The following is a 56,243-nucleotide window of genomic DNA, read 5'->3' on the forward strand; positions in this document are numbered from 1 at the left end:
GCAGCGACTCGGCGGCGAACGCCTCGTCCTTCTCGGGCTCGGCACCGAGGCCCACCGCCAGCACGACGGGCGCCTTGAAGCCGGAGGGCGCGGGCAGCTTCGTCACCTCGCCCTCGGCGCCCGAGGCGCCCAGGGTCTCCAGGATGGCGGCGAGCCTGCCGTCGTACGCCTGGTCCACGGCCTCGGCGCCCGGTGCGACGACCGGGCCCTCGGAGCCCTTCGCGACACCGACCACGATCGCGTCGGCCCGCAGGCCGGCCGCCGCGGCGGTGCTGAGAGTGAGAGCAGTCACGGTGGTGAAATCTCGCTTCCGATTGAGTTTCGGTGGCCGAACGGGATGGGGTCGACCGGCCCGGGAACCGACCCTAGATTGTTCCGAACGTTCGGTCTTCACCTGGGCTGGGAAACACCCGGCACGAGCCTACGCTCGGGGGCGGGTTTCGTGCCGCTCGCTGACAGCCCGGCCGTACTGTGCGGGGCCCCGGGCGTCGGAGATCATCCTCGGGGTACGTTGCCGCACGCTCTGGAGTCCGCCCCGTGAAGCGCCCGATCACGACGCTTCGACTCGGTGGCGGAAGCGGGCTCATCCCAGGGCGAGTACGACGAGCGTGGTCGTCGCCGCGGTCTCGGCGAGCCCGCCGAACACATCGCCCGTCACCCCGCCGAAGCGACGGGTGCAGTGCCGCAGCAGCAGCTCCGCGGCGGCCATCGCGAGCAGCAGGGCGGCGGCCGTGCGTACCGCTCCGGCCGTCCCGAGCAGTGCGCCCGCGGCAGCCGCGGCGGCCGTGACCGCGACAGCTGCCGCCAGTGCGCCGCCGACCGGGACGACTCCCGCCACCGCGGCCCCCAGCCCCTCCGGTCGGGCGGCCGGTATCCCGCGGCGCGCGGCCAGCGTGAGGGCCAGCCGGGCGGAGGTCGCCGAGACGACGGCGGCCAGCGCGCCCCGCGCCCAGGAGTCACCGTAGGCCTCAGCGAGCGCCGCCACCTGGGCGAGCAGCACGAAGACCAGCGTGATCACACCGAACGGCCCGATGTCCGACTGCTTCATGATCCGCAGCGCCTCCTCGGCGGGCTTCCCGCTGCCGAGCCCGTCGGCGGTGTCGGCGAGCCCGTCCAGATGAAGTCCCCGGGTGAGCACGGCCGGCACGGCCGCGGCGCAGACGGCGGCGAGCAACGGCCCGGCCCCCACCATGACCAGCGCCGCGCCGAGCAGTCCGGCCGCCCCTCCGGCCACCACTCCGACGAGGGGGGCACACACCATCCCGCCACGCGCGGCCTGCCGGTCCCACCGGGTCACTGTGACCGGGAGCACGGTAAGAGTGCCGAAGGCGAACCGGAGGCCGTCGAGGGGCGGGATCTTGAACACGGCGGCAGACTAGTGCGCGCGCCCGGCGTCACCCCCGGCGCCCCGCGAGCAGGCACCGCCACCGCCCCGGAGGCAGACTGCCCCCATGGGCCAGTGGCTGCAGCGCAACATCGTGGAGCCGGGCAAACTCCCGATGCTCCTCGCGCTGACCTCGTTCGTGCTCACGTTCGTGATCACCCGCACGACCACCCGCCTCATCCGCGCCGGCAAAGGCCCCTTCGGCAACGTCAAGGCGGGTGGCCTGCACATCCACCACGTCGTCCCCGGCGTCGTCCTCACGGTCGTCGGCGGCTTCGGCGCCCTCGCCAGCCGCCAGGGTTTCGGCTCCGGCCTCTTCGCGGTCGTCTTCGGCGTGGGCGCGGGCCTCGTCCTGGACGAGTTCGCGCTGATCCTGCACCTGGCGGACGTCTACTGGACCGAGCAAGGCCGCAAGAGCATCGAGGTCGTCGTACTCACCGCGGCCTTGGGCGGCCTGGTACTCGCCGGATTCGTGCCGTTCGGCGTCAACGACCTCTCCGAGGGCGAGCTGCACGGCCGCGGCACCGTCATCGTGAGCGTCGCCGTCAACTTCCTCTTCTCGCTGCTGGCTCTGAGCAAGGGGAAGGCGCGCACGGCGATCTTCGGTGTGATCGTCCCGGTGGTCGCTCTGGTCGGCGCCATCCGCCTGGCCCGCCCCGGCTCTCCGTGGGCGAGGCGGTTCTACCGCCGCCGGCCGCGCACCCGTGCCAGGGCCGGTCTGCGGGCCTACCACCACGATCGCCGCTGGGCGGGTCTGAGCCGCAGACTTCAGGATCTGATCGGCGGCAAGCCCGATCCCCAGCCGATCCGGCTGCCCGGCCGCCGTCCCTGACGCAGCGCCGACAGCCCGCACAGCACCAGCACCGCGCCGATCGCGGCGATGTGTTCCTTGCCCGCCAGGTTCTGCTTCAGCACGAGCTCGCCGGCCATCGCCGCGATCACCGTGCCTCCCGTGACATACGCGTGGTACCGCCAGCACAGGCACAGGGCGAGCCCGATCACCGCCGCCGACGGACCGGTGTCGACGACCTGGGCGTCCGTCGCGGGCAGCCCCAGCGGATGGTGCGGACCGAGGTGGATGCCCACGCGCGCGTACAGCGTGCCGGCCAGCGTGGAGACGTACGCGATGACGAGCGTGCGCCACCAGCCCAGACAGATCTCGGCGATCCCGAACACGACGAGGATCTGCAGAAGTGCGCCCCACACGGGCAGGTCGAGGGCGGGTACGAAGAGGGAGAGCGGGGTGCGCAGCAGGGCCTGCTCCAGCGGTTCCTCCGCCCGTACGGACCCGATGGTCTGCACGAACCCGAAGCCCCACGACTGGTTCTGAACGAACTGCAGGACCGACGTCAGGCATACGGCCCCGAGTGTCATCGGGACCGCCCGCCAGGCCCGCCGCGCGAGGGCCCGACGCACGACGACGTACGGAAGTCCCCATTCGGCACGGGCCAGGCGGGCGAGGCTCTTCATCCAGCGGTCCTCATCTGTCCGGCGCTTGTCATCTGTGCGACTGCAGGTGCCTTCGGTGCAACCACTTCGGCAGTCCCGGAGCCTCCAGGAACCCCTCGGCGCGTGCCGAGGCGACGCCGATGCGCAGCAGGTCCGCGCTCTTCTCGAAGAGCAGGAACCGGGGCTCCCAGATGGGCCGGTACTTGGCGTTGGCCCGGTACAGCGACTCGATCTGCCACCAGCGGGAGAAGAAGCTGAGCAGCGAGCGCCACAGTCGCAGCACCGGTCCGGCGCCGAGGCGTCCACCACGTTCGAAGACGGAGCGGAACATGGCGAAGTTGAGCGAGACCTGGGTGATCCCGATCTCCCGGGCGCGCCGCAGCAGCTCGATGACCATGAACTCCATGAGCCCGTTCTCGGAGTCCCGGTCGCGCCGCATCAGGTCGAGTGAGAGCCCGTGCGGCCCCCACGGCACGAAGGACAGCAGCGCCCGCAACTCACCAGCAGCTTCCCCAGTGCTGCTGTCCCTGCACTCGAGCATCACGCACTGCCCGTCCCCCGGGTCGCCGAGCCGCCCCAGCGCCATGCTGAACCCGCGCTCGGTGGCCCCGTCGCGCCAGTCGTCGGCCTTCTTGAGCAGGAAGGCCATGTCGTCGGCGGGGATGTCCGCGTGGCGCCGGATGCGGACCGTGTACCCGGCGCGCTTCACCCGGTTGTAGGCCTGGCGGACGGTGCGCATGGCGCGCCCTTCGAGGGTGAACTCACCGACGTCCACGATGGCTTCGTCACCGAGTTCGAGTGCGTCCATCCCGTGCCGCGCGTACACGGTCCCGGCCTCCTCGCCCGCGCCCATCACGGCCGGGATCCAGCCGTGCTCGCGCGCCTCGGCGAGCCAGGGCTCGATGGCTCCGGGCCATGCCTCCGGGTCGCCGAGCGGGTCGCCGGAGGCGAGTGAGACCCCGCCGACCACGCGGTAGGCGACCGCCGCCTTGCCGGTGGGTGACCAGATCACGCTCTTCTCCCTGCGCAACGCGAAGTATCCGAGCGAGTCCCGCTCGCCGTGCCGGTCGAGCAGCGCCCGCAGCCGCTTCTCGTCGTCCGCGCCGATCGGGTCGACGGCGCGCCGGGAGCGGAAGGCGGCGTACAGGACGGCGAGGACCAGCAGCGTGCTGAACACGTTGATGGTGACGTTGACCCAGTTGGGTGTGGCGATACCCGAGTAGTGCGAGCTGTCGGCGGCGACCGAGACGAGCCGCAGGGTGCCGTAGTGCCAGCGCTCCAGGAACGTCGAACGGTGGGCGTCCTGCCCGGTGTTGGTGACGGTCACCAGAAAGGCGGCGAGGAGCGAGGAGGCGAGCAGACCGCCCACGGCGACGACGGCGGCGAGCCGGGGGTTGGACCGGTCGCCCTTGGCGTAGAACTCCCGGCGTCCGACGAGCAGCGAGCCCACGAAGGCCGCCGTGAGCACCAGGGAGACCCAGTTCTGCGCGTACTGCCGGATCTCAGGAAAGGCCATGGCGAACGCGAACAGCAGCAGGAACGGCCCGCTGAGCACGAGGTTGAGGATCCACGCGGCCCGCTTGCGCCGCCGCATGGTGACGGCGAGGAACATCGTGAACACGCCGGAGGCGAAGCCCGCGGTCAGCAGGTACGGCGTGAACAAGTTCTCCTGGTTGTGCCGCCGTACGTCCTGCCCGAGGGAGACCCATACGGCGGAAAGGAAGTTGATGAACGTGACGGCACGCAGATACCAGACGGCGAACGCGGCGGCCCGCCGGGGAGCCCGACTGGACCGCCGTGCCCCGCCCGCCGGCCGAACCGCGTGTTCCTGTTCCGTATGAAAACGGGCATCTCCCATGAAGGGCGATGATATGGGGCGCTTGGAGGTGTGCGGGGGAGCGGTGCGAGGCAGAATCCGGCCGACCTGCGGGGGGACCGGCCTTCGCCTACTCCTTCTTCGTGTTCTGCGCGTTCTCTGCGTTCCCTGGGTTCCCTGTGTTCCCTGAATTCTCTGTGTTCTCTGCGTTCTCTGCGTTCTCTGCCTTCTCCTGGCTCTGGGCGGGCTTCTCCGGAAGCTCGGCCGACAGTGCCGCCGCCGCCTGGATCAGTGGCAGCGCCAGCAGGGCGCCGGCCCCCTCCCCGACGGTGACGCCGTGGTCCAGCAGCGGCTCCAGTGCCATCCGGTCCAGCGCCTTGGCCTGCGCCGGCTCCCCGCTGTTCTGTCCGGCCAGCCACCAGTCCGGCGCACGGAACGCGATGCGCTGCCCGACCAGCGCACACGCCGCCGAGACGACGCCGTCCAGAATCACCGGGGTCTTGCGCACGGCGCACTGCAACAGGAAGCCGGTCATCGCGGCCAGATCGGCCCCGCCCACCGCGGCCAGCAACTGCAGCTGATCGCCCAGCACCGGTCGGGCCCGCCGCAGCGCGTCCCGCACGGCCGCACACTTGCGCATCCACGCCAGGTCGTCGATCGCCAGACCGCCGCGCCCGGTCACCACGGACGCGTCCGTCCCGCACAGCGCGGCGATCAACACGGCCGCCGGGGTGGTACCGCCGACGCTCACATCGCCCAGGACCACCAGATCCGTGCCGGAGTCCGCCTCCTCGTCCGCGACCGCGATCCCCGCCCGCAGCGCAGCCTCCGCCTCCTGAAGCGTCAGCGCGTCCTCGACGTCGATGCGCCCGCTGCCGCGCCGCACCCGGTGCCGTACGACATCCTCCGGCAGTGCGTCCGGATCGCAGTCGAGCGCCATGTCGACCACGCGCACGGGCACATTCAGCTGCCGCGCCAGGATCGACGCCGGGCTGCCGCCCTCCAGCACCGCGCGCACCAGCCGGTACGCGCTGCCCGCGGGGCGCGCCGACACGCCGAGCGCGGCGATCCCATGGTCGCCCGCGAACAGCACCACGCGCGGTCGCTCGATCGGCCGCACCGGTACGGCGGACTGCGCGGCCGCCAGCCACTCACCCAGGTCGTCGAGGCGGCCCAGTGCCCCGGGCGGCACGATCTGACGCTCCCGGCGCGCCTCCGCGTCGCGGCGCACCCCGCCGTCGGGGCGCTCGATCAGATCGGTGAAGTCGTCGAGATTAAGCGAGCTCATTGGCCGAACAGTACCGGCAGCGATCGAACGCGGAGGCGCCACGTCGACGGCACGTCATTGCATTCATGAGCGCGATCCCGTACGTACCGTTTAGGCACGTATTGTCGTGCGCCTCCGGCGCCACAGCCGTACGTCGTCCCCGCCGCCGACAGGAGCCGCCCATGCCCGCCACCCCGCAGCCGGCCGCCGAGCACCGTGCCGAGTCTCCCGGCGAACTCGCCCAGGGAACCGACCGGTTCCACGAGCCGCGCCGCGAGGACTGCCCGTGGTGCGGTTCGACGCGGCTGCGCACCCGGCTGCGCACATCGGACCCGGTGCGGCACAAGCCGGGCACGTTCGTCGTCGACGAGTGCCGGGACTGCGCCCACGCCTTCCAGAACCCCCGCCTCACCGCCGAGGGGCTCGCGTTCTACCACCGCGACTTCCACGAGGGCCACACGGGACTCGACGGCTTCGCCGAACGCCTTCTCACCGCCCGCAGCAGCGCCCGCCGCCACCGGGCCGCGGCCCGCGCGATGCTGCCCTTCCCGGAGCCGGAGAGCTGGCTCGACGTCGGCACGGGGCACGGCCACTTCCCGGAATCGGCCAAGGAGGTCCTTCCGTACACGTCCTTCGACGGCCTCGACCCCAGCCGGCGCCTCGAGAGGGCACGGGCCGCGGGCCGCGTCGAGGAGGCCCACTGCGGACACCTCACCGACCCGGAGATCCTGGAGCGGCTGCGCTCGCGCTATGACGTCGTCAGCATGTTCCACCATCTGGAGCACACCGCCGATCCCCGAGCGGAACTGCGCGCCGCGCTTTCCGTGCTGCGCCCGGCCGGCCATCTGCTCATCGAAGTCCCCGACCCCGACTGCACGTTCGGCACCCTGCTCGGCAGGTGGTGGGTGCCGTACGGCCGGCCACGCCACCTCCATCTGATGCCGCTCGCCAACCTGCTGGCCGAATTGGAGGCCCTGGGCTGCGTGATCGTCACCACGGACCGCCGCGAGCCGCACACGCCCTACGACATCGCGGGCGCTCTGGCCCTGGCCCTGGCCCATGCGCTGCCGGCGCCGGACGCCCCGTGGCGGGCGGACCCGCCGTCGGTCTTCCAGCGCCGGCTGCGCACAGCGCTGGTGGGGGCCACCACACCGCTGCTGGCCACGGCCACGGCCCTGGACCACACGCTGGCACCGCTGCTGCGGCGCACCCGCTTCTCCAACGCCTACCGGATCATCGCGCGCAGAACGGCCTCATCCGCGTAGCGTCAGCGCCTGCCCCGCCACCACCAGCAGCACATGCTCGCACTCCCCCGCGAACGCGGCGTTCAGGCGGCCGAGTTCGTCGCGGTAGCGTCGGCCGGACGCCGTCGACGGGACGATGCCGGAGCCGACCTCGTTCGAGACGGCGACGACCGTCCGGCGCGTCTCACGAACCGCCGTCGAGAGCTCCTCCACCCGCGCCCGCAGTGCCCGCTCACCGCCGCCCGCCCACTCCGCGTCGTCCCATGCGTTCACCGCGTCCATCGCGTCGGTCAGCCACAGCGACAGACAGTCGATCAGCAGGGGCGGCCCGTCGTCCCTCAGCAGCGGTACGAGGTCGCAGGTCTCCGCGGTGCGCCAGGACCCGGGCCGCCGCTCCCGGTGTGCGGCCACTCTCGCCGCCCACTCCGTGTCCCCGTTCCGCGAGCCGCCCGTCGCGACGTACAGCACGTCCGGGAACGCCTCGAGACGCCGCTCCGCCTCCACCGACTTGCCCGAGCGGGCCCCGCCCAGCACGAGCGTGCGCCGCGGCACTTCCGGCACCTCCTCGTAGCCGCCGACGACCAGCGTCGTCCCGTCCGGCACCGCCCGCGCCCCCGCCGTCGCGAGCCGCCGCCGCAGCTCCGCGCCCGGCGGCACGTCGTGGTCGAGATGTACGGCGACGACGTCGGTGGCGGGCCCGAGCGCCCCCACCGCCCGCAGCTTCGCGAGCGCGTCCGGCCGCCCCACGACATCCGCGAGCACCATGTCGTACGACTCCGTCGGCTCTTCCAGACCCGCCGGCGCCGCGCCCGGCGGCAGATACAGCAGCCGCAGCCCGTCCGGACCGGTCACCGCGTAGCCCGTGCCCGGCGAGTCCATCGCGAGGGCCCGCACCCGGTGCCCGCTCAGCAGCGCCAAGTCCCGCCCGTCCGGCACCCGCACGGGCTGCGGCAGGCCCGCCGGGACCTCGACCGGGGGCCCCTCGTGCGGATGCGTCAGCAGTACCTGACGGACCCCGGCGAGCGACTGCCCGGCACGCGCGGCCGCGAACGCCGCGCCCGGCGTCAGGTCCAGCAGCAGCGTCCCGTCCACGAGCGCCGCGGTCGCCGCGCGCGCCTCCTGGCCGAGCGCACGCGCGCAGGCCGCACAGGGACAGTCGGGGCGGGGGAGTCCCGCGGGTGCACCGGTACCGAGCAGAGTCACTTCCACGAACCCGATTTTCCCGGGTCACCGCAGGTGTTGCGCGTCCGGCTAGGCTCAAGGCAGCAGCCGGACCAAGATCCGGCTTCTGCTCTGCATGTGCTCACATCTTGGAGGCGTACATGGCGGCATGGACGTGGCGGTTCGAGAAGGCCGACGGGGCGGAGGTCCAGCCCGCGGTCGCGCCCGAGGAGTTCACCACGCAGGGGGACGCCGAGTCCTGGATCGGGGAGCACTGGAGGGACCTGCTCGACGGAGGCGCCGACCAGGTACGGCTGTTCGAGGACGTGACCGAGATCTACGGGCCGATGAGCCTGCACGCCGAGGACGCGTAGTCCCGCCTCCCGTGGGCGGGGGCCGAAGCCCTCGCCCACCGCCCCTCACTGCTCGCCCAGCGTCACCTCGACGGTCCTCGGGCTGCCGCTCCGGGTGAACGTCACCGTCGTCCGCTGCCCCGGCTTGTCATTGGCGAGCGCCTCGGCGAGGGACGTGATCGTGGTGATCGCCGTGCCACCCACCTTGGTGATGATGTCCCCGGCCCGCAGACCCGCCTTGTCGGCCGCCCCGCCGCTCTTGACATCGACCACCGCGACCCCGACCGGCTGGTAGCTGCCGTTCACCACCGTGCGGCCCGTGATGCCGAGCGCGGCCCGCCCCGAGTCGGTCACTCTGCCGCTCTTGATGATCTGGTCGGCGATCGTCCTCACCGTGGACGCGGGGATCGCGAACCCGATGCCGGGCGCCGCGCCGCCTCCCAGTTCGGGGTCGACCGCGGCGAGCGTGGGGATGCCGATGACCTGGCTGTCGAGGTTGACGAGCGCGCCACCGCTGTTGCCCGGGTTGATCGCCGCGGAGGTCTGCACCATGTTCGCTATGGTGGCGCCCGTACCGCCGTTCGCACCGCCCTCGCTGACGGTCCGTCCGGTCGCCGACACGATCCCCTGCGTCACGCTCGACGACAGCCCGAGCGGCGAACCCATGGCGAGCACGATCTGTCCCACCTCGACCTTGGCGGAGTCCCCGAACACGGCCGCCTTCAGCCCGTTCGGCACCTTGTCCAGCTTGATGACGGCGAGATCCTGCTGCGGGTACGAGGACACGAGGCTCGCGGTGAGCGCGGTCTCGCTGTTGGCCGTGGTCACCCGGAACGACCTCTCGTTCCCGACCACGTGCGCGTTGGTGACGATGTGCCCCTGGCCGTCGTACACCACCCCGGACCCGAGAGAGTCGCCGGCCTGGATCTGCACGACGGACGGCAGCACGTCCTTGATGACCCTCTGGTAGTCGCCTTCCAGATCGTCACCCGCCGAGGTGACAGGGGCCCGCGGGCTCGCCGAGGCGTCCTTCCTGGGGGTCGAGTCGGAGCCGGTGCAGCCACCGAGCAGTAGCAGCGAACAGACCAGGAGCGGCGCCCACAGCCGGCGCAGGGCACGGGTACGGGAAGGGTCCATGCCCCGAGTGTCGGTTCGGGACGGTCGCCCCGCTTTCTCGATACGCCCAAACGGCAGCGCTTCGGCTCAGCCGTGACGGCGGCCGCCGACGGCGCCGCGAGCCGTCCTCAGCCCCGCACCCCGCACAGATGCAGCAACGCCGCGACCCTCCGATAGGGATCGGTTCTCCCGGCCCGCTCCTCGGCCGCCAGCAGCGTCTCGAGATCGGCGGGCAGCTCCGCCCCGTCCGGCGCCGTGTCGGTGAAGACCCTTACCCCGTACCACGCGTGCAGCGGGGCTCCGATCCCCGCGAGCGTGGCGGTCAGTGCCTCCAGCCGGTCCGCACGCACGTCGAGCCCGAGCCTGTTCCGGTACGTCACCGTGTCGAACGCGCCCAGCGCCCCCGCCCAGTCCCCGGACAACCCCGGCCGCATCGCCAGCGCGTCGCCGTTGCGGACGAGCAGCGACAGCAGGCCGCCGGGCGCGAGCATCCGCGCCAGCCCCGCCACCAGGGGATCGGGCTCCTCGACGTACATGAGCACCCCGTGGCACAGCACCACGTCGAAGCTGCCCGGCAGGAAGTGCACCCCCGTGTCCCGGCCGTCGCCCTCGATGATCCGCACGCGCTCCCGGATGCCCTCCGGCTCCCCGGCCAGGGCCTCGCGGGCCGCGGAGATCATCTTCGGGTCCTGCTCGAGCCCGGTGATCCGGTGCCCGGCCCGGGCCAGGCGCAGCGCCTGCGTGCCCTGGCCCATGCCCACGTCGAGCACCCTCAGCCGCTGCCCCACCGGGAACCGCCCGGCTATCTGCTCGTCGAGCTGCCGGGCCACCAGCTCCTGCCGTACGACATCGCGCAGGCCGCCCAGCCCGCTCAGCCAGGAATCCGCCGCCTGCCCGGAGAAAGAGTCCGTGCTCAGGGCCGCTCTCCGCGCTTGACCTGCGGCTTCGGCAGCCGGAGTCGGCGCATCTGCAGGGAGCGCATGAGCGCGTAGGCGATCGCGCCCCTCTTGTTCTGGTCCGGGAAGCGCTCGCTGAGCCGCTTCCTCAGCCGGAACACGGAGAGGATCGAGTCGAGCACGATCAGCACGATCACGACGAGCCACAGCAGCAGCGCGATGTTCTGCAGCGCGGGCACCCGCACCACGCTCAGCACGAGAATGACCACGGCCAGCGGCAGGAAGAACTCCGCGACGTTGAAGCGGGAGTCGACGAAGTCGCGCGCGAACTTGCGCACCGGGCCCTTGTCCCGCGCCGGCAGGTACCGCTCGTCACCGCCGGCCAGCGCCTGGCGCTGCCGCTCCATGGCGGCGCGGCGCTCGTCGCGCTGCCGCTTGGCGGCGTCCTTGCGCGTCATCGACGTGTTGGCGACACTGCGCCGCTGGGACTGGGCCTCACTGCGCTTGGGCGTGGGCCTGCCCTTCGGGGCCTGCGGGTCACGGGGCTGCTTGGAGTCGGTCACCGGCGCCTTGTCGGCGGGGGCCTTCTCATCCTTGGCACGGCTACGGAACACAAAACCCAAGGGTACGGGGTATTCCCGCATGGACCCCAGCCGACTGGGGAACGATCCGGCAACACCGGTCGTCTGTACTGGGACAGAGGGGCCTGAAAGGGAAGACCGTCGACGTTCTTCCGGAAGGCGACTGAGGGAATCCGGGAGTCACCCCGTACGTAACCTCGGGGGACACCTACTCCCTACGCCGGAGCGGGACCGCGGGCAGTCGTCCTTGGGGATGACCTCATCCGTTCCCGAACAGTGCGGTAATGGATGCAGGGCCCGTACTGTGGGTTCTGTCGCAGAGCTGGAGCTGGAGTCCGTCAGAAGGGGGCGCGCGAAGCCCATGAGCGGTGTCATGAAGCGTATGGGGATGATCTTCCGCGCGAAGGCGAACAAGGCCCTTGACCGGGCCGAGGACCCGCGCGAGACCCTCGATTACTCGTACCAGAAGCAGCTGGAGCTGCTGCAGAAGGTGCGCCGCGGTGTCGCGGACGTGGCGACCAGCCGCAAGCGCCTGGAGCTGCAGCTCAACCAGCTCCAGAGCCAGTCCACCAAGCTCGAGGACCAGGGCCGCAAGGCGCTCGCCCTCGGCCGCGAGGACCTGGCCCGCGAGGCGCTGTCCCGGCGCGCCGCGCTCCAGCAGCAGGTGACGGATCTGGAGACGCAGCACCAGACCCTGCAGGGCGAGGAGGAGAAGCTCACGCTCGCGGCCCAGCGCCTCCAGGCGAAGGTGGACGCCTTCCGCACGAAGAAGGAGACCATCAAGGCGACGTACACGGCGGCCCAGGCGCAGACCCGCATCGGCGAGGCCTTCTCCGGCATCTCCGAGGAGATGGGCGACGTCGGCCTGGCGATCCAGCGCGCCGAGGACAAGACGGCCCAGCTGCAGGCCCGCGCCGGCGCGCTCGACGAGCTCCTTGCCTCCGGTGCCCTGGACGACCCCACCGGCATGGCCAAGGACGACCTCCAGGCCGAGCTGGACCGGCTCTCCGGTGGTACGGATGTGGAGCTGGAGCTGCAGCGCATGAAGGCGGAGCTGGCCGGTGGCTCCTCGCAGCCCCAGGCCATCGAGGGCGGCACGGGCCAGGGACAGAACCAGTCCCAGCCGCAGGACACCCCGCGCTTCGACAAGCAGTGAACCCTGTCATCCACCGCGTCCCACGCCTGAGGAGGGCGACATGATCGTACGGATCATGGGGGAGGGGCAGGTGAAGCTGGACGACGCCCACTTCACCGAGCTGAACAAGCTGGACGACGAGCTGCTCCGGGAGATGGAGGGCGGCGACGAGCAGGGCTTCCGCCGCACTCTGTCCGCCCTCCTGGACGAGGTGCGCCGCCTGGGCACCCCACTCCCGGACGACTCCTTGGAGCCGTCGGAACTGATCCTGCCGTCACCGGACGCGAGCCTGGCGGAGGTCCGCGAGATGCTGAACGACGACGGGCTGATCCCGGGCTGAGGCTGCGCACTGGGCTGGGGATGCGGCATTGTTCAGCCCAGCTCAGGCACCACCAGCCCGTCATGGGGCCCCGATCGAGCGAAGCCGAGAGTGGGGGAGCTTGAGGACGAGGCCGTTCCGGCCGATGCGGGGGCCCGGGGGCGGCAGGCCCCGGTTTGCCCGACCTCGGGTACCAGCTGAGCCGCCGGGCCCTGAACGCCACCGTTCCGCCCGCCGCAGGCGGACCCGTACCTTTGCTGAGGTGAGCACCCTAGAACGCACCAGGCACGGCCTCCGCGCCCACCCGCTCGCCCTGGACGCCGTCCTCGCCTTCGGCGTCCTCGTGTGCATGGTGGCCGGTTCTTTTGTCGACCCCCACGGCAAGGGTGGGACGACCTGGGCCGCTCACACCCCGGACGCCCTCAGCCTCACCCTCATGGTGTTCTCCGCGGCGGCCCTGGTGTTCCGCCGCCGCAACCCGCTGGCCGTCCTCGCCGCGACGGCCGCCCTCTCCCTCGTGGAGCTCGTCACCGCCGACCCCCGCGCCCCCGTCGCCATGTCGGCGGTCGTCGCCCTCTACACCGTGGCCTCCACCACCGACCGCCCCACCACCTGGCGCGTCGGCCTGCTCACCATGACGGCCCTGACCGGTGCCGCCATGCTCGTCGGGCCCCTCCCGTGGTACGCCCAGGAGAACCTCGGACTCTTCGCCTGGACGGGCATGGCCGCGGCAGCGGGCGACGCCGTGCGCAGCCGCCGCGCCTTCGTGCACGCCATCAGGGAGCGCGCCGAACGGGCGGAACGCACCCGCGAGGAGGAGGCCCGCCGCCGGGTCGCCGAGGAGCGACTGCGCGTCGCCCGCGACCTGCACGACGTCGTCGCCCACCACATCGCCCTGGTCAATGTCCAGGCCGGGGTGGCCGCGCACGTCATGGACAAACGGCCCGACCAGGCCAAGGAGGCCCTCGCCCACGTCCGTGAGGCCAGCCGCTCCGCGCTCAACGAACTGCGCGCCACCGTCGGTCTGCTCAGGCAGTCCGGCGATCCCGAGGCCCCCACCGAACCGGCCCCCGGCCTCGCCCGCCTCGACGAACTCGCCGACACCTTCCGCAACGCCGGCCTCCCCGTCGAGGTCGCCCGCGCCGACCACGGCACCACCCTGCCCGCCGCGGTCGACCTGGCCGCCTACCGCGTCATTCAAGAGGCCCTCACCAATGTGCAGAAGCACGCGGGCCACAAGGCGAAGGCCGAGGTCAGCGTCGTCCGTGTGGGGCCGAACGTGGAGATCACGATCCTCGACGACGGAACCGGCGAGGACACCGCGCCCGAGGACGACGGCCACGGCGGACACGGTCTGCTCGGCATGCGGGAGCGCGTCACCGCGCTGGGCGGCGCCCTCACCGCCGCTCCCCGCTACGGAGGCGGCTTCCGGGTCCATGCGATCCTTCCGGTCAAGAACCGTGTGACGACCGCGGCCGGGGAGAGCGTCTGACCGCCGCCCAGGGAGGGCCCGTATGACCATCCGTGTTCTGCTCGCCGACGACCAGGCGCTGCTGCGCAGCGCCTTTCGCGTGCTCGTCGACTCGGAGCCGGACATGGAGGTGGTGGGCGAGGCGTCCGACGGTGCCGAGGCGGTCCGGCTGGCCAAGGAGCAGCGCGCCGACGTGGTGCTGATGGACATCCGGATGCCTGGGACGGACGGTCTCGCCGCCACCCGCCTGATCAGCGCTGATCCCTCCCTCGCCCATGTCCGGGTGGTCATCCTGACGACCTTCGAGGTCGACGACCACGTCGTGCAGTCGTTGCGCGCCGGGGCTTCGGGCTTCCTCGGCAAGGGATCCGAACCGGAGGAACTGCTGAGCGCCATCCGAGTGGCGGCCGGTGGCGAGGCGCTGCTGTCGCCCGCCGCCACCAAGGGGCTCATCGCCCGTTTCCTCGCGCAGGGCGACGGCGACGACGGGCGCGACCCGGCCCGCTCGGACCGGCTCGACACGCTCACCGGACGCGAGCGTGAGGTGCTCGTCCAAGTGGCCGGCGGGCACTCCAACGACGAGATCGCCGAACGCCTGGAGGTCAGCCCGCTGACGGTGAAGACACACGTCAACCGGGCCATGGCCAAGCTGGGCGCACGTGACCGGGCACAACTGGTCGTCATCGCCTACGAGTCCGGACTGGTGCGCCCCAGGGTGGAGTGAGCCGGCGAACCGGGCTCGCAGAAGGGGCGCGACCCGGTTACCTCCAAGGGTGGAGTGACCTCCACCGAGCCGTACTGCGCCCGCAGTAGACGTCGCACAAGGAAATGGACCTTGGGGCGACGGATCGACGCCGGCCGATGGCTCAGGGTGTAGGGGTGGGCGCTCATCCGCGCCCGGACCTTCCGCTCAGCCACAGAGAGAGACGCCGACCCATGTCCTGGCTGTCACGATTCAGCCTCGCGCAACGGGCCCTGACAGCACTGACGTCGATCATCGCGATCGTCTTCGGAGCGATCGCGATCCCACAGCTCAAACAACAGCTCCTGCCGACCATCAACCTGCCCGTCGTGTCCGTCCTGGCGCCGTACCAGGGGGCGTCCCCCGACGTGGTGGAGAAGCAGGTCATCGAGCCCCTGGAGAACACTCTCGAGGCGGTCGACGGCATCAAGGGCGTCACCTCCACGGCGAGCGAGGGCAACGCCGTCCTCATGGCGTCCTTCGACTACGGCAACGACACCAAGCAACTCGTCGCCGACGTCCAGCAGGCGGTAGGCCGCGCCCAGCTTCCGGACGCGGTCGACCCGCAGGTCATCGCCGGTTCGACGGACGACATCCCGGCCGTGGTCCTCGCCGTCACCTCCGACAAGGACCAGCAGGCGCTGTCCGACCAGCTCGACAAGACCGTCGTCCCCGCGCTGAAGGACATCGGCGGAGTCGGCCAGGTCACCGTGAACGGCGTACGGGACGTCCAGGTCACCGTCACGCCCGACGACGCGAAGCTCGCCCGGGCCGGCCTTGCCGCGGCGGCGCTCGGCCAGGCCCTGCAGGCGGGCGGCGCCACGGTACCCGCGGGCTCCTTCGACGAGAACGGCAGCAACCGTACGGTCCAGGTCGGCGGCGGTTTCACCTCGCTGCGGCAGATCGAGGACCTGATGGTCACGGCCGAGGCCGGCAAGAAGCCCGTACGTCTCGGTGACGTGGCCACGGTCAGGCAGGAGGAGGCCAAGGCCGACTCCATCACCCGTACGGACGGCAGGCCCAGCCTCGCCGTGAACGTCACCATGGACCACGACGGCAGCGCGGTAGCCATCTCCGACGCGGTCAAGGACAAGCTGCCGGACCTGCGCAAGGACCTCGGCTCCGGTGCCACGATCACCGTGGTCAGCGACCAGGGTCCGGCGGTCTCCAAGTCCATCCACGGTCTGACGACCGAGGGTGCGCTGGGCCTGCTCTTCGCGGTCCTGGTGATCCTGGTCTTCCTGGCGTCGGTCCGCTCGACCCTCGTCACGGCGGTCTCCATCCCGCTGTCGGTGGTCCTGGCCCTGATCGTCCTGTGGACGCGCGGCCTGTCGCTGAACATGCTCACGCTCGGCGCGCTGACCATCGCCATCGGCCGCGTCGTCGACGACTCGATCGTGGTCCTGGAGAACATCAAGCGGCACCTCGGCTACGGCGAGGAGCGCCGGACGGCCATCCTCACCGCGGTCCGCGAGGTGGCCGGCGCGGTGACCTCGTCCACGCTGACGACGGTGGCGGTCTTCCTGCCGATCGGCCTGGTCGGCGGCATGGTGGGCGAGCTGTTCGGCCCGTTCTCCCTGACCGTGACGGCGGCCCTGCTCGCCTCGCTGCTGGTGTCGCTGACGGTCGTGCCGGTCCTGTCGTACTGGTTCCTGCGCGCCCCGAAGGGCGGGCCAGAGGATGCGGCCGAGGCGCGCCGCGCGGCCGAGGAGAAGGAGGCGAAGAGCCGTCTGCAGCGCTTCTACGTGCCCGTGCTGCGCTTCGCGACCCGTCGCCGCCTCACCAGCGTGGCGATCGCTGTGGTCGTCCTGGTCTGCACCTTCGGCATGGCGCCCCTGCTGAAGACGAACTTCTTCGACCAGGGCGAGCAGGAGGTCCTCACCGTCAAGCAGAAGCTGAAACCCGGCACGAGCCTCGCGGCTACGGACGGCCAGGCGAAAAAGGTCGAGAAGATGCTCGCCGGGGTGAAGGGCGTCAAGGACTACCAGGTCACCATCGGCTCGTCCGGTTTCCTGGCCGCCTTCGGCGGCGGCACGGACACCAACCAGGCGTCGTACACGGTCATGCTGGACGGCTCCGCGAAGTACAAGGACGTCCAGAGCCGCATCGAGGCCGGGCTGGCCAAGCTCTCCGGGATCGGTACGACCACCGTGTCGGCGGGTGACGGATTCGGCAACCAGGATCTGAGCGTGGTCGTGAAGGCGGCCGACGGGAACGTGCTGCGCAAGGCCTCGGAGGAGGTCCGCGCCGAGGTGGCGAAGCTCAAGGACGTCACGGACGTGACGAGCGACCTGGCGCAGAGCGTGCCGCGCATCTCGGTCAAGGCCGACTCCCGTGCCGCCGCGGCCGGTTTCAACGACCGGACGCTGGGCGCTGCCGTCGCCCAGGCGGTGCAGGGCACCACGGTCGGCAAGGCGGTCCTGGACGACTCCGAGCGGGACGTCGTCATCAGGGCGGCGAAACCGGCGCAGACGCTGGACCAGCTGAAGAACCTCCGGCTGGGCACGGTGAAGCTGGGCGACATCGCGACCGTGAAGCTCGTGGACGGCCCGGTGTCGATGACCCGCATCGACGGTCAGCGGGCCGCGACCATCACGGCGCGTCCGACGGGTGACAACACGGGCGCGGTCGGCACGGACCTCCAGTCGAGGATCAACGCGCTGAAGCTGCCGGCGGGCGCGACGGCGGAGATCGGCGGTGTCTCGTCGGACCAGAGCGACGCGTTCAAGAACCTGGGCCTCGCGATGCTGGCCGCGGTGGCGATCGTGTTCATGCTGCTGGTCGGCACGTTCCGCAGCCTGGCCCAGCCCCTGATCCTGCTGGTCTCCATCCCGTTCGCGGCGACGGGCGCGATCGGCCTCCTGATCGCCACGGGAACCCCGATGGGCGTTCCGGCGATGATCGGCATGCTGATGCTGATCGGCATCGTGGTGACGAACGCGATCGTGCTGATCGACCTGATCAACCAGTACCGCAAGCAGGGGTACGGCGTCGTGGAGGCCGTGGTGGAGGGCGGCCGTCACCGGCTGCGCCCGATCCTGATGACGGCCCTGGCCACGATCTTCGCGCTGCTCCCGATGGCCCTGGGCATCACGGGTGAGGGCGGCTTCATCGCCCAGCCGCTGGCGGTCGTGGTGATCGGTGGCCTCGTCACCTCGACCCTGCTGACCCTTCTGCTGGTCCCGACGCTCTACGCGATGCTGGAACTCCGCAAGGAGCGCCGCGCGAAGAAGAAGACGGCGAAGCAGCAGACCAAGACCGAGGTCTTGGAGCCCGCAGGCGTCTAGTGCATGACACAGGGCCCGGCCCGCACGTCCGTGCGGGCCGGGCCCTGTGTCATGCCCGAAGCCCCAGACCTACGGCAGCGCCAGCATCCGCTCCAGCGCCAGCTTCGCGAACGCCTCGGTCTCCTTGTCCACCTCGATGCGGTTGACCGGATTCCCCTCGGCAAGCGACTCCAGCGCCCACACCAGGTGCGGCAGGTCGATGCGGTTCATCGTCGAGCAGAAGCACACCGTCTTGTCGAGGAAGACGATCTCCTTGCCCTCCGGCGCGAAACGGTTCGCCAGCCGGCGTACGAGGTTCAGCTCCGTACCGATGGCCCACTTGGAGCCCGTCGGCGCCGCCTCCAGCGCCTTGATGATGTACTCGGTCGAACCGACGTAGTCCGCGGCGGACACGACCTCGTGCTTGCACTCCGGGTGGACGAGCACGTTCACCCCGGGGATCCGCTCGCGCACGTCGTTCACCGAGTCGAGGGTGAAGCGGCCGTGCACCGAGCAGTGACCGCGCCAAAGGATCATCTTCGCGGCACGCAGTTCCTCGGCCGTCAGCCCGCCGTTCGGCTTGTGCGGGTTGTAGACGACGCAGTCGTCCAGCGACATGCCCATGTCCCGCACCGCCGTGTTGCGTCCCAGGTGCTGGTCCGGCAGGAACAGGACCTTCTCACCCTGCTGGAACGCCCACTCCAGGGCCCGCTTCGCGTTCGACGAGGTGCAGATGGTGCCGCCGTGCTTGCCCGTGAACGCCTTGATGTCCGCGGACGAGTTCATGTATGAGACCGGCACGACCTGCTCGGCGATGCCCGCCGCGCTCAGCACGTCCCAGCACTCGGCGACCTGTTCTGCCGTCGCCATGTCGGCCATGGAGCAGCCGGCCGCCAGGTCCGGCAGGACCACCTTCTGGTCGTCGGACGTCAGGATGTCCGCCGACTCCGCCATGAAGTGAACACCGCAGAAGACGATGTACTCGGCTTCCGGCCGCGCCGCGGCGTCCCGGGCCAGCTTGAAGGAGTCGCCCGTGACGTCCGCGAACTGGATGACCTCGTCGCGCTGGTAGTGGTGGCCGAGCACGAAGACCTTGTCCCCGAGCTTCTCCTTGGCGGCACGGGCGCGTTCGACCAGGTCCGGGTCGGACGGGGAGGGCAGGTCGCCGGGACACTCGACGCCCCGTTCGCTCCTCGGGTCGGCCTCACGGCCTAGCAGCAGGAGGGCGAGGGGCGTCGGCTGTACGTCGAGCTCCTGGGTCTGGGCGGTGGTCACGACACGCACCCTTTCTGTTCTGCGGCTCGCCGGCCCTGGGGCGGGTCGGCGGGACATGCGGGACAAGCCTTTTCGTCAAATCGACGCTATCTATCATAACCGGTTCATGTCAGTTTGACGATGGCCATAGCGTCTGTGTGACGTGAATCCCGGCACGCCCAAGTCGCCTTTCTGCGAAGAGACGCCCGGTGATCCATGGGTCGTACGGCGGGCGACACGACGATGTCACCGGGGTGGTCCACAGGCCGCTGTGCGCGTTCCGGGGTGTATGCGAGCATGAAGGGGGAAGCGAAAAGAAACGCGCTCGGCCCGGAATGAATCCGCGGCCACGCCGGTTGCACTCGTCGGCAAGCAGTCTCCGTACAACCCGGGAGAGATGTAGATGTCCGTACAGGACGAGACCACCACCGTCACCGACGGCATCATCCTGACCGACGCCGCCGCGGCCAAGGTCAAGGCCCTGCTCGACCAGGAAGGCCGTGACGACCTGGCGCTGCGCGTCGCGGTTCAGCCCGGTGGCTGCTCGGGCCTGCGCTACCAGCTCTTCTTCGACGAGCGTTCCCTCGACGGCGACGTGGAGAAGGACTTCGGTGGGGTCAAGGTCGTCACCGACCGGATGAGTGCCCCGTACCTGGGCGGCGCCACCATCGACTTCGTCGACACCATCGAGAAGCAGGGCTTCACCATCGACAACCCGAACGCGACGGGCTCCTGCGCCTGCGGCGACTCCTTCAGCTGAGCACCCGGCACCAACCGGTGACCGGTGGGCGTACGAAGGCGGCGTTCCCTCAAGGGGACGCCGCCTTCGCGTATCCGCCGGCCGCTCTACCGCGACTGCGTCGACGCCGACCCGCCGGAGGACGCCTTCGGCAGCGTGCCGGCCGTCTCCTTCGGGATCGCCTTGCCGTCCGAGCCCACCACCTCGCGGTCACCGAGCGGCGCCTTCAGATGCAGGGTCTCGTGGTAGATCTTGGCGATCATGATGCAAACCTTGCCCTGCCAGGGCGTCTCGGTCACCGTCACGGCCACCTTGCCGGAGCCCTCGCTCACGGACGCCGCGTAGTCGGCGCACACCCCGCCCTCGTAGGCGATGGTGAGGTCCCTGCCTTCCGCGGTGTAGCCCATGACCTTCACATCACGCTTCGTCGGCGCCGACGAGGGCTGGTCGCTGGGCCCGCTCGTGCCCGGGCTCGCGGTCTCGCTCGGCTGTCCAGGCGGCTGCGGCGCGGTCAGATACTGCGGGTCGACCGCCGGATGCGTCACCGTGAAGTCGTCCCCGGCACCCGCCGGCCGCACCTCGAACAGCCACGACGGCACCAGTACCGGCTTTCCGTCCATGGAGTGCACGGCCAGCCCGAACACCGCCTCCTCCACGGACGCCGACGCCCGTTTCGGCAGCACGGTGGACGTCTTGCAGGGCGTCTCGTCCCGGTCCTTCAGCGGCACCGGGCTGGCGCAGCCGCCGATGCCCTTGCGGCCGTACGACGTGGTCGCGCCGTTCATCAGATCCAGCGTCTTCTTGGCGCCGATGACGGGATAGGTGGCGCCCTCGACCGGCGTATCGAGGTTTCCGCTGCCGCCCGTCACCTGGCCGTCCGCGGCGATCTGGAGGCCGGTCGACCAGCCGTACGTGGGCAGCCCGCCGACCTTCGGATCGGCGTTCACCACGCGGACCGAGCCCATGAGCCCGCGCGCGTCGAGCTGGGCGTCGTCCTGTCCCAGTGCCTTCAGCACCGGCGCGGCGGCCTTCTTGGCGGCGGCCTCGCTCACCGGACCGGGGGTGCTTTCGGCGGACACGCACACCGTGGCGCTCTTGCAGAGGTTGTCGGACCTGGGCGCGTACCGGCTGAACGTCCAAGCCCCCGGCGCCTGCCTGTTCACCTGCAGGACCGGCCCCGAACCGTCCTTCGTGCTCCCGACCGTCCAGGCCCCGGCGACCAGCTTCGGAGTGCCGCTCACGTTCAGCGCCTCGGCCAGCCGGGCCACCTCGTCCTGTGTCACCGTGTGCTTCGCCCAGTACACGGGCGCCGACTTCGGGCCGTCGGGCAGCTTGCCCTGTGCGGTGTACGTCGTGCCGTACGGATCGGGCTCGCCCACCGCGATGCCGGAGGTGCCGCCGCCCTCGCTGTACCCGTCGAGGGCCAGCGCCGGGGGAGTGGCGTCCCCGCCCGGTGTCGCGGAGCCGCCCGATCCGCCGGACGCGGTGGCGGCGAGATACGCCCCGCCGCCTGCGAGGAGCAGGACCGCGGCCGCGACCGAGGCGACGACCGCCGGGGAGCGTCGCCGGCGCGGAGCGGTTTCCTCCGCGTCCTCGGTGACTTCGGTGCCGTCACTCGCGTCGTCGGGTCGCTCGGTGTTCACCGCATCGCTCCTTCGGCTGCACTGCTGTCCCAGGAGACCTCGCCGTGCCGCAAACGGCCACAGGAAGGTCGTACACCGCCTCCCCTGTACGGGGGACGGCGATGGGACGCAGCGGGGGAGCGCACGGTTCCCGGGAGCGCCCGGTTCCCGAGCGGCGCGCCCGGTGCGCGAGAGCGCCCGGTCAGTCCCCGTAGTCGTACATCGCGTCCAGGAGGCGGGCCGAGGCGGGCGGCACGCTGACCCCGTGGATCAGGGACGGAGAGACGGGTGAAGGAGCGGTCTTCGCCGGTCCGGCCCAGTGTGGAGCCATACGGGCGCTCTCGCCGGGAAGCGACGCCAGGTCGCCTTCCAGGTCGAGCGGGGCGGTGCCCTGAACCTCGATCTTCGTCATAGGGGAACCGTAGGCACGGTCGCGCCCACGAAGAAAGATCTACTATCGGGTAGTTTTGCCCGCTTCAGAGGGACCGGCCGACCGGGTAGCGTGAACCGTCAATCCCCTCCTCCACAGGAGCGTGTCCTCGCCGTGCGTATCGCAGTCACCGGCTCCATCGCCACCGACCACCTCATGACCTTCCCCGGCCGTTTCGCCGACCAGCTCGTCGCGGACCAGCTGCACACCGTCTCCCTCTCCTTCCTGGTCGACCGTCTCGACGTACGCCGTGGCGGGGTGGGCGCGAACATCGCCTTCGGGATGGGGCAGCTCGGCACCCGGCCGATCCTGGTCGGCGCGGCGGGGTCGGACTTCGACGAGTACCGGGCGTGGCTGGACCGGCACGGAGTGGACACGGCCTCCGTACGCATCTCCGAGACCCAGCACACCGCCCGCTTCGTGTGCACCACCGACGCCGACCACAACCAGATCGGCTCCTTCTACACCGGTGCCATGAGCGAGGCCCGGCTCATCGAGCTCAAGACGGTCGCCGACCGGGTGGGCGGCCTCGACCTGGTGCTGATCGGTGCCGACGACCCGGAGGCGATGCTGCGCCACACGGAGGAGTGCCGCACCCGGTCCATCCCGTTCGCCGCCGACTTCTCGCAGCAGATCGCGCGCATGAACGGTGACGAGATCCGGATACTGCTGGACGGGGCGACCTTCCTCTTCTCCAACGAGTACGAGAAGGGGCTCATCGAGACCAAGACGGGCTGGAGCGACGCCGAGATCCTGGCCAGGGTGGGCCACCGCGTGACCACGCTCGGCTCGCGGGGGGTGCGCATCGAGCGGTCCGGCGCGGACCCGATCGAGGTGGGTGTTCCCGAGGAGACGGCGAAGGTCGACCCGACGGGTGTCGGCGACGCCTTCCGCGCCGGCTTCCTCTCGGCCCTGGCCTGGGGAGTCCCGCTGGAGCGCGCGGCCCAGGTCGGCTGCATGCTCGCGACCCTGGTCATCGAGACGCTGGGCACCCAGGAGTACCAGCTGCGCCGCGCCCACTTCATGGACCGCTTCACCAAGGCGTACGGCGACGAGGCGGCGATGGAGGTCCAGGAGCACCTGGTCTGACACCGGGGCGGGCGGCGTCCCGGTAACTAGGAAAGCCGGCGGACCACATAGGCGGAGCCCCGCTCCGCCGGCTCCTCCCCTACGTACTCCTGCTCCCGCATCTCGCACCACGCGGGGATGTCGAGACGCGCCGCCTCGTCGTCCGAGAGGACGCGCACCGTACCGCCCACCGGGACGTCCTCGATGACCTTGGCCAGCTCGATCACCGGGATCGGGCAGCGTTTGCCGAGGGCGTCGACGACGAGGGCGTCCTGATGCGCGGCGGTCCGCGGGGACGGCGCGCCCAGCTTCTGGCGCACCGCCGACACCGCGCCGGGCAGCACCGAAAGGAACCGGTCGACCTCCTCGGCCGGCGTCCCGGTCGGCAGCGAGACCCGGACGTTGCCCTCGCTGAGCACTCCCATCGCCTTGAGTACATGGCTCGGCGTCAGCGTGCTGCTCGTGCAGGACGATCCGGACGAGACCGAGAAACCCGCACGGTCCAGCTCGTGCAGCAATGTCTCCCCGTCGACATAGAGACAGGAGAAGGTGACGATCCCGGGCAGTCGGCGGTCCGGGTCGCCCACCACCTCCACATCGGCGACCAGCTCCGGCACCCGCGCCCGGATCCGCTCCGTCAGCTCCCGCAGCCGTACCGACTCCTCGGCCGCGTCCGCCCGCACCGCCCGCAGGGACGCCGCGGCCGCCACGATCGCCGGGATGTTCTCGAACCCGGCCGCCCGCCCCGACTCCCGTTCGTCCACCGGCCCTTGAGGCGCGAACCGCGTCCCCTTGCGCACGACGAGAAGGCCGACACCCGACGGTCCGCCCCATTTATGGGCACTGGCCGTCAGCACCGACCAGTCGCCCTCGACCGGACCCCAGCCCAGCGACTGCGCAGCGTCCACCAGCAGCGGTACCCCGGCGGCACGGCACACCGCGGCCACCTCGGCCACCGGCTGAACCGTTCCGACCTCGTGGTTGGCCGACTGGAGGCAGGCCAGCGCGGTGTCCCGGCGCAGCGCTGCCTCGTACGCCTCAGGGGTGACCGTGCCCCCGCGGGAGACCGACACCCGCGTCACCGTGCCTCCGTTTCCCTCGAACGCCTCCGCCGAATGGAGCACGGAGGAGTGTTCGACCGCTGACACGATCAGGTGGCGTCCCACCCGGCGGCGGCCCGCCAGTGCCCCCTCGACACCGGAGTGCACCGCCCGGGTACCGGACGCGGTGAACACCAGCTCGTCCGGGCGGCAGCCCACGGCCTCGGCGGCCGCCTCGCGTGCCGCGTCCAGCAGGAGCCGGGCCCGCCGGCCCTCGCGGTACAGCCGGGCGGGATCGGCCCACCCCTCGTCGAGCGAGGCTGCCAGGGCCTGCCGGGCAACGGGATGCAGGGGAGCAGCGGAAGCCGCATCGAAGTAAGCCACACAGCCACGCTAATCGCCCCGAAGGGGCGCGGAACAGTGTCGACGTGCGCTTCCGTCGGGTGGGCACGATCAACGACAACGAACCCGCAGCCGCTCCTGGAAGAGATCCACCCGAGTCGCCGGTCGCCCCAACCCCCCGTCAGAAAGCAGGCGGCAGCCCGGTCATCCCCTCCTTCGGGGTGACCCGCGGCGCGTATGGCACCCTCCCCGCGCGACCCCAAATAGCGTCCAGTAGGGTTTGGTCCGCATAAACATCCAAACCCCTGCCCGACGCAGGGCGGCGACCGACCAGCGAGAAGGCCGCAGCCAACCGCGCGGGCGAGACTCTCGGGAAGGCGCTACGTGAGTCCCAACGGCTCCGACCGCTCGCCGCGGCGCCCGATGCGGCGGAAGCTGCTGCAGGCACTGACCGCGGGCCTGGTCCTGGCGACCGCAACCGGTTGCACATACAAGGACTTCCCCCGCCTTGGTATGCCCACCCCGACCACGGAAGAGGCTCCTCGGATCCTCTCCCTGTGGCAGGGCTCCTGGGCTGCCGCGCTCGCCGTCGGCGTGCTGGTGTGGGGCCTGATCCTGTGGAGCGCCATGTTCCACCGGCGCAGCCGCACCAAGGTCGAGGTTCCCCCGCAGACCCGGTACAACATGCCGATCGAGGCGCTGTACACGGTGGTCCCGCTCGTCATCGTCTCGGTGCTGTTCTACTTCACGGCCCGCGACGAGTCGAAGCTCCTCGACCTCTCCAAGAAGCCCGACGTCACCGTCAACGTGGTGGGCTACCAGTGGAGCTGGGGCTTCAACTACGTCACCCCGGTCGCCGGGGTGACGGGAGACGCGAAGACCGATCCGAACCTGAACGCGATTCCGGACCGGTACAAGAACGACTTCCCGGCGAACGCCGGCGGCGTCTACGACTTCGGTACTCCCGCCACGCGGAACCCGCAGAACGGCAACCCCGGCCCGACCCTCTGGCTCCCCAAGGGCAAGACGGTCCGCTTCGTCCTCACCTCGCGTGACGTCATCCACTCCTTCTGGGTGGTGCCGTTCCTGATGAAGATGGACGTCATCCCGGGCCACACCAACGCCTTCCAGGTGACCCCCAACCAGGAGGGCACCTTCAGGGGCAAGTGCGCCGAGCTCTGCGGCGTCGACCACTCCCGGATGCTGTTCAACGTGAAGGTCGTCTCCCCGGACCGCTACGAGCAGCACCTCAAGGACCTCGCCAAGAAGGGGCAGACCGGTTACATTCCCGCCGGCATCGCGCAGACGAGCCACGAGAAGAACCGGGAGACGAACAACCTGTGAGCATCCTCAACGAACCCCAGGGTGCCGCCGCAGCTGAGGACTCGTACGAGAACGAGCTGCCGGTCCGGCGCAGGCGACCCGGCAACGTCGTCGTCAAGTGGCTGACCACGACCGACCACAAGACGATCGGCACGCTGTATCTGGTCACGTCGTTCGCGTTCTTCCTCATCGGCGGCGTCATGGCCCTGCTCATGCGCGCCGAGCTGGCCCGTCCGGGCCTGCAGATCATGTCGAACGAGCAGTTCAACCAGGCGTTCACGATGCACGGCACGATCATGCTGCTGATGTTCGCGACGCCGCTGTTCGCCGGCTTCACGAACTGGATCATGCCGCTGCAGATCGGCGCGCCCGACGTGGCGTTCCCGCGGCTGAACATGTTCGCCTACTGGCTGTACCTGTTCGGCTCGACCATCGCGGTCGGCGGTTTCCTCACCCCGCAGGGCGCGGCCGACTTCGGCTGGTTCGCCTACAGCCCGCTGTCGGACGCGGTCCGCTCGCCTGGCATCGGCGCCGACATGTGGATCATGGGTCTGGCCTTCTCCGGCTTCGGCACCATCCTCGGCGCGGTCAACTTCATCACCACGATCATCTGCATGCGCGCACCCGGCATGACCATGTTCCGCATGCCGATCTTCGTGTGGAACGTGCTGCTGACCGCTGTGCTCGTCCTGCTGGCCTTCCCGGTCCTCGCGGCCGCGCTGTTCGCCCTGGAGGCGGACCGCAAGTTCGGTGCCCACGTCTTCGACGCGGCCAACGGCGGCGCCCTGTTGTGGCAACACCTCTTCTGGTTCTTCGGCCATCCAGAGGTGTACATCATCGCGCTACCGTTCTTCGGCATCATTTCCGAGGTCATCCCCGTCTTCAGCCGTAAGCCGATGTTCGGCTACATGGGCCTCATCGGCGCCACGATCGCCATCGCCGGCCTCTCCGTGACGGTGTGGGCGCACCACATGTACGTCACCGGTGGAGTACTGCTCCCGTTCTTCTCCTTCATGACGTTCCTCATCGCCGTCCCCACCGGTGTGAAGTTCTTCAACTGGATCGGAACGATGTGGAAGGGCTCGCTGTCCTTCGAGACACCGATGCTCTGGGCGACCGGCTTCCTGATCACCTTCACGTTCGGTGGTCTGACCGGCGTCATCCTGGCCTCGCCGCCGATGGACTTCCACATCTCGGACTCGTACTTCGTGGTGGCGCACTTCCACTACGTGGTGTTCGGTACGGTCGTCTTCGCGATGTTCTCCGGATTCCACTTCTGGTGGCCGAAGATGACGGGCAAGATGCTCGACGAGCGGCTCGGCAAGATCACCTTCTGGACGCTGTTCATCGGCTTCCACGGCACCTTCCTGGTGCAGCACTGGCTGGGTGCCGAGGGCATGCCGCGGCGTTACGCGGACTACCTCGCGGCCGACGGATTCACCGCGCTGAACACGATCTCGACGATCTCCTCGTTCCTGCTCGGCCTGTCGATACTGCCGTTCCTCTACAACGTGTGGAAGACGGCAAAGTACGGCAAGAAGGTCGAGGTCGACGACCCCTGGGGCTACGGCCGTTCGCTCGAGTGGGCGACCTCCTGCCCGCCGCCGCGGCACAACTTCCTCACGCTGCCGCGGATCCGCTCCGAATCCCCCGCCTTCGACCTGCACCACCCGGAGATCGCCGCGCTCGAGCAGCTCGAGCACGCGGGTGCCGGTAGCAAGGCCGTCTCCGGTGGCAAGGAGGCCGGCAAGTGAAGATCCAGGGCAAGATGTTCATCTGGCTGGCCGTCTTCATCCTGGCCATGGCCATCATCTATGGCGTGTGGTCGAAGGAGCCCGCCGGTACCACCGCGCTCTTCCTGGCCTTCGGCCTGAGCATCATGATCGGCTACTACCTGGCCTTCACGGCCCGGCGGGTCGACACGGGCGCCCAGGACAACAAGGAGGCCGACGTCGCCGACGACGCCGGTGAGATCGGCTTCTTCAGCCCGCACAGCTGGCAGCCGCTCGCCCTCGGTGTCGGTGGCGCGCTCGCCTTCCTGAGCATCGCGATCGGCTGGTGGCTGCTGTACTTCTCGGCCCCGCTGGTCCTGGTGGGGCTGTGGGGCTGGGTCTTCGAGTACTACCGCGGCGAGAACCGCACCCAGTAACACGCGCCGAGCGCACGGGAACCCGGACACTCCGTCAGGAGCGTCCGGGTTCCCTCTTTTGCCATGCGCCACGTCCCTCGCACGGATCTCTCGGCGCGCCATAGTTGACAGACGTCCATAGCGTGAGGTCATGAGCCACTCAGTGTTCTTCCGGAGCGCGCGCCCGCGACACCGCACGGTCGTCGGTTGCACCTTTCTGGTGCTCGCCCTCGGCACCGGCCTGGTCGCCTGTGGGTCGGGCGAGAACCCGCTCTCAGCGAATCCGTACGACGCGACGGACGAGATCGCGTACAACGCGCCTGCCGGCAACGACAAGAAGGTCGACCCCGACAAGCCCCTGGAGATCACCGCCTCGGATGAGGACGGGCGCATCACGGACGTCACTGCCACCGACGCCCGGGGACGCTACGTGGCCGGTGAGCTCTCCGCCGACGGCAGCCGCTGGCACAGCACCTCACCGCTGGCCGCAGGCACCCACTACACGGTCCGGGTGAGCACGGAGGACGAGGACGGCGCACCCGGCCGCAAAGTCATCGAGTTCGACACCGGAACCCCCAAGAGCAAGAAGCTGAACGTCACCTTCGGCCCCGACAGCGGGACCTACGGCGTCGGTCAGCCCGTCACCGCCGAACTCAGCGAGCCCGTCAAGGACAAGACGTCCCGGGCCATCGTCGAGCGTGCCCTCAAGGTGGACTCCGTACCCGCGGTCCAGGGCTCCTGGTACTGGGTGGACGACAAGACGCTGCACTACCGCCCCCAGGAGTACTGGCCCGTGCACGCCACCATCACGGCCCACAGCGACCTCTCGGGCGTGAAGGTCGCGGACCGCCTCTGGGGCGGCGAGACGAAGTCCGTGAAGCTCACCACGGGCGACCGCATAGTCGCCCTCACCGACGCGGCCTCGCACCAGATGACGGTCTACAAGAACGACGAGGTGATAAATCGGATACCCATCACGACCGGCAAGCGCGGGTACGAGACGCGCAACGGAGTCAAGGTGGTGCTGGGCAAGCAGTACTTCGTACGGATGCGCGGGACCACGATCGGCATCTCGCAGAACTCAAGCGACTCCTACGACCTGAACGTCTACTGGGCGGCCCAGGTCACCTGGAGCGGCGAGTACGTGCACGCAGCGCCCTGGTCCGTCGGACAACAGGGGTACGCCAACGTCAGCCACGGCTGCACCGGCATGAGCAACTCGTACGCCAGGTGGTTCTTCAACACCGTACGGGACGGCGACATCGTCAAGGTCGTCAACTCCTACGGCAAGCAGATGGAACCGTTCGGCAACGGCTTCGGCGACTGGAACGTCGACTGGGCGAAGTGGCGCAAGGGCAGCGCCCTCGTCGCGGGCACACCCGACGGCCGGAGTCCCCAGGACAGCGCACGACTGCGCCCGGAGTCTGCGTGAAGGGGGGCGCCCGCGCCCCTCAGGGGCGCGGGGAAGCCACCATGGACCTGTAGCCGTAGCCGGCCTCGGAACCTGTCAGACCGGGCTCTCAGGCGCCGACAAGGGCCTTACGGCGCAACAGCGCAGCCAAAGCGGAGGCGAACTCCACCGGCTCCACCGGCAACGCCACAGCGGCGTCGGCCCGGCTCCACGTGGCCAGCCACGCATCCTGCGGCCGCGCGATCAGCAACAGCACCGGCGGGCAGTTGAAGATCTCGTCCTTGATCTGCCGGCAGACGCCCATCCCGCCCATCGGCACGGCCTCGCCGTCCAGGACGCACACGTCGATGCCGCCCCGGTCCAGTTCCTTGATGACGGCGTCCGGAGTCGCGCACTCCACGAACCGGACCTCGGGAACGTCCGGGGCCGGCCTGCGCCCGGCCGCGAGCCGGACCTGCTCGCGCGTGTTGGAGTCGTCGCTGTACACCAGCACCGTGGCGGTCGGCTGCATGCTTCCTCCGGGACGTCAGCGTCGTACGGAACGGACCGTTGGGGCGGATGCTACTCCCTTGAACACGTGCTCAACAGCGGTTCGGACACGGCTTCGATGGGCCATACGGGCAGTACACACGCCATGGACCCTCCGAACGGCACCCCCCGGGGTGAGGGCGGGATAAGCGACCGACATAATGTCGGTCGTGGCGACAGCAACGACAGTAGAAACCGGGCACGCGCACCCGTCGGTCAACCGGCCGAACCTCACCAGCGTCGGAACCATCATCTGGCTGAGTTCCGAGCTGATGTTCTTCGCGGCCCTCTTCGCGATGTACTTCACCCTGCGATCGGTGACCGGGCCGACTCACTGGAAGGAGATGGCCAGCCATCTCAACTTCCCGTTCTCGGCGACGAACACCACGATCCTGGTGCTCTCCTCCCTCACCTGCCAGCTCGGCGTGTTCGCGGCCGAGCGCGGTGACGTGAAGAAGCTCCGGGGCTGGTTCATCGTCACCTTCATCATGGGTTCGATCTTCGTCGGCGGACAGATCTTCGAGTACACCGAGCTGGTGAAGAAGGACGGCCTCTCGCTCTCCTCGGACCCGTACGGCTCGGTGTTCTACCTGACCACCGGCTTCCACGGCCTGCACGTGACGGGTGGTCTGATCGCCTTCCTGCTGGTCCTCGGCCGCACCTACGCGGCGCGCAGGTTCACCCACGAGCAGGCGACCGCCGCCATCGTCGTGTCCTACTACTGGCACTTCGTCGATGTCGTCTGGATCGGCCTCTTCGCCACGATCTACATGATCAAGTAGTCGGCCGTCGGTCGCGGCGGACGGTCACCCGATCGGGGAGAACCGATCGCCCGCGACGATCCGATCCATTTCCAGAAGCATCGACGCAGAAGATCCTGACACCGGGGTAATCCGTGAAAAAGCTCTCCGCACGACGACGCCATCCGATGGCGGCGCTCGTCGTCCTACTCATCGCGCTGACGCTCTCCGGGGGGCTGTACGCCGCGTTCGCGCCCGCCGAGAAGGCACAGGCCGATGACACCGCCCAGTCCCTCGCCATCGAGGAGGGCAAGAAGCTCTACCAGGTGGGCTGTGCCAGCTGCCACGGCACCGGCGGTCAGGGCTCTTCCGACGGCCCGAGCCTGGTGGGCGTCGGTGCGGCGGCCGTCGACTTCCAGGTCGGCACCGGTCGTATGCCCGCCGCCACCTCGCAGGGCCCCCAGGTGCCGCGGAAGAAGAACATCTACACGCAGGCCCAGATCGACCAGCTCGCGGCGTACATCGCCTCCCTCGGCGCCGGCCCGGCCGTACCGACGGAGAACGAATACGGCCCTCAGGGCGCCGACATCGCCCGCGGTGGTGAGCTCTTCCGTACCAACTGCGCTCAGTGCCACAACACCGGCGGCAAGGGCGGCGCGCTGACGCACGGCAAGTACGCGCCGAGCCTGGAGGGTGTCGACCCGAAGCACATCTACGAGGCCATGCAGACCGGCCCGCAGAACATGCCGTCCTTCCCCGACACGACGCTGTCGCAGCAGAACAAGAAGGACATCATCGCGTACCTCAACGCGGTCAACGGTGACCAGACCGAGAGCCCCGGTGGCCTCGAACTGGGCGGTCTCGGACCGGTCTCCGAGGGCCTGTTCGCCTGGATCTTCGGCTTGGGCGCGCTGATCGCGGTCGCCGTCTGGGTCGCCGCTCGGACCGCAAAGGCCAAGAAGTCATGAGTAGCCACGACATTCCAGAAGAGAACCTGCCTGCTGAGCAGGACACCGCGCACGGCGCAGTGACGGTGGCGGACGAGGTGAACCCGTTCGCCGACCCGGGACTGCCGCCCCACGAGCACCGCATCCAGGACATCGACGAGCGGGCCGCCAAGCGTTCAGAGCGCACGGTCGCCCTGCTGTTCACCGTGTCGATGCTGGCCACCGTCGGCTTCATCGCCTCGTACGTCACGATCCCGAACGACAAGTCGATCTACGTCTTTCCGATCGGGCACATCAGCGCGTTGAACTTCGCGCTGGGCCTGACGCTGGGCGTGGCGCTGTTCGCGATCGGCGCGGGCGCGGTCCACTGGGCCCGCACCCTGATGTCCGACGTGGAGATCGCCGACGAGCGTCACCCGATCGAGGCGCCCCCGGAGGTCAAGGCGAAGGTCCTCGCCGACTTCCAGCAGGGTGCCAAGGAGTCCGCGCTCGGCCGTCGCAAGCTGATCCGCAACACGATGTTCGGCGCGCTGGCCCTGTTCCCGCTCTCCGGAGTCGTGCTGCTGCGCGACCTGGGCACGCTGCCCGGCACCTCGCTGCGTCACACGCTCTGGTCCAAGGGCAAGCTCCTCGTCAACATGAACACGAACGAGCCGCTGCGTCCCGCCGACGTCGCGGTCGGCTCCCTCACCTTCGCCAAGCCCGAAGGCCTGGAGGAGACCGACGAGGACTTCCAGGTACAGATCGCCAAGGCCGCCCTGATGATCGTCCGGCTGCAGCCGGAGAACATCAAGGACAAGAAGGAACTCGAGTGGTCCCACGAGGGCATCGTGGCCTACTCGAAGATCTGCACCCACGTCGGTTGCCCGATCTCCCTGTACGAGCAGCAGACGCACCACGTCCTCTGCCCGTGCCACCAGTCCACCTTCGACCTCTCCGACGGTGCCCGGGTCATCTTCGGCCCGGCCGGTCACGCCCTGCCGCAGCTGCGCATCGGCGTCAACGCGGACGGCTACCTCGAGGCGCTCGGCGACTTCGAAGAGCCCGTCGGTCCTGCTTTCTGGGAGCGCGGATGAGTACTACACCGAGCAACACGAACCCATCTGCCGCCGACGCGGCGGGCGGCTCGCGCGGACGGGCACCGGCCGGCGAGCGCCTCGCGGACTGGGCCGACGGCCGCCTGGGGATCTACTCCCTGGCCAAGTCCAACATGCGCAAGATCTTCCCCGACCACTGGTCGTTCATGTTGGGCGAGGTCTGCCTCTACAGCTTCATCGTCATCATCCTCACGGGTGTGTATCTGACGCTGTTCTTCCACCCGTCGATGAACGAGGTGGCGTACCACGGCAGCTATGTGCCGCTGCAGGGTCAGATGATGAGCGAGGCCTTCAACTCCACGATGCACATCAGCTTCGATGTGCGTGGCGGTCTGCTCATCCGGCAGATCCACCACTGGGCTGCGCTGATCTTCCTCGCCGGCATGTTCGTGCACATGATGCGCGTGTTCTTCACGGGCGCGTTCCGCAAGCCGCGTGAGATCAACTGGCTGTTCGGCTTCCTGCTGTTCGTCCTGGGCATGTTCACCGGCTTCACCGGTTACTCGCTCCCGGACGACCTGCTCTCCGGCACCGGTGTCCGCTTCATGGAGGGCGCGATCCTGTCCGTGCCGATCGTCGGCACGTACCTGTCGTTCTTCCTCTTCGGCGGTCAGTTCCCGGGCGGCGACTTCGTGGCCCGCTTCTACTCGATCCACATCCTGCTGCTGCCGGGCATCATGCTCGGTCTGGTGGTGGGCCACCTGATCCTGGTCATCTACCACAAGCACACGCAGTTCGCGGGTCCCGGAAAGACGAACAACAACGTCGTCGGCATGCCGCTGCTGCCGGTGTACATGGCCAAGGCCGGAGGCTTCTTCTTCCTGGTCTTCGGTGTCATCGCGGCCATCGCGGCCATCGCCACGATCAACCCGATCTGGGTCTTCGGCCCCTACCGTCCGGACCAGGTGTCCACGGGTGCCCAGCCCGACTGGTACATGGGCTTCTCCGAGGGTCTGATCCGCACGATGCCGGGCTGGGAGGTCAACGTCTGGGGTCACACGCTCGTCCTGGGTGTGTTCATCCCGCTGGTGATCTTCCCGCTGGTCCTGGTCGCCATCGCGGTCTACCCGTTCATCGAGTCCTGGGTCACCGGCGACAAGCGCGAGCACCACATCCTGGACCGGCCGCGCAACGCGCCGACGCGTACGGCCTTCGGTGCCGCGTGGATCGCCTGGTACTTCGTCCTGCTGATGGGCGGCGGCAACGACATCTGGGCCACGCACTTCCACCTGTCGATCAACGCGATCACCTGGTTCGTCCGCGTCGCCTTCTTCGTGATGCCGGTGCTCGTGTTCGTCGTGACCAAGCGGATCTGCCTCGGCCTCCAGCGCCGGGACCGCGACAAGGTGCTGCACGGCCGTGAGTCGGGCATCATCAAGCGACTGCCGCACGGTGAGTTCATCGAGGTGCACGAGCCGCTCAGCCAGGAGCAGCTGCACACGCTCACGGCGCATGAGCAGTACAAGCCGGCCGAGATCGGCCCGACGGTCGACGAGAACGGGGTCGAGCGGAAGATCAAGGCCACGGACAAGCTGCGCTCCAAGCTCAGCTACGGCTACTACGGGGACACCAACCAGATCCCCAAGCCCACGGTCGAGGAGTACAAGGAGATCACGAGCGGCCACGGCCACCACTGATCGCTGCGCGCGCCACGCCACGGTCGAAGGGCCCCGTCCATTGCATGGACCGGGCCCTTTGCCGTGCCCGGCGCTGGATAGGGTGGACCTGTCCGACACGTGCGTCCCGTCCGGGACACCGACCCAGGAGCGGCTGATGAGCGCTGTGACCCCCGCTGGAGGCGACACCGCGGCGGGCCGTTCCTGGCCCGCGGTCCTGAACGCCCTGTTGGAGGGCCGTGACCAGAGTGCCGACGCGACGGCGTGGGCGATGGACCGGATCATGCGCGGCGAGGCGACCGACGCGCAGATCGCCGGGTTCGCGGTGGCGCTGCGCGCCAAGGGCGAGACCGTCGAGGAGATCACAGGGCTCGTCCGGGCGATGTACGAGCACGCGAACGTCATCGAGGTCCCCGGACCGACGGTCGACATCGTCGGTACGGGCGGCGACGGCGCCAAGACGGTGAACATCTCCACGATGTCCTCGATCGTCGTCGCCGGAACGGGCGCGAAGGTCGTCAAGCACGGCAACCGGGCCGCCTCGTCCGCCTCCGGGGCATCGGATGTGCTGGAGAAGCTCGGGGTCGATCTGGAGCTCACGGTGCAGCGGGTGGCCGAAGTGGCCGAGGAGGCCGGGATCACCTTCTGCTTCGCGGTGAAGTTCCACCCGGCGCTGCGGCACGTGGCCGCGGCGCGCGGCCAGCTGGGCATCCGTACGACGTTCAATGTCCTGGGCCCGCTGACGAACCCGGCGAAGGTGAGGGCGCAGGCGGTGGGCGTCGCGGATGCGCGGATGGCGCCGATCGTGGCGGGAGTCTTCGCGAAGCGCGGGAACTCGTCCCTGGTCTTCCGGGGCGACGACGGCCTGGACGAGCTGACGACGACGTCGACGTCCCGGGTGTGGGTGGTCCGCGACGGCAAGGTGACCGAGGAGTCCTTCGACCCGCGGGACGTCGGCCTGGAGCTGGTGCCGGTGGAGGCGCTGCGGGGCGCTGACGCCTCCTACAACGCCGAGGTCGCACGACGGCTGCTCGAGGGCGAGACGGGGCCCGTACGGGACGCCGTGCTGCTGAACTCGGCGGCGGCGCTGGTGGCGCTGGAACCGGGATCCGGGACGCTGGCGGACCAGATCCGGGCCGGTATGGAAAGGGCCGCGGAGGCGATCGACTCGGGGGCCGCGAAGCGCACGCTGGACCGGTGGGTGTCCGCGAGCCACGCCTAGCGGTATGCCGTTGCCTGTGCCGCCCGCCCGTACGTTGCCCCGGCGGGCGGCACCGCATCGGCTCCGAGCCCTCGTAACCCTCTGTGCATCCCGGCATCCGGACAGCAGTTGCGGCCAAGCGATCAACCCGCTTACTGTCCTTCCCAGGTCATGAGCGACAGCCATTCGGCCCCGGTCGGCTGTCCGGCAACCCTCCGTCCGTGGCGGGGTGCCCCGGGTGAAGACCAGGCCGTGGGCAGCGAGGTTCGCGGCAAGCGCGGACCCCTCCCGCTTGTGATCAAGCGCACTTCCAGGGGTCCTGGTCGTTCGAGGGAGCCTTCCGTGAGCAAGCGAATGCGATAGGGCCGCAGAGCCCCGCCTCCGCATCGCCCTTTCACCCCTTTTCACCCTTTCGCGTGCTGTTGACGCAGCCGCGCACGGTTGTGCGCGCCGTCCGGCACGGCGACTCTGCCTGCTTTCACGGGAGTGCACCCATGTCCGTCTCCACCGTTGCCGCCGACCAGTCCGTTTGTGCCCCGCTGCCCGTCCTGGGCCGGGATGTCACCGTCCCGCTCGTCACGGGCGGCGAAGTCACCTACGCCGCGCTCGACTACGCGGCCAGCGCCCCGGCGCTCCAGCGGGTCTGGGACGACGTGGCGGCGTACGCGCCGTACTACGGCAGCGTCCACCGCGGCGCCGGGTACCTGTCGCAGTTGTCCACGGACCTCTTCGAGAACGCCCGCCGGACCGTCGGCGGGTTCCTCGACTGCCGCGAAGACGACCAGGTGATCTTCACCCGGTCGACCACCGACTCGCTCAACCTCCTCGCCGCCACCCTCCCGGCCGACTGCCAGGTCTTCGTCTTCGAGACCGAGCACCACGCCTCGCTGCTGCCCTGGCGCGGCGCCCGCGTCACCTACCTCAACGCCCCGCGCACCCCGCAGGAGGCCGCCCGGACCCTGGAGTGCGCCCTCGCGGACCGGGACCCCCACGGCCCGGCACTCGTCTGCGTCACGGGCGCCTCCAACGTCACGGGTGAGCTGTGGCCCGTGCGTGAGCTGGCGGCGGCCGCCCACGCGCACGGCGCGCGTATCGTCCTGGATGCCGCCCAGCTGGCCCCGCACCACCCGGTGTCGGTCAAGGACCTCGACGTCGACTGGGTCGCCTTCTCCGGCCACAAGCTGTACGCCCCCTTCGGCTCCGGCGTCCTGGCAGGCCGCGCCGACTGGCTGCGCGGGGCCGAGCCCTACCTCGCGGGCGGCGGAGCCAGTCGCAAGGTCGCCCGGCGCACCGACGGGGGAGTGGACGTCGAGTGGCACGAGACCGCCGCCCGGCACGAGGCGGGCTCGCCCAACGTCATCGGTGCCTATTCCATCGCCTCCGCGTGCAAGGTCCTCACCGAGGCCGGCTTCGACACGCTCGTCGCCCGTGAGCAGTACCTGATCGGGAAGGTCAGGGAAGGGCTCGCCGAGGTCCCCGAGGTGAAGGTGCTCTCCCTCTTCGGCGCCGACGCGCCCCGCGTCGGCGTCATCTCCTTCGTGGTCGAGGGCTGGAACAGCTCCCACTTCGCCGCCGCTCTCTCCGCGGAGTACGGCATCGGCGTCCGCGACGGCCTGTTCTGCGCCCATCCGCTGGTGCGCACCCTGCTGGGCAGCGACCCACAGACCCAGGGCGAGTGCGGCGCCCCCGAGGCCGCGCCCGGCGAGAAGTCGCTGAACGCGATCCGCGTCAGCTTCGGCGCGGGCACTCCCGACGAGCACGTGGAGCGGTTCGTCCGCGCGGTCAAGGAGCTCGTCCGCGACGGCGCGAAGTGGAACTACCGCACGGAGGACGGCCGTTGCGTCCCTGCGGTCTGATCGGCAGAGGCGCAGGCGTCAAGCTCCCTCCCGCCCGCCCCGGGGCGGAAGGGGGCGAGCCGCCCTCGGCGGCCGGATGCGTCTAGTTGTCCAGCCCGATCGCGAAGGCCGCCTCCAGGTCGTGCTGGGAGTAGGTGCGGAACGCGACATGGGTGTCGGTGGCCAGGACACCGGGGATCTTGCTGATCCGGCCGGGGATGACGTCCGCGAGGTCGTCGTGGGCCCTCACCCGGACCATGGCGATGAGGTCGTAGGTGCCGGTGACGGAGAAGACCTCGCTGACGGAGTCCAGCGCGGCGATCGACTCGGCGATCTCGGGGATCCGGTCCACGCTGGTCTTGATGAGCACGATCGCGGTGATCACGGCTGCTGTTCTCCCTCGGGGGCCTGGGCTGGGGGTTTCACCCTACTCGTACGGCCGTAGCGCACCCATGCGTAGACGAAGCCGAGGCTGAAGCCGACCAGGTGGGCCAGGTACGCGACCCCGGGGCCCTGGGTGGCGCGGCCCGCCGCCATCCACTGCAGGGTCGCCCAGAAGGGCAGCACCACCCAGGCCGGGAAGCGCAGCGGCAGGAAGAGCAGGAACGGGAAAAGACTGGTCACCCTGGCTTTGGGGAACAAAAACAGGAACGCGCCGAGGACCGCGGAGATGGCTCCGGAGGCCCCGACGAGCGTCTGCGTGGACTCGGCATTGGCCGCCGCGTACCCGATCAGCGCCAGATAGCCACAGCCCAGGTAGAACAGGGCGAACTCCACGTGCCCCATCCGCTCCTCGGCCATCGCACCGAAGATGTAGAGGAAGAGCATGTTGCCCAGCAGATGCACCCAGGTGCCGTGCACGAACAGGGCCGTCGCGGGGGTGATCGTGGCCCGTGGCGCCCCGCTGAACAGCTCCGCGGGCACCACGCCCCAGCGGGCGAAATAGGCCCGCTGCGCGGCCAGCAGCGTGTCCCCGGTGCCGTACGCCGGATTCAGGCCCGCGGCCGGTCCCATGACGAAGATCAAACAGCACAGGGCGATCAGCCCGTAGGTCACCGGCGCCGACTGTCCCCGCAGCGCTCCGGCGGCCGTCCTGCTCCAGGTGCCGATCATGGGACAGAGCATGGCGTAACAGGACCGATCCGCGCAGAGTGCCTCGCCGCGATGGGCGGGCGGGCGGAGGGTACCCGCCAGGCCGTAGGGTTACGAGCCACACGCTCCAGGGAAACTGGCGCATCACGGAGACTGGAAGAAGGAAGAGCAGCCACGATGACGGTTCCCCTGCCGACCGAGACGACCCGTTGGCGTTGCACGCTCTGCGGCAACCTCACGCGTTTCGACGTCACCCGCTCGTCGAAGGTCGTGGAGTACGTGCACCTCGATCTGGCCGGAGAACCGAAGGTCGAGGAGCGTGACGTGGTCAGTGAGACCATCGAGTCGGTGCGTTGCCGCTGGTGCAACGCCGTGGATCAAGTGGAACTCGTGGACAGGCCGGGCGCCGGCTCCTGAGGGTGGCGGCCTCGCACAGGCATTGGGGTGACGGATGGTGGAGACCACAGGCGGGGAGCCGGTCGACGGCGCCGCTGAGGTGCTCGACCGTCCGCTGCCCGACGGCGTGCGCCGCCGGGTCGTGCAGATCGTCTCCGACGGCTTCGGCGGACTGACCCTCGGCGAACTGCCCGCGCAGTTGCGCCAGTATGCCCGGTTCACCCCGAACCGGCGGGCCAAGTTCGCCGGCAACGCCATGGCGGCGGCCCTGGAGACCGATCCCCTGTTCCGGCAGCGGATCGGGGAGAAGCTCAGAGAGGCCCAGCCGGAGCTCGCCGGCGCCCTCGACTCCGGCTCACCACCCCCGGCCGCGGACCCGCTCGACGTGGCGGCCGCGGCCTACGTGCTGCGCCCTGCGGGCTGGGTGAAGCTGGTGACCGCGGCCGGCGAGGAGGCCCAGCGCGCGGACGCCGAGCGCGCCGATGAGGAGAGCCGGGCCGAGTTGGAGCGGCTGCGCGGCGAGTTGGCGGCCGCCCGCGACCAGACGCGGGCCGAGACCGAACGGCTGCGCGTGGAGTTGGAGTCGGCGCGCAAGGAAGCCGAATCGCTTCACCGTAAGCTGCGTGCCGCCCTCAGCGACGTCAAGCGCGGGGAGGCCGCCCTGCGCAAGGTCCAGGGCGAGATCGAGACCGTGCGTTCCGAGGGGCAGGCGCAGGTGTCCGCCGCCGAGAGCGAAACCCGGCGGCTCAAGGCGCGCCTCAGCGAGGTGGAGGCCACCCTGGAGGCCACCCGCAGAGCGGCGCGTGAAGGGCGCAGTGTCGAGGACATGCGCGTACGGCTGCTCCTCGACACCGTGCTGGACGCCGCTCAGGGGCTGCGGCGGGAGCTGGCGCTGCCGCCGGTCTCCGTACGGCCGGCCGAGACCGTGGACGCGGTGGAACCGGGACGGATGACCCCGAAGGACATCGCCGCCCGTGCGCTGTCCGAAAACGATCCCGCGATCCTCGACCAGTTGCTCGCACTTCCTCAGGCGCACCTCGTCGTCGACGGCTACAACGTCACCAAGACCGGTTACCCGCAGATGCCGCTGGAGAAGCAGCGGCTCAGGCTGCTCGGGCAGCTCTCCCAGCTCGCCGCGCAGACCGGCGCCGAGGTGACGTGCGTCTTCGACGGTGCCGAACTGGCCGCGCCCGTCCTGCTCGCGCCGCCGCGCGGGGTGCGGGTGCTGTTCTCCAAACCGGGCGTCACCGCCGACGAGTTGATCCGCCAGCTGGTGCGGGCGGAGCCGCCGGGCAGACCGGTCATAGTGGCCTCCACCGACCGCGAGGTGGCCGACGGTGTCGCCAGGGCAGGTGCACGCCCGGTCGCGTCGGCGGTACTGCTCAAGCGACTTTCCAGGTCATAACGGACTCCCGTGCAGGGCTTACCTCTTGCGTCGATCGTCCCATGGGTCGCCTACGCACCAAGCGCAACATCCGCCGGGCATGCCCGAATTGGGGATATCGTCAGGCAACGTAGCGTCAAGACGGCATCACTGCACGTGAGTTTCGTGCAAAAACTGCGTTGCGTGACGGCGATTTTCCCGCTCGGGATTTGAACTGATCACAGTCAGGTCACTAGGGTCGGCTTCGAACCTCCGCACGGGTGATCACTCACAAGGGTGGGTGACGGTGGAGGGGCACCGCCCGCCGGCGTGTCGGTAGGCGGCTGGAGGAAGAAGGAGCTCGCCCCCGTGGCGTCCCACCGTCGACCCAAGCAGCCGAGCCGCGCACGTGTGACCGTGCTCACCACCGCCGCCGCAGCAGCCGTGGCCATCAGCGCGCAGGCCGCCAACGCCGCCCCCGCCGCGAAGCCGAGCAAGGACGAGGTCAAGTCCAAGGTCGACAACCTCTACGAAGAGGCGGAGAAGGCCACCGAGAAGTACGACGCGGCCAAGGAGAAGCAGGACAAGCTCCAGAAGGAGATCTCCACCCTGCAGGACAAGGTCGCCCGCGGCCAGGAGGAGCTCAACCAGCTGCGCGACGGCATCGGCACGATGGCCAGCGCCCAGTACCGCACCGGCAGCATCGACCCTTCCCTCCAGCTCTTCCTCTCCTCGAACCCGGACGACTACCTCGACAAGGCGTCCACCCTCGACCAGTTGAGCAGCCAGCAGGTCGAGGCGCTGAAGAAGATCCAGGAGAAGCAGCGCGAGCTGGCCCAGGAGCGGCAGGAAGCCACCGACAAGCTCAAGGACCTCGCCACCACCCGGACCGAACTCGGCAAGAAGAAGAAGGAAGTCCAGGCCAAGCTCGCCGAGGCGCAGAAGCTCCTCAACAGCCTCACCGCCCAGGAGCGTGCAGCTCTCCAGGCCGAGCAGAGCCGCGCCAGCCGGGACAGCGCGCGCACCGCCCTCAGCGGCTCCGCCAGCGCCGCCTCCGGCCGGGCCGCCGCGGCCTTCTCCGCCGCCCAGAGCAAGATCGGATCGCCCTACGTCTATGGCGCCTCCGGCCCCTCCTCCTTCGACTGCTCCGGTCTGACCTCCTGGGCCTACGCCCAGGCCGGCGTCTCCATACCGCGCACCTCCCAGGCGCAGGCCAACGCCGGCACCCGCATCTACAACGAGAGCGACCTCAAGGTCGGCGACCTGGTCCTCTTCTACGGCGACCTGCACCACATAGGCATCTACGCGGGCAACGGCCAGGTGCTGCACGCCCCGCACACCGGTGCCGTCGTGCGCTACGAGTCGATCGGCGACATGCCGTTCCAGTTCGGCGTCCGCATCTGACGTTCTTGCGCGACGCCGCACGCCCGCCCGAACGAGCGAATTCCAGCGACTCCCGCTGACCCCACGCCCCGCCGATGACCTGCGTCAGCGGCGGGGCGTCACCTGTGTGCGCACGTCGGGGTCTTTGGCCCGGGAGTGATCACCCGGCTACTGTCTGCCGCGTTTCCCCCGCCGGGTGGTGGGGGTTTGTCAGCGGAAGGGAGTGCGACCGGACGTGGGGTCCCATCGCCGCCTTGCACCATCCGGCCTCGGCCGGGGTCGCGGCGCCACAGCCGCCGTCTTGTCCGCCGCCGCGGCTGCCGCGGCCCTCGGTGCCGTACCGGCGGATGCCGCGCCGCGCGATCCCGGGGCCGCGGTGGACGTTCTGTACCAGGAGGCCGAACGGGCCACCGAGGCGTACAACAAGGCCGGGGAGCACGCCGGTTCGCTGCGTCGGCAGGTCGGCCGGGCGCAGGACCGGATCGCCCGGCAACAGGACCGCGTCAACGCCATACGGGACGCGCTCGGCGCCCTCGCCGGGGCCCAGTACCGCTCCGGCGGCCTTGCCTCCTCCCTCGAGCTGCTGTTCTCGGACAACCCCGCCGACTACCTCGACAAGGCGGCAGTGCTCGACCGGATCGGCGTCCGCCAGGCCGGGCAGCTCAGGGAACTCCAGGGCGCCCTGCGCGAACTGGCACAGGAACGCGCGGTGGTGGCCGACGAACTCGCCGAGCTGGAGAAGACCCGCAAGGCGGTCGGGCAGCACAAGAAGGACGTGGAGCGGAAACTGGCCGCGGCGCAGCGGCTGCTAAACTCCCTGCCGCTCGCGGAGCGCGCCGACTACCAGCGGGTGTCCCGCTCCGGCGGCGACGTGCCCGACCTCACCGATGTCGTGCCGACGGGCTCCCGAGCCGCGGCCGCCGTCGCCGCGGCCCGCTCCGCCCTGGGCCGCCCGTATGTGTGGGGTGCCAACGGGCCGGGAGGCTTCGACTGTTCGGGCCTCATGCAGTGGTCGTACGCGCGGGCGGGCGTGGGACTGCCGCGCACCTCGCAGGAGCAGCGGTATGCCGGCCGCCGGGTGGCGCTCTCCGAGGCACGGCCCGGCGACCTGGTCGTCTACCGCTCGGACGCCAGCCATGTGGCGATGTACGTCGGCGACGGCCGGGTCATCCACGCGCCCCATCCGGGGGCCGCGGTGCGCTACGACTCGGTCGGGATGATGCCGATCTCGTCGGTCACCAGGCCCTGACCGGGACGGCGATTCGGCGCCCGACCGGCGCGTACGATCGGGAGGTGGCTGGTCGTGGGCGCGTTCCGGGGATTGTGGCGGGCTGTGTGCTGCTGCTCGCCGGGCTCGTCGGCTGTGCCGGGCGGCCCGCGGCGGACACCCAGACGGCCGCCGTGCAACAGGTTCTCGACCGGCGGGCAGCGGCGGTCCTGGACGGCGACCGTCCCGCGTTCCTGGCGACGGAGGCGCCGACCGGCGACGCCTCCGGCCAACCAGCCGCCGGCGCCGCCGCGTTCGACAACCTCCGCGCCGTGCCGTTGGCCGCCTGGTCGTACCGGGTCACCGCCCTGCGCCGCTCCGGCGTCCGGGCCACCGCAGACGCCGAACTGCGGTATCGCATCAAGGGGTACGACCGGGCGTCGGTCACCGCGGCCCGCGTGTTGCGGCTGACCCGTACAGGCGGGCGCTGGTACGTCAGTTCCGACGAGCCCGCCGAGAAGGCCCACCAGCAACTGTGGGAGCAGGGCGTCGTCGAGGTGGTCCGCGGGGCGCACAGCATGGTCCTCGGGGTCGGACAGCCGCGGGAGGTGCTGCGGAGGTACGCGAACCTCGCGGACCGGGCGGTGCCGGCCGTCACCGAGGCATGGGGGGCCGACTGGCCCGGGCACGTCGTGGTGCTCGTACCGCGGTCCCTGGAGGGGATGGCGGGCCTGCTCGGCGCGCCTGCCTCCGGGTACCGCGGGATCGCGGCGGTCACGACCGGCGAGGCGGGAGGCACGGCGAAGACGCCCGCGGACCGGATCATCGTCAACCCGGACGCCTACGGCGTCCTTGGTGACCTGGGCAAGCAGGTCGTCCTCACGCACGAGACCACCCATGTCGCCACCCGCGCCCACACCACGGCGGCCACGCCGCTGTGGCTGTCGGAGGGGTATGCCGACTGGGTCGGCTACCGCGGCAGCGGCCGTACGTCCGCGCAGGTGGCTCCCGAACTCGACCGTTCCGTCGCGCTGGGGCACCTTCCGGCCGCGCTGCCCAAGGACACGGACTTCGCCTTCGCCGGGGACGCGGGGAAGCTGGCGCAGGCGTACGAGGGCGGCTGGATGGCCTGCCGGATGATCGCCGAGCGCTGGGGGGAGGTCCGGCTGAACGACTTCTACCGGGCGGTGGGCGACCACCACCAGCGCGCGGGAGCGGTCGAGGGTGCGCTGAAGGGAGTGCTCGGGACGACGCCGGAGAAGTTCACGCAGCAGTGGCGGGCGTATCTCAAGGCGCAACTGGGCTGAGGCGCCGAGTCGTTCAGGGGGCTTTCGGCCCTCCAGCTGCTCGATCGCCTCGCTCAGCCATGCCCTTTCCGCCTCGCCCGTCGCGCGGGCGACCCGCAGCATGCCCTGCCGGAACAGGTCGTCGGCCTCCTCGGCCCGTACGGGTCTGCCGTCGCGGTGGAAGAAGCCCGTCGGAGTCCGACAGGAAGTCCAGGCGGCGGCGGAGGACGGCGGCCTGATCCGTGCGGTCCGGAAGGTGGCGCAGGAACGCGAGCACGGTGTTGAAGCGCACGTGGTCCGAGATCTCCGCCTGCCGGGGGTGCCGCAGCCGCTCGCCCGTGGCCTGTCGGTGCTCGGGCTGCCCGGCATCTGCCTGGACCTCGCCCTGGCCATGGCGTTGCAGTGCGGTGTGCTGCTCCTGACGGCGCGCCGTCAGGAGGGGGCGAGAGTCTCCTGGGTGCGGGTGGCCTGTGGCGGCACGGTGGGGGCCGGGCGCGAGACCGTGCCGCGCCACAGCTCCAGGGCGGCGGTCACGGTGGCGAGCACCAGCAGACCGTTGCGCAGGAAGAGAAGCGTGACGCCCAGCCGGTCGCTGGCGACGACGTTCCCGAAGTAGAGCGGGAACTCCAGGACGGTGGCCAGGCAGGCGGCCAGTACCAGCCCGCCGGGCAGCGCCATCCGGCTGCCGCGGAAGCACAGGCAGACGGCCGCGAGCCCGACCAGCCACACCATGTACTGCGGGCTGACCACCCGGCTGGTGACCGTGAACAGCAGCACCGCCACGAAGGCGGCGTCCGCCGGCCCGTGCGGTGGCATACGGCGGACGCTCACCCGCCACAGCAGCAGCCAGCCGAAGGCGATCACGGTCAGGAACAGGGCCGCCGAGCTGACCCAGTCGACGTACGGGCCGAGGAACTCCACCGAGCCGTAGTTGAGCAACACCTGGCCCTGCCAGCCGAAGTGCCGGGCCACATGGAAGACCAGCGAGCCCAGCGACTCGACCTCCGTGCCGCGGTCGCGCTGGGAGGTCAGGAAGGAGAAGGCGCCGGGCATCGTCAGGCCGAAGAGCACGGCGAGGCCGACGACCGTCCCCGCCGCGGAGAACCAGGCCCGGCGCTTGACGACGCCCGCCAGCAGCAGCGCGGGCCACACCTTCAGCAGTGCGCCGAAGCCCACGAGCGCCCCCATCAGCCGGGGACGGCGCACTCCGGCCAGCAGCGCGGCGACCGCCACCGCCGTCACCATCACGTCGTAGCGGGCGTACACCGTGGGGCCGAGCAGCGCGACGCCGACCACCCACACCCAGGCGCCCCGCATCGTCGTGCCGGGCCGCGGACCCGTGTACTGCAGCAGGCAGAGGACCGCCAGGTCGGCGAGGAAGGCGAGGACGTAGAAGGCGTGCGCGTAGCCCAGGAAGGGCAGCAGCGCGGGGGAGAGCACGGCCAGCGCGGCGGCGGGCGGGTACTGCCAGGTCACGTCGTCGCGGGGGAACGTTCCGGTGCGCAGGGTGTCGTACCAGCCCTGGTAGATCACCGATACGTCGCTGGTGACGTCCGGGCCGGGGAAGACGAACACCTTGAAGACGAAGAGCAGCAGGGCCAGCCTGGTCAGACTCCAGGTGGCGAGGAGCCAGACCGGGAACCGCCGTGTGCCCGCCATGTCCACCTGTGCCCCCGTCGTCGCGCGTCCCGTGTCGCTCTGCCGTGAGGGGCCATGATCCCCCGGCGGACCGTGCGAGGGCCATGAAGCGCGGCCGTACGGAACTGTGAGTACGGTCGCACATCCGGTTCGGTACTGTCGACGACGATGCACAAGACCCTGATCGTGACCAACGACTTTCCGCCCCGGCCGGGCGGCATCCAGGCGTTCCTGCACAACATGGCGCTGCGCCTGGACCCCCAGCGGCTCGTCGTCTACGCCTCCACCTGGAAGCGCAGCCGGGAGGGTGTTGAGGCGACGGCCGCCTTCGACGCCGAGCAGCCCTTCACCGTCGTACGGGACCGGACGACGATGCTGCTGCCGACGCCGGACGCGACCCGGCGGGCCGTGGGGCTGTTGCGGGAGCACGGCTGTACGACGGTGTGGTTCGGGGCGGCGGCGCCGCTCGGCCTGATGGCGCCCGCGCTGCGGCGGGCCGGGGCGGAGCGGCTGGTGGCGACCACGCACGGGCATGAGGCGGGATGGGCGCAGCTGCCGGCCGCGCGAGGCCTGTTGCGCCGAATCGGCGAGTCCACGGACACGATCACCTACCTCGGCGAGTACACGCGCTCGCGCATCGCCTCCGCGCTGACGCCGCAGGCGGCCGGACGGATGGTGCAACTGCCGCCGGGCGTCGACGAGAAGACCTTCCACCCGGGCTCGGGCGGCGACGAGGTCCGCGCCCGCCTGGGCTTCACGGACCGCCCGGTGGTGGTCTGCGTCTCCCGTCTTGTGCCGCGCAAGGGCCAGGACACCCTGATCCGGGCGATGCCGCGCATCCTGGCCAAGGAGCCGGAGTCGGTCCTGCTGATCGTCGGGGGCGGGCCCTACGAGAAGGACCTGCGCAGGCTCGCGTACGAGACCGGGGTCGCCGACGCGGTCCACTTCACCGGCGCCGTCCCGTGGTCGGAACTGCCCGCGCACTACGGGGCGGGCGACGTCTTCGCGATGCCGTGCCGCACCCGCCGGGGCGGCCTGGACGTCGAGGGCCTCGGCATCGTGTACCTGGAGGCGTCCGCGACGGGCCTCCCGGTGGTCGCGGGCGACTCGGGCGGCGCACCGGACGCGGTACTCGAGGGCGAGACAGGCTGGGTGGTGACAGGCGGCTCGGTGGAGGACACGGCGGACCGCGTCATCGCCCTCCTGGGCGACCCTGAGCTGCGCCGCCGCATGGGCGAGCGGGGCAGGCAGTGGGTCGAGGAGAAGTGGCGCTGGGACCTGCTGGCGGAGAGGCTGAGGGAACTCCTCTGAGGTGCCGCCGAGTCGGCCGTCCGATCGTGCCGTCCTTCCGGCAGGCGGGCCTGTTCACCCGGCGCCCGGAAACCGTTCACGGCCCTAGCCGGAAGCCGAAAATCCGCCGATGCTGCGCTCATGACAGAGGAACTGACGTACCATCACCTGATGAGACGTCAAATCCTCGGCATGCTCGCCCTGCAGACAGCGGCCACCATGGGGTTCACCCGAATCGGCCTGCAGTCCGTCGAGGCGGCCGAGCCCGACGCGGTCGAAACCGCCCCGGCGATCGTCATCGGCTCCGGCTACGGCGGTGCCGTGGCCGCCCTCCGCCTCGGCCAGGCCGGAATCCGCACTCTCGTGATCGAGATGGGCCGGCTCTGGAACACCGCCGGTTCCGACGGCAAGGTCTTCTGCTCCACCAGCGCCCCGGACGAGCGCTCCATGTGGTTCCGTACGCGCACCGAAGCCCCGCTGGCCACCTTCCTGTGGCTGGATCTCGTCAACAACGATGGCGCGGGTCCTCGCCGAGGACACCGCGCCATGAGCGTTCGTGCCGGTGCCTACTTCTGGTAGATCGCCTCGATCTCGCCCGCGTAGTCCTTCGCCACCACGTTCCGCTTGAGCTTCAGGGACGGCGTGAGGTGGCCCGACTCCTCGGTGAACTGGGAGGAGAGAATGCGGAACTTCCGCACCGATTCCGCCTTCGACACCGCGGCGTTGCCGTCGTCGACCGCGTCCTGGATCGCCGCGAGCAGATCCGGGTCGTCGCGCAGTGACGCCGCGGTGGAACCCGCGGGCTTGCCGTGGTCGGCGGCCCAGCGGCCCAGGAACTCCTCGTCGATGGTGACCAGCGCGCCCACGAACGGCCGTCCGTCGCCCACCACCATGCACTCCGCGACCAGCGCGTGCGCGCGGATGCGGTCCTCGATCACGGCCGGAGCGACGTTCTTGCCGCCCGCGGTGACGATGATCTCCTTCTTGCGGCCGGTGATCCTGAGGTAGCCGTCCTCGTCGAGGGTGCCGATGTCACCGGTGTGGAACCAGCCGTCGGCCAGCGCCTCCGCGGTCGCGGCCTCGTTGTTCCAGTATCCCGTGAACAGCTGCTCGCCGTGCAGCAGCACCTCGCCGTCGTCCGCGATGCGGATCACGGAGCCCGGCAGCGGCTGGCCGACCGTACCGATCTTCTGCCGGTCCCAGGGGTTGAACGCGGTGGCCGCACAGGACTCGGTCAGGCCGTAGCCCTCCAGGACCGTGAAGCCGATGCCGCGGAAGAAGTGGCCGAGCCGCTCGCCCAGCGGGGCGCCGCCGGAGATGGCGTACTCGCCACGGCCGCCGAGGACCGCGCGCAGCTTGCTGTAGACGAGCTTGTCGAACGTCTTGTGCTTGATCTTCAGACCGATCGACGGGCCCGACGGGGTGTCCAGGGCCTTGCTGTAGGCGATCGCGGTGTCCGCCGCCTTGTCGAAGATCTTGCCCTTGCCGTCCGCCTGCGCCTTGGCGCGGGCCGAGTTGTAGACCTTCTCGAAGACCCGCGGTACACCGAGGATCAACGTCGGCCGGAACGCGGCGAGTTCGTCGGTGAGGTTCTTGATGTCCGGCACGTTGCCCAGCTTGATCGGCGCCATCATCGGCGCGACCTGCACCAGCCGTCCGAAGACGTGTGCGAGCGGCAGGAAGAGGAGGACGGAGCACTCGCCCGTGCGGAAGAGGGGGCGCAGCCGCTCGACGATGTTCCCGCACTCGGCGAAGAAGCTGCGGTGGGTGAGCACACAGCCCTTGGGGCGCCCGGTGGTGCCGCTGGTGTAGACGATCGTCGCCGGGTCGTCGGCCTTGGCGAGCGAGCTGCGCTCCTCGACCGTCGCGTCGCTGACGTCCTTGCCGGCGCGGCCCAGCTCCTCCACACCGCCGGCCTCGATCTGCCAGACGTGCTTGAGCGCGGGCAGCCGGTCCCGCACCGCCTCGACGGCCGCGGCGTGCGTGTCCTGCTCCACGACGCAGGCGGTCGCGCCCGAGTCGCCGAGGATCCACTGCACCTGCTCCGGCGAGCTGGTCTCGTACACCGGCACGGTGATCGCGCCCGCGCTCCAGATCGCGAAGTCGAGCAGCGTCCACTCGTAACGGGTCCTGGACATCAGGCCCACCCGGTCGCCCGGTTGCACACCGGAGGCGATGAGCCCCTTCGCCGCGGCCCGCACCTCGGTGAGGAAGGCGGCGGCGGTGACGTCCTGCCAGGCACCGGCCACTTTGCGGGCGATCACCGCGACGTCCGGATGCTGCGCGGCGTTTCTCCGGACGATGTCGGTCAGGTTGCCGTCCGCAGGGACCTCGTACAAAGCCGGAAGGCTGAACTCGCGCAAGACTGCTGCTCCTCATAGGGCGCCGACGCCACGACTCTGTGTGCTGCGACGGTGCGGTCCAAGGCTCGGGCGGGTGCGCAGAGTTCTTCCTACGGAGTCGTTGGTTGAAACCCTGAGCACGACCGGACTGCCCGGACGTTACCCGCCGGTATGGCTTCTACGACAGGGGGTCCCGACGAGATGTTCCGTGCGTCACACATGCTGGCGTTCCTTTGCGCACCCTAGTCCACGCCTTTCCTGACTGGCCAGTAACCGCAGGTCCCGCCGCCACTGTTCACGTTTGCCCCACACCTCTACGCTTGATCGCCATGGCACCCACACCCCGCGACAACCCGAGGACGCGCGTTCATGTGGTCAGCGACGTGCACGGCAACGCGCGTGACCTGGCCAGGGCCGGTGACGGGGCGGACGCGCTGATCTGTCTGGGTGACCTGGTCCTCTTCCTCGACTACGCCGACCACTCGCGCGGGATCTTCCCGGACCTGTTCGGCAGGGAGAACGCCGACCGGCTGGTGGAACTGCGCACCGCCCGCCGCTTCGAGGAGGCTCGGGCGTTCGGTGCCGGACTGTGGGCCGGGGTCGGCGCGGACCGTGCCGCGGCGATCGAGAAGGCGGTGCGCCGGCAGTACGCCGAACTGTTCGCCGCGTTCCCGACGCCGACGTACGCGACCTACGGCAATGTCGACATGCCGACTTTGTGGCCCGAGTACGCCGGACCGGGCACGACCGTGCTGGACGGCGAACGGGTGGAGATCAGCGGCTGGACCTTCGGCTTCGTCGGCGGGGGTCTGCGCACCCCGATGCGCACCCCCTACGAGATCAGCGACGAGGAGTACGCGGCGAAGATCGAGGCGGTGGGCGAGGTGGACGTGCTGTGCACCCATATCCCGCCGGAGGTTCCCGAGCTGGTGTACGACACGGTGGCGCGCCGCTTCGAACGGGGCAGCCGGGCCCTGCTGGAGGCGATCCGGCGCACGCGCCCGCGGTACTCGCTCTTCGGCCACGTCCACCAGCCGCTGGTGCGACGGATGCGGATCGGGGCGACGGAGTGTGTGAACGTGGGGCACTTCGCGGGCAGCGGGAGCCCGTGGGCGCTGGAGTGGTGAGCGGCGGGCGGGCCGCGGGTGGTTGCCGGGCGACGGGCCGGTGGCCGAAGCGCAGGTGGGGTGGTAGCGGCGCGGCGTGTGCGCGGTAGCCTTCACGCTGCACACACGTGCGCACCACCCTCCCTCACCGGACCGCATCTGGAGGAGCCACCGCGATGGCGGAATACACCAGCTCGAGCATCACGATCGAGGCGGCTCCGGCCGACGTCATGCGGGTGATCGCCGACTTCGCGCGCTACCCGGACTGGACGGGCGAGGTGAAGGAGGCCGAGGTCCTCGCGACGGACGAGCGGGGCCGCGCCGAGCAGGTGCGCCTCGTCATGGACGCGGGCGCCATCAAGGACGACCAGACGCTGGCGTACACATGGACGGGTGACAGCGAGGTCTCCTGGACCCTGGTCAAGTCCCAGATGCTCCGCTCCCTGGACGGCTCGTACCTCCTGAAGCCGGCGGGCCCGGGCGGCACGGAGGTGACGTACCAGCTGACCGTGGACGTCAAGATCCCGATGCTCGGCATGATCAAGCGCAAGGCGGAGAAGGTCATCATCGACCGGGCGCTGGCGGGGCTGAAGAAGAGGGTGGAGTCGGGGGACCTCACCTAGCCCGTCCGGCGTTCGAGGGGCTCGCCGATGTCCTGCTCAGCCTGTGGGCCGGGCCCCGGTAGCGTTCACCCCCATGCGCACCATCCTGATGACCGGATCCGGCGGCTCCGGCCGGACCACCGTCGCCGCGGCCACCGCGCTGGGCGCCGCCCGCCAGGGCGCCCGCACCCTCGTGCTCAGCGCCGACCGCACGGACACCCTCGGTGCCGCACTCGGCGTCCCCACCGGCGCCACCCCCGTCGAGGCCGCCCCTGGGCTCACCGTCTGGCGCCCGGACCCCGCCGCCCGTTTCAGGGAGGACCTCGTCGCCTTCCAGGACCGTGCGGCCGGCGCGCTCGACCTCCTCGGTGCCTCCCGATTGGACGCCGAGGAGGTCACCCCCCTGCCTGGCGCCGAGGAACTCGCCCTCCTGCGCGCACTGCGCGACGCCGCGCTCTCGGAGGCGTACGACCTCCTCGTCGTCGACCTGCCCCCCGTCTCACGGGGGCTCGACCTGCTCGCCCTCCCCGAGCAGCTCCGCCGCTATCTGCGCCGTCTGCTCCCGCCGGAGCGGCAGGCGGCCCGCGCTTTGCGCCCCGTGCTCGGCCGGCTCGCGGGCGTCCCGATGCCCGCCGAGTGGCTGTACGAGACCGCCGCACGCTGGGACGTCGAGCTGGCCGTCGTCGAGGCCGTCGTCGCCGACCGGACAACGAGCGTCTGGCTGGTCGCCGAGCCGGGCCCGGCCGGCACCGACGCGGTCCGCACCGCCGTCACCGGCCTCGCCCTGCGCGCCCTGCGCCCCGAGTTCCTGGTCGCGAACCGTGTCCTGCCCGACACCGGCCACGACACCTGGCTCGCGGGCCTCGCCGCCCAGCAGCGCAAGGCCCTGGAGGAGTGGCATGGGACATACGGTGCCCACGGTGTGCAGGGTGTCCTGCACCTCGGACGTGACCCGCGCGGCGCCGACGACCTCGCCACGCTGGCCGCCCCCGCCGTCAACCCGGCGCCCGCCCCGGTGGAGTGGCCGGTGACGGACCGGCTCGCCGAGGACGGCGTGCTCGTCTGGCACATCCCGCTGCCCGGCGCCATACGCGATGAACTGGACCTCGTCCGGCGCGGCGACGAACTCGTCGTGACCGCGGGACCGTTCCGCCGGATCGTTCCGCTCCCGTCGGCCCTGCGCCGCTGCACCGTGGGCGGCGCGGCCCTGCGCGAGGGCGAGCTGCGCATCCGCTTCGCTCCCGACCCGGAGCTGTGGCCGCGCGGGGCGTGACCGGCGCCCGACCGGGGGCCGACGGGCCGGCGTCCGACCGACCGGCGTCCGACCGACCGGCGTCCGACGGGCCGGCGCCCGACCGACCGGCGTCCGACGGGCCGGCGTCCGACCGACCGGCGTCCGACGGGCCGGCGTCCGACGGGCCGGCGCCCGACCGCGGGCGTCCGACCCCGGGCGCCGGAAAGGGCCCGGCACACGGTGAAACGCGTACCCCCGTTCGGGTAACGTCGGGAGTACGAACCGCAGTCAGGAGTCCGCCATGAGCGAAGAGCGCCCCACGTCCGACGCCGCTCAGGACGAGGCCGCCGACAAGATGGGGATCCACCCTGCCGGAGCGGAGTCGGAAGCCTGGGGGAGTGCCACCGACGCCGACGCCTGGGCGAAGGCGTGCGCCGAAGACCTCGCCGCGGAGAAGGCCCGCCGACGTGCCCGCTACGGCAAGCCGCCCGGCTCGGCCGCCGAAGAGCTTCGCAAGCTCGTCGACGCCGTCGCGGACAAGCTGTCCGGGCTGCAGACGCCGCTGTTCGGCGCGGCGGCGTCGGGCGCGGCCCAGCAGATGGTCCAGCAGGCGGTACGCCAGGCCAAGGCCGCCGTGGAACCCGTCATAGAGCGCAACCCGGATGTCTTCGACCACCTCGCCGCGGCCGGCTCGGAGCTGCTCGCGGCCTACCGCTCGGCCGTCGAGGCCCAGGAACGGCGCTGGGCCAGCCGCACCTCCGGCGACTTCGACCCCCGCAGGCCGGGCGACGGCGAGGGTCCGGGGGAGCGCATCGACCTGGACTAGGCCCGGTCGTCGAACTCCCGCCTTGCGAGGTCCGCCCTGCGGGCGGACGGCGGGAGTTCGCCGACAGGACCTGGGCCGGGCACGAGTGTGCCCGAGGTCCGGCCACTGGGAGGCCTCCGACACCCCTCAGCCCCCTCGGGTACGGTTGGCCGTAGCGGGGCTCGACCGAAACTGAGGGATTCATGGGACTCACCATCGGCGTCGACATCGGCGGCACGAAGATCGCGGCCGGTGTGGTCGACGAGGAAGGCAACATCCTCTCGACCCACAAGGTGCCGACTCCGGGCACGCCCGAGGGCATCGTGGACGCCATTGCCGCTGCCGTCGAGGGCGCCCGTGCGGGACACGAGATCGTCGGTGTCGGGATCGGCGCCGCCGGGTACGTCAACCGTCAGCGCTCCACGGTCTACTTCGCGCCGAACATCGACTGGCGTCAGGAGCCGCTGAAGGAGAAGGTCGAGGCCCGCGTGGGCCTCCCGGTGGTCGTCGAGAACGACGCGAACGCGGCCGCGTGGGGCGAGTACAAGTTCGGCGCGGGCAAGGGCCACCGCAACGTCATCTGCATCACGCTCGGCACCGGCCTCGGCGGCGGGATCATCATCGGCAACAAGCTGCGCCGCGGCCACTTCGGTGTGGCCGCCGAGTTCGGCCATATCCGGATGGTCCCCGACGGCCTGCTGTGCGGCTGCGGCTCGCAGGGCTGCTGGGAGCAGTACGCCTCCGGACGCGCCCTGGTCAGATACGCCAAGCAGCGCGCCAACGCCACCCCCGAGAATGCCGAGACCCTGCTCGGCCTCGGCGACGGCACCCCCGACGGCATCGAGGGCAAGCACATCTCCATGGCCGCCCGCCAGGGCGACCCTGTGGCGGTGGACTCCTACCGCGAGCTCGCCCGCTGGGCCGGCGCGGGCCTCGCCGACCTGGCCTCGCTCTTCGATCCGTCCGCCTTCATCGTCGGCGGCGGGCTCTCGGACGAGGGCGAACTCGTCCTCGACCCGATCCGCAAGTCGTACAAGCGCTGGCTGGTCGGCGGCAACTGGCGGCCGGTCGCCGAAGTCATCGCCGCCCAGCTGGGCAACGAGGCGGGCCTGGTCGGCGCGGCGGACCTGGCCCGGGAGCCCGATCCGATCATGTAGCGGTCACCCGCTTCGCACGGCAGCGCCCGCCCCCCGACGCCGGGGCCGGCGGGCGCTGCCGTTCCCGCGGGCGGGGCACCCGGTCGGCCCGCCTTCGTGCCGGGCACGGCGTATGTTGATCGGCATGGTGTCCTCGACTCCGCTGCTGCCCAACTCCCAGACCGAGCCCGACGGTTCGGCCGTCCTCCGGGTCCTCGGCTACAACATCCGCTCGATGCGCGACGACACCGATGCCCTCGCCCGGGTGATCCGTGCCTGCGCGCCCGACCTGGTGCTCGTCCAGGAGGCCCCCCGCTTCTTCCGCTGGCGCAAGAAACTCGCCCGGCTCGCGGCGGCCTCCGGCCTGGTGATCCTCTCGGGTGGTGCGACGGCGGCGGGACCGGCGATTCTCTGCTCGCTCCGCGCCACGGTCGAGCGCACCGAGGATGTGCTGCTGCCGCTCGCCCCCGGGCTGCACCGACGGGGTTTCGCGACGGCGGTCGTGCGGTTCGGCGGCGCCCGGCTCGGCGTCGTCAGTTTTCATCTGAGCCTGGAGCGGGAGGAGCGGTACGCCCAGGGCGGCATGCTGCTCGACCGGCTCGCCGGGATGGGTGTGCAGCACGCGATCGCGGGCGGCGACCTGAACGAGCGCCCGGACGGCCCCACCTTCCAACGGCTGGCGGCCGACCTCCAGGACGGCCGGGCCGCCGCCCCCTGGGGTGCCGAGTACACCTGGACGCCCGGCGATCCCCACAAGCGGATCGACGCGATCTTCGCCACGAGCGGTGTCGAGGTCCTCGGCTGCGGTGTCCCCCTCGGTCAGCCGGGAGTGACGGAGCCGGACCTGAGGGCGGCCACGGACCATTTCCCGGTCCTGGCCGCCCTGAGGGTCCCGTCCGCGTAGGCCCTTCGCAGTCGCTTTCGCGCCGGTCAGACCACAGCGCCCCGACCCGGGTCGTCGTCGTCCTCGTCGCCCGTCTTCATGCGCACCACCAGCGTCACGCAGCCGCCCAGGAAGCCGCCGACACCGAGCGTGGCGAGCCACCAGGTCATCTCCCAGCCGAGCAGCACTGCCAGCAGGAGCAGGATCGGGCCGCCGATCACCCCGAGCCAGGCGAACTTCGCCGTGGTGTCGGCCTCCGGCAGTGGCGGCGGCTCCGGCGGGACGAAGTGGCCCTCGTCGTCCTCGTCGAAGTCGTCCTCGGAGGGCTCGGGCGTCGTGTAGTCGCGCGGGCCCACGCCGGGCGCGAAGGAGATCGAGCTGCCCAGCGGCTTGGCCGGCTCGTCCTTCGCGTCGTCGTCCTTGTCCTTGACGCCGTTCGGTTCCCCTGGCAGCGCCAGGTCCTCGACCGGCTTGAACGGTTTCGCGCCGGGCGGGTCCGGCGGCTCCTGGCCGTACCCCGCGACGATCGCCGCCCAGGCGGCCTCCTCGTCGAAGGGCACACCCTTCTCGTCCGGCTCGCGGTCCTCGCGGTCGGAGTCGTGCTCAGCCACCTGCGGCCGTCCCTTCCTTGCCGACACTGGGCGCGAGCCGGCCGATGAACGAGTGGCTCTCCTCGAAGATCCGGTCCGCGTCGTGGTCCAACGTCGCCACGTGGTAGCTCTGTTCCAGCACGATCTCCCGCACGTCCGTGGAGGAGACCCGGCTGAGGATGCGGGCCGAGTCCGCCGGCGGCACGACGTGGTCCTGGGCGCTGTGCAGGAGCAGCAGGGGCTGGGTGACCTGCGGAAGCTCGCCGTCGAGCAGGCGGAAGAAGTTCCGCAGGGAGTGCGCCGCGTGCAGCGGCACCTTGTCGTAGCCCAGTTCCACGCTGCCCTCCTTGGCGATGTCGCTGGCGATCC

At 70.5% G+C, this 56,243-nt stretch carries 52 protein-coding genes, 2 pseudogenes and 1 riboswitch (2 of these 55 running past the window's edge); of the genes and pseudogenes, 33 read left to right on the forward strand and 21 right to left on the reverse strand.

Going from position 1 to position 56,243, the window contains the following annotated elements; genetic code table 11:
* Together ACZ3TS_RS02525 and ACZ3TS_RS02530 are read right to left on the reverse strand one after the other, a co-directional pair.
* A protein-coding gene (locus ACZ3TS_RS02525; protein ID WP_467612998.1) for a leucyl aminopeptidase crosses the window boundary here: on the reverse strand, positions 1-292 show its 5' end (the start). 1,229 nt of this gene lie to the left of the window's left edge; only the first 292 of its 1,521 coding nucleotides appear in the window; its start codon is at positions 290-292; its stop codon lies off the left edge, out of view.
* A 291-nt stretch (positions 293-583) separates the two neighbouring features.
* Positions 584-1,366: an adenosylcobinamide-GDP ribazoletransferase gene (locus ACZ3TS_RS02530; protein ID WP_467613001.1), complete on the reverse strand. Its 783-nt coding sequence runs from the start codon at positions 1,364-1,366 to the stop codon at positions 584-586.
* An 85-nt stretch (positions 1,367-1,451) separates the two neighbouring features.
* Here ACZ3TS_RS02530 and ACZ3TS_RS02535 point away from each other — a divergent pair, with 85 nt between their 5' ends.
* Entirely contained in the window at positions 1,452-2,216 is a 765-nt protein-coding gene (locus tag ACZ3TS_RS02535; RefSeq protein WP_467613004.1) for a hypothetical protein, read from the forward strand.
* On the opposite strand, the gene ACZ3TS_RS02540 is transcribed toward ACZ3TS_RS02535, so the two are convergent.
* From ACZ3TS_RS02540 to cobT, 3 genes are all read right to left on the reverse strand, one after another.
* Positions 2,153-2,854 (reverse strand): hypothetical protein, encoded by a 702-nt coding sequence (locus ACZ3TS_RS02540; protein WP_467613007.1) that lies wholly within the window; start codon positions 2,852-2,854, stop codon positions 2,153-2,155. The two genes, ACZ3TS_RS02535 and ACZ3TS_RS02540, sit on opposite strands and share 64 nt — an antisense overlap.
* Before the next feature lie 28 nt (positions 2,855-2,882).
* The gene (locus ACZ3TS_RS02545) at positions 2,883-4,691 is read right to left on the reverse strand and encodes a phosphatidylglycerol lysyltransferase domain-containing protein (protein ID WP_467613010.1); all 1,809 of its coding nucleotides are present in this window, start codon (positions 4,689-4,691) and stop codon (positions 2,883-2,885) included.
* 88 nt (positions 4,692-4,779) lie between these two features.
* Positions 4,780-5,937 (reverse strand): nicotinate-nucleotide--dimethylbenzimidazole phosphoribosyltransferase, encoded by a 1,158-nt coding sequence (cobT, locus tag ACZ3TS_RS02550; RefSeq protein ID WP_467613013.1) that lies wholly within the window; start codon positions 5,935-5,937, stop codon positions 4,780-4,782.
* Positions 5,938-6,098: 161 nt separating this feature from the next.
* Here cobT and ACZ3TS_RS02555 point away from each other — a divergent pair, with 161 nt between their 5' ends.
* Positions 6,099-7,181 carry a class I SAM-dependent methyltransferase gene (locus ACZ3TS_RS02555; protein WP_467613016.1) on the forward strand — a complete coding sequence of 361 codons (1,083 nt, stop codon included), beginning with the start codon at positions 6,099-6,101 and terminating at the stop codon, positions 7,179-7,181.
* On the opposite strand, the gene ACZ3TS_RS02560 is transcribed toward ACZ3TS_RS02555, so the two are convergent.
* On the reverse strand, positions 7,170-8,369 hold the full coding sequence (locus tag ACZ3TS_RS02560) for a bifunctional adenosylcobinamide kinase/adenosylcobinamide-phosphate guanylyltransferase (protein ID WP_467613018.1): 1,200 nt from the start codon (positions 8,367-8,369) through the stop codon (positions 7,170-7,172). The genes ACZ3TS_RS02555 and ACZ3TS_RS02560 overlap by 12 nt on opposite strands.
* 113 nt (positions 8,370-8,482) lie before the next feature.
* Between ACZ3TS_RS02560 and ACZ3TS_RS02565 the strand changes: the two genes are divergently transcribed.
* Positions 8,483-8,695, forward strand: a complete 213-nt coding sequence (locus tag ACZ3TS_RS02565; protein ID WP_467613021.1) for a hypothetical protein — start codon at positions 8,483-8,485, stop codon at positions 8,693-8,695.
* Positions 8,696-8,740: 45 nt separating this feature from the next.
* Here ACZ3TS_RS02565 and ACZ3TS_RS02570 read toward each other — a convergent pair whose 3' ends face one another.
* The 3 genes from ACZ3TS_RS02570 to ACZ3TS_RS02580 all read right to left on the reverse strand — a co-directional run bounded on the left by ACZ3TS_RS02570 (position 8,741) and on the right by ACZ3TS_RS02580 (position 11,330).
* Entirely contained in the window at positions 8,741-9,811 is a 1,071-nt protein-coding gene (locus tag ACZ3TS_RS02570; protein ID WP_467613024.1) for a S1C family serine protease, read from the reverse strand.
* 107 nt (positions 9,812-9,918) lie between these two features.
* Positions 9,919-10,620, reverse strand: coding sequence for a class I SAM-dependent methyltransferase (locus ACZ3TS_RS02575; RefSeq protein WP_467613027.1), 702 nt, complete (start codon positions 10,618-10,620; stop codon positions 9,919-9,921).
* Between the two features lie 83 nt (positions 10,621-10,703).
* The gene (locus tag ACZ3TS_RS02580) at positions 10,704-11,330 is read right to left on the reverse strand and encodes a DUF3043 domain-containing protein (RefSeq protein ID WP_467613030.1); all 627 of its coding nucleotides are present in this window, start codon (positions 11,328-11,330) and stop codon (positions 10,704-10,706) included.
* Between the two features lie 298 nt (positions 11,331-11,628).
* Here ACZ3TS_RS02580 and ACZ3TS_RS02585 point away from each other — a divergent pair, with 298 nt between their 5' ends.
* The 5 genes from ACZ3TS_RS02585 (at position 11,629) to ACZ3TS_RS02605 (ending at position 18,221) form a co-directional block, all read left to right on the forward strand.
* Positions 11,629-12,423 (forward strand): PspA/IM30 family protein, encoded by a 795-nt coding sequence (locus ACZ3TS_RS02585; protein WP_467613033.1) that lies wholly within the window; start codon positions 11,629-11,631, stop codon positions 12,421-12,423.
* A 40-nt stretch (positions 12,424-12,463) separates the two neighbouring features.
* On the forward strand, positions 12,464-12,742 hold the full coding sequence (pspAA, locus tag ACZ3TS_RS02590; RefSeq protein WP_467613036.1) for a PspA-associated protein PspAA: 279 nt from the start codon (positions 12,464-12,466) through the stop codon (positions 12,740-12,742).
* 241 nt (positions 12,743-12,983) lie between these two features.
* Positions 12,984-14,213 carry a sensor histidine kinase gene (locus ACZ3TS_RS02595; protein ID WP_467613039.1) on the forward strand — a complete coding sequence of 410 codons (1,230 nt, stop codon included), beginning with the start codon at positions 12,984-12,986 and terminating at the stop codon, positions 14,211-14,213.
* A gap of 22 nt (positions 14,214-14,235) precedes the next feature.
* On the forward strand, positions 14,236-14,916 hold the full coding sequence (locus tag ACZ3TS_RS02600) for a response regulator (RefSeq protein WP_467613042.1): 681 nt from the start codon (positions 14,236-14,238) through the stop codon (positions 14,914-14,916).
* A gap of 212 nt (positions 14,917-15,128) precedes the next feature.
* A complete protein-coding gene (locus ACZ3TS_RS02605) occupies positions 15,129-18,221 on the forward strand; it encodes an efflux RND transporter permease subunit (RefSeq protein ID WP_467613045.1) in 3,093 nt (1,030 codons plus the stop codon).
* A gap of 69 nt (positions 18,222-18,290) precedes the next feature.
* On the opposite strand, the gene nadA is transcribed toward ACZ3TS_RS02605, so the two are convergent.
* Positions 18,291-19,475 carry a quinolinate synthase NadA gene (gene nadA, locus ACZ3TS_RS02610; protein ID WP_467613047.1) on the reverse strand — a complete coding sequence of 395 codons (1,185 nt, stop codon included), beginning with the start codon at positions 19,473-19,475 and terminating at the stop codon, positions 18,291-18,293.
* A 382-nt stretch (positions 19,476-19,857) separates the two neighbouring features.
* Here nadA and ACZ3TS_RS02615 point away from each other — a divergent pair, with 382 nt between their 5' ends.
* A complete protein-coding gene (locus ACZ3TS_RS02615; protein WP_055491910.1) occupies positions 19,858-20,214 on the forward strand; it encodes an iron-sulfur cluster assembly accessory protein in 357 nt (118 codons plus the stop codon).
* An 86-nt stretch (positions 20,215-20,300) separates the two neighbouring features.
* On the opposite strand, the gene ACZ3TS_RS02620 is transcribed toward ACZ3TS_RS02615, so the two are convergent.
* Together ACZ3TS_RS02620 and ACZ3TS_RS02625 are read right to left on the reverse strand one after the other, a co-directional pair.
* A complete protein-coding gene (locus tag ACZ3TS_RS02620; RefSeq protein WP_467613051.1) occupies positions 20,301-21,836 on the reverse strand; it encodes a hypothetical protein in 1,536 nt (511 codons plus the stop codon).
* A 181-nt stretch (positions 21,837-22,017) separates the two neighbouring features.
* Entirely contained in the window at positions 22,018-22,227 is a 210-nt protein-coding gene (locus ACZ3TS_RS02625) for a hypothetical protein (protein WP_467613054.1), read from the reverse strand.
* A gap of 132 nt (positions 22,228-22,359) precedes the next feature.
* On the opposite strand from ACZ3TS_RS02625, the gene ACZ3TS_RS02630 reads away from it, so the two are divergent.
* On the forward strand, positions 22,360-23,334 hold the full coding sequence (locus ACZ3TS_RS02630; protein ID WP_467613057.1) for a carbohydrate kinase family protein: 975 nt from the start codon (positions 22,360-22,362) through the stop codon (positions 23,332-23,334).
* Between the two features lie 26 nt (positions 23,335-23,360).
* On the opposite strand, the gene ACZ3TS_RS02635 is transcribed toward ACZ3TS_RS02630, so the two are convergent.
* Positions 23,361-24,737: an aminotransferase class V-fold PLP-dependent enzyme gene (locus tag ACZ3TS_RS02635; RefSeq protein ID WP_467613060.1), complete on the reverse strand. Its 1,377-nt coding sequence runs from the start codon at positions 24,735-24,737 to the stop codon at positions 23,361-23,363.
* Between the two features lie 342 nt (positions 24,738-25,079).
* On the opposite strand from ACZ3TS_RS02635, the gene ctaC reads away from it, so the two are divergent.
* The 4 genes from ctaC (at position 25,080) to ACZ3TS_RS02655 (ending at position 29,578) form a co-directional block, all read left to right on the forward strand.
* Entirely contained in the window at positions 25,080-26,039 is a 960-nt protein-coding gene (gene ctaC / locus ACZ3TS_RS02640; RefSeq protein WP_467613063.1) for an aa3-type cytochrome oxidase subunit II, read from the forward strand.
* Positions 26,036-27,772: an aa3-type cytochrome oxidase subunit I gene (gene ctaD, locus ACZ3TS_RS02645; RefSeq protein WP_467613066.1), complete on the forward strand. Its 1,737-nt coding sequence runs from the start codon at positions 26,036-26,038 to the stop codon at positions 27,770-27,772. The genes ctaC and ctaD overlap by 4 nt, the downstream gene beginning before the upstream one ends.
* Positions 27,769-28,167 (forward strand): cytochrome c oxidase subunit 4, encoded by a 399-nt coding sequence (locus ACZ3TS_RS02650; protein WP_467613069.1) that lies wholly within the window; start codon positions 27,769-27,771, stop codon positions 28,165-28,167. Before ctaD ends, ACZ3TS_RS02650 begins: the two co-directional genes overlap by 4 nt.
* Before the next feature lie 130 nt (positions 28,168-28,297).
* Positions 28,298-29,578 carry a L,D-transpeptidase gene (locus ACZ3TS_RS02655; RefSeq protein ID WP_467613072.1) on the forward strand — a complete coding sequence of 427 codons (1,281 nt, stop codon included), beginning with the start codon at positions 28,298-28,300 and terminating at the stop codon, positions 29,576-29,578.
* Between the two features lie 88 nt (positions 29,579-29,666).
* On the opposite strand, the gene ACZ3TS_RS02660 is transcribed toward ACZ3TS_RS02655, so the two are convergent.
* Entirely contained in the window at positions 29,667-30,068 is a 402-nt protein-coding gene (locus ACZ3TS_RS02660; RefSeq protein ID WP_467613074.1) for a response regulator, read from the reverse strand.
* 178 nt (positions 30,069-30,246) lie between these two features.
* Here ACZ3TS_RS02660 and ctaE point away from each other — a divergent pair, with 178 nt between their 5' ends.
* The 6 genes from ctaE to ACZ3TS_RS02690 all read left to right on the forward strand — a co-directional run bounded on the left by ctaE (position 30,247) and on the right by ACZ3TS_RS02690 (position 37,542).
* Positions 30,247-30,867: an aa3-type cytochrome oxidase subunit III gene (gene ctaE, locus ACZ3TS_RS02665; protein WP_467613077.1), complete on the forward strand. Its 621-nt coding sequence runs from the start codon at positions 30,247-30,249 to the stop codon at positions 30,865-30,867.
* Between the two features lie 113 nt (positions 30,868-30,980).
* Positions 30,981-31,793, forward strand: a complete 813-nt coding sequence (gene qcrC / locus ACZ3TS_RS02670; protein WP_467613080.1) for a cytochrome bc1 complex diheme cytochrome c subunit — start codon at positions 30,981-30,983, stop codon at positions 31,791-31,793.
* A complete protein-coding gene (qcrA, locus tag ACZ3TS_RS02675; protein ID WP_467613083.1) occupies positions 31,790-32,848 on the forward strand; it encodes a cytochrome bc1 complex Rieske iron-sulfur subunit in 1,059 nt (352 codons plus the stop codon). Before qcrC ends, qcrA begins: the two co-directional genes overlap by 4 nt.
* Complete coding sequence (gene qcrB / locus ACZ3TS_RS02680) at positions 32,845-34,506, forward strand: cytochrome bc1 complex cytochrome b subunit (protein WP_467613086.1); 1,662 nt, start codon at positions 32,845-32,847, stop codon at positions 34,504-34,506. Before qcrA ends, qcrB begins: the two co-directional genes overlap by 4 nt.
* A gap of 136 nt (positions 34,507-34,642) precedes the next feature.
* The gene (gene trpD / locus ACZ3TS_RS02685; protein WP_467613089.1) at positions 34,643-35,707 is read left to right on the forward strand and encodes an anthranilate phosphoribosyltransferase; all 1,065 of its coding nucleotides are present in this window, start codon (positions 34,643-34,645) and stop codon (positions 35,705-35,707) included.
* Positions 35,708-35,853: 146 nt separating this feature from the next.
* Positions 35,854-35,970: riboswitch (SAM riboswitch) on the forward strand.
* A gap of 210 nt (positions 35,971-36,180) precedes the next feature.
* Positions 36,181-37,542 carry an aminotransferase class V-fold PLP-dependent enzyme gene (locus ACZ3TS_RS02690; protein ID WP_467613092.1) on the forward strand — a complete coding sequence of 454 codons (1,362 nt, stop codon included), beginning with the start codon at positions 36,181-36,183 and terminating at the stop codon, positions 37,540-37,542.
* A gap of 82 nt (positions 37,543-37,624) precedes the next feature.
* Here ACZ3TS_RS02690 and ACZ3TS_RS02695 read toward each other — a convergent pair whose 3' ends face one another.
* Positions 37,625-37,906: an Lrp/AsnC family transcriptional regulator gene (locus ACZ3TS_RS02695; protein WP_467613095.1), complete on the reverse strand. Its 282-nt coding sequence runs from the start codon at positions 37,904-37,906 to the stop codon at positions 37,625-37,627.
* A complete protein-coding gene (locus ACZ3TS_RS02700; protein ID WP_467613098.1) occupies positions 37,903-38,634 on the reverse strand; it encodes a rhomboid family intramembrane serine protease in 732 nt (243 codons plus the stop codon). The genes ACZ3TS_RS02695 and ACZ3TS_RS02700 overlap by 4 nt, the downstream gene beginning before the upstream one ends.
* A 156-nt stretch (positions 38,635-38,790) precedes the next feature.
* On the opposite strand from ACZ3TS_RS02700, the gene ACZ3TS_RS02705 reads away from it, so the two are divergent.
* The 5 genes from ACZ3TS_RS02705 (at position 38,791) to ACZ3TS_RS02725 (ending at position 44,269) form a co-directional block, all read left to right on the forward strand.
* The gene (locus tag ACZ3TS_RS02705) at positions 38,791-39,030 is read left to right on the forward strand and encodes a hypothetical protein (protein ID WP_451150643.1); all 240 of its coding nucleotides are present in this window, start codon (positions 38,791-38,793) and stop codon (positions 39,028-39,030) included.
* A gap of 34 nt (positions 39,031-39,064) precedes the next feature.
* Positions 39,065-40,414 carry an NYN domain-containing protein gene (locus ACZ3TS_RS02710; RefSeq protein ID WP_467613102.1) on the forward strand — a complete coding sequence of 450 codons (1,350 nt, stop codon included), beginning with the start codon at positions 39,065-39,067 and terminating at the stop codon, positions 40,412-40,414.
* Between the two features lie 327 nt (positions 40,415-40,741).
* Positions 40,742-41,776 carry a C40 family peptidase gene (locus tag ACZ3TS_RS02715; protein ID WP_467613105.1) on the forward strand — a complete coding sequence of 345 codons (1,035 nt, stop codon included), beginning with the start codon at positions 40,742-40,744 and terminating at the stop codon, positions 41,774-41,776.
* A gap of 214 nt (positions 41,777-41,990) precedes the next feature.
* A complete protein-coding gene (locus tag ACZ3TS_RS02720) occupies positions 41,991-43,004 on the forward strand; it encodes a C40 family peptidase (protein ID WP_467613108.1) in 1,014 nt (337 codons plus the stop codon).
* A 44-nt stretch (positions 43,005-43,048) separates the two neighbouring features.
* Positions 43,049-44,269 (forward strand): hypothetical protein, encoded by a 1,221-nt coding sequence (locus tag ACZ3TS_RS02725; protein ID WP_467613110.1) that lies wholly within the window; start codon positions 43,049-43,051, stop codon positions 44,267-44,269.
* Between the two features lie 30 nt (positions 44,270-44,299).
* Here ACZ3TS_RS02725 and ACZ3TS_RS02730 read toward each other — a convergent pair.
* Positions 44,300-44,588: pseudogene (locus tag ACZ3TS_RS02730) on the reverse strand (PadR family transcriptional regulator); the annotation flags it as partial.
* Between the two features lie 92 nt (positions 44,589-44,680).
* Positions 44,681-45,907, reverse strand: a complete 1,227-nt coding sequence (locus ACZ3TS_RS02735) for a glycosyltransferase 87 family protein (protein WP_467613113.1) — start codon at positions 45,905-45,907, stop codon at positions 44,681-44,683.
* A 147-nt stretch (positions 45,908-46,054) separates the two neighbouring features.
* Between ACZ3TS_RS02735 and ACZ3TS_RS02740 the strand changes: the two genes are divergently transcribed.
* Together ACZ3TS_RS02740 and ACZ3TS_RS02745 are read left to right on the forward strand one after the other, a co-directional pair.
* Positions 46,055-47,197, forward strand: coding sequence for a glycosyltransferase family 4 protein (locus ACZ3TS_RS02740; protein ID WP_467613116.1), 1,143 nt, complete (start codon positions 46,055-46,057; stop codon positions 47,195-47,197).
* Positions 47,198-47,317: 120 nt separating this feature from the next.
* A pseudogene (locus ACZ3TS_RS02745) lies at positions 47,318-47,692 on the forward strand (FAD-binding protein); the annotation flags it as partial.
* A 50-nt stretch (positions 47,693-47,742) separates the two neighbouring features.
* Here the strand turns inward: ACZ3TS_RS02745 and ACZ3TS_RS02750 are convergent.
* On the reverse strand, positions 47,743-49,539 hold the full coding sequence (locus ACZ3TS_RS02750; RefSeq protein WP_467613119.1) for an AMP-dependent synthetase/ligase: 1,797 nt from the start codon (positions 49,537-49,539) through the stop codon (positions 47,743-47,745).
* 308 nt (positions 49,540-49,847) lie between these two features.
* On the opposite strand from ACZ3TS_RS02750, the gene ACZ3TS_RS02755 reads away from it, so the two are divergent.
* From ACZ3TS_RS02755 to ACZ3TS_RS02780, 6 genes are all read left to right on the forward strand, one after another.
* Positions 49,848-50,645, forward strand: coding sequence for a metallophosphoesterase family protein (locus tag ACZ3TS_RS02755; RefSeq protein ID WP_467613122.1), 798 nt, complete (start codon positions 49,848-49,850; stop codon positions 50,643-50,645).
* 155 nt (positions 50,646-50,800) lie between these two features.
* Positions 50,801-51,247, forward strand: a complete 447-nt coding sequence (locus ACZ3TS_RS02760) for an SRPBCC family protein (RefSeq protein ID WP_467613125.1) — start codon at positions 50,801-50,803, stop codon at positions 51,245-51,247.
* Positions 51,248-51,320: 73 nt separating this feature from the next.
* Entirely contained in the window at positions 51,321-52,499 is a 1,179-nt protein-coding gene (locus tag ACZ3TS_RS02765; RefSeq protein WP_467613128.1) for an ArsA family ATPase, read from the forward strand.
* Positions 52,500-52,761: 262 nt separating this feature from the next.
* A complete protein-coding gene (locus ACZ3TS_RS02770; protein ID WP_467613131.1) occupies positions 52,762-53,286 on the forward strand; it encodes a DUF5304 domain-containing protein in 525 nt (174 codons plus the stop codon).
* 182 nt (positions 53,287-53,468) lie between these two features.
* Positions 53,469-54,422: an ROK family glucokinase gene (locus tag ACZ3TS_RS02775; protein ID WP_467613134.1), complete on the forward strand. Its 954-nt coding sequence runs from the start codon at positions 53,469-53,471 to the stop codon at positions 54,420-54,422.
* A 124-nt stretch (positions 54,423-54,546) separates the two neighbouring features.
* Entirely contained in the window at positions 54,547-55,305 is a 759-nt protein-coding gene (locus ACZ3TS_RS02780) for an endonuclease/exonuclease/phosphatase family protein (protein ID WP_467613137.1), read from the forward strand.
* 26 nt (positions 55,306-55,331) lie between these two features.
* Here ACZ3TS_RS02780 and ACZ3TS_RS02785 read toward each other — a convergent pair whose 3' ends face one another.
* Both ACZ3TS_RS02785 and ACZ3TS_RS02790 read right to left on the reverse strand, forming a co-directional pair.
* Positions 55,332-55,895, reverse strand: a complete 564-nt coding sequence (locus tag ACZ3TS_RS02785; RefSeq protein WP_467613140.1) for a hypothetical protein — start codon at positions 55,893-55,895, stop codon at positions 55,332-55,334.
* A protein-coding gene (locus tag ACZ3TS_RS02790) for an alpha/beta hydrolase (RefSeq protein ID WP_467613143.1) crosses the window boundary here: on the reverse strand, positions 55,888-56,243 show its final stretch. The gene runs 424 nt beyond the window's last position; the window shows 356 of its 780 coding nt (coding positions 425-780); its start codon lies beyond the right edge, outside the window; its stop codon occupies positions 55,888-55,890. The genes ACZ3TS_RS02785 and ACZ3TS_RS02790 overlap by 8 nt, the downstream gene beginning before the upstream one ends.

The sequence above is a fragment of the Streptomyces sp. NPDC022910 genome, from assembly GCF_055561075.1.

Coding starts and splice junctions, on each gene's coding strand:
- ACZ3TS_RS02700 (WP_467613098.1), bottom strand. CDS start 38,634: ATGATCGGCACCTGGAGCAGGACGGCCGCCGGAGCGCTGCGGGGACAG.
- ACZ3TS_RS02770 (WP_467613131.1), top strand. CDS start 52,762: ATGAGCGAAGAGCGCCCCACGTCCGACGCCGCTCAGGACGAGGCCGCC.
- ACZ3TS_RS02655 (WP_467613072.1), top strand. CDS start 28,298: ATGAGCCACTCAGTGTTCTTCCGGAGCGCGCGCCCGCGACACCGCACG.
- ACZ3TS_RS02540 (WP_467613007.1), bottom strand. CDS start 2,854: ATGAAGAGCCTCGCCCGCCTGGCCCGTGCCGAATGGGGACTTCCGTAC.
- ACZ3TS_RS02775 (WP_467613134.1), top strand. CDS start 53,469: ATGGGACTCACCATCGGCGTCGACATCGGCGGCACGAAGATCGCGGCC.
- ACZ3TS_RS02570 (WP_467613024.1), bottom strand. CDS start 9,811: ATGGACCCTTCCCGTACCCGTGCCCTGCGCCGGCTGTGGGCGCCGCTC.
- cobT (WP_467613013.1), bottom strand. CDS start 5,937: ATGAGCTCGCTTAATCTCGACGACTTCACCGATCTGATCGAGCGCCCC.
- ACZ3TS_RS02615 (WP_055491910.1), top strand. CDS start 19,858: ATGTCCGTACAGGACGAGACCACCACCGTCACCGACGGCATCATCCTG.
- pspAA (WP_467613036.1), top strand. CDS start 12,464: ATGATCGTACGGATCATGGGGGAGGGGCAGGTGAAGCTGGACGACGCC.
- ACZ3TS_RS02535 (WP_467613004.1), top strand. CDS start 1,452: ATGGGCCAGTGGCTGCAGCGCAACATCGTGGAGCCGGGCAAACTCCCG.
- ACZ3TS_RS02660 (WP_467613074.1), bottom strand. CDS start 30,068: ATGCAGCCGACCGCCACGGTGCTGGTGTACAGCGACGACTCCAACACG.
- ctaE (WP_467613077.1), top strand. CDS start 30,247: ATGTCGGTCGTGGCGACAGCAACGACAGTAGAAACCGGGCACGCGCAC.
- qcrA (WP_467613083.1), top strand. CDS start 31,790: ATGAGTAGCCACGACATTCCAGAAGAGAACCTGCCTGCTGAGCAGGAC.
- ACZ3TS_RS02600 (WP_467613042.1), top strand. CDS start 14,236: ATGACCATCCGTGTTCTGCTCGCCGACGACCAGGCGCTGCTGCGCAGC.
- trpD (WP_467613089.1), top strand. CDS start 34,643: ATGAGCGCTGTGACCCCCGCTGGAGGCGACACCGCGGCGGGCCGTTCC.
- ACZ3TS_RS02780 (WP_467613137.1), top strand. CDS start 54,547: ATGGTGTCCTCGACTCCGCTGCTGCCCAACTCCCAGACCGAGCCCGAC.
- ACZ3TS_RS02555 (WP_467613016.1), top strand. CDS start 6,099: ATGCCCGCCACCCCGCAGCCGGCCGCCGAGCACCGTGCCGAGTCTCCC.
- ACZ3TS_RS02765 (WP_467613128.1), top strand. CDS start 51,321: ATGCGCACCATCCTGATGACCGGATCCGGCGGCTCCGGCCGGACCACC.
- ACZ3TS_RS02545 (WP_467613010.1), bottom strand. CDS start 4,691: ATGGGAGATGCCCGTTTTCATACGGAACAGGAACACGCGGTTCGGCCG.
- ACZ3TS_RS02740 (WP_467613116.1), top strand. CDS start 46,055: ATGCACAAGACCCTGATCGTGACCAACGACTTTCCGCCCCGGCCGGGC.
- ACZ3TS_RS02690 (WP_467613092.1), top strand. CDS start 36,181: ATGTCCGTCTCCACCGTTGCCGCCGACCAGTCCGTTTGTGCCCCGCTG.
- ACZ3TS_RS02580 (WP_467613030.1), bottom strand. CDS start 11,330: ATGCGGGAATACCCCGTACCCTTGGGTTTTGTGTTCCGTAGCCGTGCC.
- ACZ3TS_RS02755 (WP_467613122.1), top strand. CDS start 49,848: ATGGCACCCACACCCCGCGACAACCCGAGGACGCGCGTTCATGTGGTC.
- ACZ3TS_RS02735 (WP_467613113.1), bottom strand. CDS start 45,907: ATGGCGGGCACACGGCGGTTCCCGGTCTGGCTCCTCGCCACCTGGAGT.
- ACZ3TS_RS02705 (WP_451150643.1), top strand. CDS start 38,791: ATGACGGTTCCCCTGCCGACCGAGACGACCCGTTGGCGTTGCACGCTC.
- ACZ3TS_RS02605 (WP_467613045.1), top strand. CDS start 15,129: ATGTCCTGGCTGTCACGATTCAGCCTCGCGCAACGGGCCCTGACAGCA.
- ACZ3TS_RS02585 (WP_467613033.1), top strand. CDS start 11,629: ATGAGCGGTGTCATGAAGCGTATGGGGATGATCTTCCGCGCGAAGGCG.
- ACZ3TS_RS02710 (WP_467613102.1), top strand. CDS start 39,065: ATGGTGGAGACCACAGGCGGGGAGCCGGTCGACGGCGCCGCTGAGGTG.
- ACZ3TS_RS02565 (WP_467613021.1), top strand. CDS start 8,483: ATGGCGGCATGGACGTGGCGGTTCGAGAAGGCCGACGGGGCGGAGGTC.
- ACZ3TS_RS02625 (WP_467613054.1), bottom strand. CDS start 22,227: ATGACGAAGATCGAGGTTCAGGGCACCGCCCCGCTCGACCTGGAAGGC.
- qcrB (WP_467613086.1), top strand. CDS start 32,845: ATGAGTACTACACCGAGCAACACGAACCCATCTGCCGCCGACGCGGCG.
- ACZ3TS_RS02760 (WP_467613125.1), top strand. CDS start 50,801: ATGGCGGAATACACCAGCTCGAGCATCACGATCGAGGCGGCTCCGGCC.